This is a genomic window from Subsaximicrobium wynnwilliamsii (assembly GCF_007997225.1).
GTDB classification, from domain to species: Bacteria; Bacteroidota; Bacteroidia; order Flavobacteriales; family Flavobacteriaceae; genus Psychroserpens; species Psychroserpens wynnwilliamsii.
Genome location: NZ_VORM01000032.1, coordinates 1 through 49,142, shown reverse-complemented (window position 1 = coordinate 49,142; position 49,142 = coordinate 1). Strand labels below are relative to the sequence as shown.

The window sequence follows — 49,142 nt, the reverse complement described above, 5'->3', positions numbered from 1 at the left end:
ACACTTTTACCTGCCTGCAGCAATTCTACCACAGTTGTTTTAAATTCATTGTCGAAATTTCTTCTCATAATACAAAGTTATAGTTTTCGGACTAGATAAATTCGTCACAGCAAATGTAGACACTCCAACCTGACTTTTCCAGTTGCGAATCAGTTTCTGAGGATCTTCGAAGGACACGTAATGCAAGTCGCCATAAACGCCATCGGCTTTATGTTGTTCAAATGCGGTCACAATGTTTTCAATGACCTTGGGATCTGCCAAATAATCGTCGGAATGCACGAACCCTATAACATCCCCGGTTGCCATTTGAATGCCTTTGTTAAGCGCATCGTAAATACCCTTGTCGGGTTCGGACGCATAAACGATATTGGCGTGTGCTTTGGCTTTTGATTCAATAAATCCAAGTGTGCCGTCCTTAGAATCCCCATCAATAATGACATATTCAATATCTTCATGGCTTTGACTCAGTACAGAGGCCATGCAATCGGGAAGCGTTAGTTCACTATCATAAGTTGCTGTTATTATGGAAACTTTCATGCTGTAATGGTTCGCAGCCTAATCTCTTTTGCAGGATTACCTTGATAAATATAATAAGGTTCCAAATTTTTAGTGGCTACAGATTTTAGTGATAAAATAGAATGGCTTTTACAGGTAATCCCTAATGGCACAATGGCTTGTGCACCAATCCAGACACCATCTTCCAAAGTTATAGGCGCAATCATTAAATCAAAAGATGTTTTGGTGTAATCATGACTTCCGCATAAAATCATGGCGCCTTGAGACAAGCAAACGTTCTTGCCTATAGTAACCTTTGCCACATTATCAATCCAGACATCCTCACCTACCCATGTATTCTCACCTATTTCCAAAAACCAGGGATATTTGATGTTGACCCGAGGTTTAATCACTACTTTGTTTCCTATTTTAGCACCAAATAATTTCAGCAAACTCCCTTTAAAAGAAGAAAAGGGAACCAATGAACTTCTAAAAAATAAAATATTAGTGATATACCATAAGCCCAGTTTCAATTTTGAGCCTGGATGATACCAAGAATTGTTGTATTTAGATAAATCTATTTCCATAAAATAAAACCAATTAAAAAATGAGCGCTTCTAAAAACTCTTTGTATATGATATAACCTACAATTAATATGAAGCATAAACTCCACAATAATCTATTCGAATGGGATGTTTGTTTGGGAATATTGGCGACACTTGGTTTAATTGTTTCAATACTTCTATTTTCATCATCGCTTACTGAAACTATTGTTTGATTACCTATAAATGCTGTCGCAACCGCATAATCGCCATCATGTGAAATAGAAATAGACGCGTAGTCACACACGGGCATGCCTTTATCTGTATGATTTATAATAACGTCTTGCCGAGCTATACCTGTTGCCTTAAACACTGCCTCTTTAGCCGCGAAGATGCCGGCAAATGACTCGATTGGATTTGATTTTTTCAAACAATAGCCAATTTCAGTTGCACTAAAGGTATCTGTATAAAAAGGTTCTTCCCAAAAATCTTTTACCTTCGGAAATTTATCGAGCTTTTGGATATCTGTGCCAATAGCCAAAGTTTTTGAATTTTCTTTTTTCACAGTGTTCTCCATAGAAACACTTGTAGCTACTACAGGACGAGCTGCATTGCCAATAAGCATGTTGATTGACGTTGGTTCTTTATCCCAAGTAACGCCAAGTTTAGATAATTCAGCAGTAAAGCGGTCTAATAATACCGATGAAAAAACATCGGTAGAAATCACACTGTCGCTATTCTCAATAGACTGATTGGATAATTTGGTATATAAGCTTTTGATTTTTTCTTCCATTAGAACCCATTAAAACAATTAGAACAAATTTGACCTTCCTCTTTAGAATTTGCAACCTTTATAAAATAAATTTTCCCATTAAGATCGTCGGCAGCGGTTCTCAAACATTTATAACATTCGATGTCTTCTAACGCTGTTAAATTTTTATCATACTGACCTTGATTGAATCTAGTTTCCAATCTCATTTTGAGATCGTTTAAAAACTTAGAGACTTCCAAACCGTTAGAAATACGATGATCAAAGGCAAGCTCTATATTGAATGCATTATTTACCAATCCGCAAATACCCAATATAGCTGCGTTGTTATAATTTACCAATGGGTGAAAATTTGAGACACCAGTGGCGAACAAATCGGTTATAGTAAAAGTGGCGGCACTAATTTCTTCTAAGCTTAGATTGTTATTGTTATACTTTAATGATAAATCTGTTATGTTTTCCTCTATATCATGGAGGTTTTTATCGTCACATTTTAAAATACTCCCAACTTTTAAACCATTGGTTCCGTTATCTAACGCCACGCCAACATTAATGCTTTGATGTTCAATCTTGCTGTTGCTTTCAAAATAGGAATTAAGATTGGGATATTTAGTCAGCAACCTAGAGACCTCATAAACAATAACGGGCAATGGTGTAGAACTGATAAAATTTTGGGACTTTACAATAGCCTTTAAACTGGCTTCAATAGGAATGCTAAGCCGAGAAACCAAACCACTTGAATTAACAGAACTCAAGTAATTCATTTCATTGAGTTTCTGTTTCCCTAAGACAACAGTCTTGGAGCGATTGTCACTTTTCTGCTTTGATACTTGTACTATTTCAAATTGTCGATTGTTGTTTTGACGTTTCGTATTAGGGTTTAGGAAATTTTCAATATCGTTAATTGTGACAAACTGCATCGATTTGAAATCCGCAACATTTATATTTTCACGTTCAATACGAGCTTTTGCCTTTTTAGAAAACTGGGTTTCAAATTCTAAAATCTCCACTTGCCTTTCTGAGTTTGATTCGACGGAATCACTTTCAGCATTTTTTACAGAGACTTTCATTATATTTAATTCGTCTTCCGGGATCTCTTCAGCAAATATTTCAAAAAGCGTCTCACCAATCATGACTTCTTGATCTACTAGGCATAAAATTTTGATATATCCTTCACTGCTCGAAATAATTTCCAATTGGGCCTTGGATGTTTCAATTTCCGCCAAAACATCATCCTCAAAAACCTGCTGACCATCTGTAACCAAAATCTGCGTTACAATTACACTGTCATCATTTACAGAATCAACCTGTGTTTTTATTGTTTCAATTAATTTATTCATGCATCAACGCCATTTAGGTTACTGTAGATATTAGCTTTATTTATCAGTACTGTATCTTCCAATGATTTTGCACTTGGAATACTTATTCTTTCTGAAGCGATTGCCTTTAAATTTAGATTGTTAAAATTTTGAGCCAAATAGGAAATAAAATAATCGCCCACGGTACCTCCAGAATTCCCTTCTTCAACAAATAGAACAGAACTTGCGTTTTGCAAAACTGTTTTTAATAAACGTTTTGGGATTGGATCGATCTTGGTTAAAAGCAACACCTGCACCAAATTATCGTATTCATAAAAGTAATTTTCTATATTGTTGATCACAACATCTGCAGAACCTCCATAAGTGATAATGGTGGTTTTTGCATGGTCTGAAGTTGGCCTTATTAGGATTGAAGGCAATGCTTCAATCGACTGCAGCATCTCATAACCATTGGGCAAGCTTATTGTGCTGTTTTTAGCATAATCCACTTTATTCTCTATCAACAGCGACGGATGTTTTCGCTCGTAGAGATAATTCAATATAATATCAGGATCCAAATACCTATTGGAGGCACAAATCTCAAATGCATCCATCCCGATATAATGTTTTTCTATACTTTGGCTATGGGTGGGTCCGTATCCACGACCACCACCCATAGGGGTTCGAAAAACCACAGGGCAGGTTACCTTTTTGTTATACATATTATAGATCTTGGAAGCGTGATTAATCATTTGATCAAAGGCCAAGGCCGTAAAATCGCCAAACATGAATTCGGCAAAAGGCTTAAACCCATTTAGGGCCAAACCATTGGAAACGCCAGCAATCAATCCTTCAGAAATAGATGTGCCAATCACTTGTTCTGGAAACGTATCGCTAAGTCCTTTGGATACTTTAAACGCCCCGCCATAAGGATCCATAATATCCTCACCTATAAAAATAACTTTTTTGTCTTCCAACAGTTTTTTGAATGACGCATTCATTTTTTGCACTAAACGCCCTTTTTTGGTTTCGTAGGGAGAAAATTCTACATCTTCCCTGTACTTTTCTTCTTGTTCAGCATAGTTGTAGTCTTCAATAGACAACTCGTCTTCCGTTAAGGCCGTTTCGATAAATTTATCGATCTCAGCCTGTATTTTATCATTTTCTTTTTTGAAATATTCTGGATCATTTTCCGCAAGAATATTTAAAAAATCATTTTTTGCGTTAGTTTCAATTTCAGATTGATCTCGATCGTCATCACCCTTTGAATGAGCTTTGAGCCGGTAAGTATCGACCAAATGAAATATTGGCTTCTTATTGGCTCTTACCCAATCAATGGAAGCCTTCGCCTCATCAATGATATTCGCGGTTTCTCCCGATGTGGATGAATTTCTAAACTCGATGCCAAAAGCCTTCGCTCGTAACTCAATTGAGCCGGCAAGATTATATTCGATTGGAGTGGATTGTGCGTATTTATTGTTTTCGCAAACTACGATCACTGGGATTTCCTTTTTGCTTATAAAGTTCAATGTTTCATAAACAACACCTTCTCCCAAAGTACCATCACCAATATAAACCACGCCAATAGCATCATTCTGTTTCAACTTATTCCCCAAAGCAAAACCCGCCGCCATGGGCATGATACCCCCTTGGATCCCATTTGAAAAGAAGTTATATAGTTGTAAGTGTTGGCTACTTCCAACGCCACCACAAACACCATCTTTTTTTCCTAATAATTCCAACATTAAAGGTTTCCATTCGTTAGTGTAGGCGATAAAATGTCCGTGACATCGGTGATTTGAAAAGACAAAATCTGTTTTTTTTAATTGGCCAGCAAAAGCGAGCGCACTCAGTTCTTGACCAATACAAGTATGAACGGTACCATTTAGATGCCCTTGACTGAATAAATCGAGAAAAGTTTGTTCAACATTCCGAATGCGAATCAAGGTTTTTATGAGTTTATGACTTATCGTGTTTTTTTCCATAGGTTTTAGTAATTCTAATTTAAATGTCTTTTAGAAATTCAAAATTCATTAAATCAATTTTGCAATAGTTCGTCAAAATAAGTAATGGTTTTCCTCAAGCCTTCATCCAATTGCACTTTTGGCTCCCATCCATTGAGTTCCTTTTTAGCTAAATCTATTACAGGTTGACGTTGTAAGGGGTCGTCTTGTGGTAATGGCATGTAAACCAACTTGGATTTAGAATTGGTTAACTCGATAATCTTTTCAGCCAGTTCCAGCATGGTAAATTCGGTAGGGTTGCCAATATTTACCGGGCCCACAAAGCCATCTCTGCTGTTCATCATTCTAATGCTGCCTTCGACCAAATCATCTACATATTGAAAGCTTCGGGTTTGGTTGCCATCTCCAAAAATGGTAATGTCCTTGCCTTCTAATGCTTGCACGATAAAATTAGAGACCACACGGCCATCATGGGGATTCATGTTTGGGCCGTAGGTATTAAAGATTCTGATGATCTTTATTTTGACGTCGTTCTGAATGTGGTAATCCATAAACAAGGTTTCTGCACAGCGTTTGCCTTCATCATAACAAGAACGCAAACCAATAGGGTTCACATTGCCCCAATAGGTTTCAGGTTGCGGGTGCACTGCGGGATCGCCATAGACCTCACTAGTAGAAGCCTGTAATATTTTAGCATTGACACGTTTTGCCAAACCCAACATATTAATGGCACCCATGACGGAAGTCTTAATTGTTTTTATGGGATTGTATTGGTAATGTACTGGAGAAGCTGGACAAGCCATATTATAGATCTCATCGACCTCTATCATATAAGGATTGATGACATCATGCCGCACCAACTCAAAATATTTGTTATCCATCAAATGCTCAATGTTTTTCTTGCTCCCGGTGAAGTAGTTGTCCAAACAAATGACTTCATTCCCTTCATTGAGCAAGCGTTCACATAAATGTGAGCCTACAAATCCTGCGCCTCCTGTAATTAATATGCGTTTCATATCTATTTTATGTTTTTTAATGCGTATCCGTTGAACGTCCTATTACGAACGACTGCATGACTTAGGACGAAAGAATAAATATGTTTCACTTTTACAATTGGTTCTATAAAAAATGAAGGTCAAACGTCCTTCGTCCATAAGTCTTAAGTCTTCCGTCCATCCTGCTAGTTTAAGCGTTCAAAAATAAGGCTTTATTTTGTTCCAGTACTTTAGGGTTTTCGATAACTTCCTTGGCGTAATGAAATGCCGCTTGAGACCACTTTGTGTAATTCTCATCATTCATAGTAATTGCGGTCTCAAATGCGCGAATGATAGTCTCTTCGTCGTTTAAATTGAGATCCCAGCCAACCGATTGACTCGTCAAATTGCGCCAAGGAGTCTGATCGGATATCAAAACTGGTATGCCCGCAGACAGCGCTTCTAAAATGGCATGCCCAAAATTCTCGCCTTCTGAAAGCAGCACAAAGAAATCATATCCACGCAATAGCTCTGGCACTTCTTCACTATCCAGAACGCCTTTGTAATTAACCTCAATGCTGTCGGGCAATGCTGCGATCACCGTTTGACATTTTTCCCAATAGGCAGTATCATAGATGGGACCGAATAGATCAAGAATCAAGGATGCTTTGACATGCCTCAGGGCATTGAGCATGGTCAAGGTGCCTTTCTCTATAGACACCCGCGCCAAGTTCACGAAGCGGACTGGATGCTGCTTTGAAACTTTCGGCTTAGCTGATGTGTTTACCGCTCTAGGTAAGTTAGGTGCCACCTTTACGTTTGTTGAACTCCCGATGATTTGCTTAATATAAATCGCTTCCTCTGTATTGGTGGCGTGAAATTGAATCTTTGTATAGAAGCGGAACCCTTTTGCAATGTTAATGAAAAGTTTCTTTTTGAACGGTTTTACTGAAAAGGCTTGTGGGTTCAGCATCCCTCTTGCAGAGACAATGATTGGCTTATTGCTCTTTTTTAGTAACATTACTGGTAGAATGGAAAAATACCAACTGTAGATGCCATTGATGTAGGCGAAATCAAATTCGGTGGTTTCGAAAAGTGTTTTTAGATGCGTTTTACTTAGATAGTCTGCTGAACAATAAAACACCTGGGTATAGGCATTAAAGCGTGTCCATACATTTGGGGTAATGCTTTCATAAGATTCGGTTGAACCAAAATCGGTATTTCGGGTGACGATATAAAACTCGAACCCTTCATTGAGATGTTCGATTAAATTAGCGTAAGAACGTACTGGGCCTCCAGATTTCGTGCCAGGGAGAAACCAGTCTATGGTAATTAAAATTTTTTTACGATGCAAGGCGCGAAGATTTAAGGGCTAACCGTTTATAGATGTACGGGTATAAAAATTTACGTACTAAAAAGAAAATTATAAAGGCTTTAATTAGATGATTTAAAACCATATAAAACTCGTTGCCCGGTCGTATGAAATAGCTAAAAATAAAAGGAAGCCACACAAGATCTATAGGGTTTTTTACAATATATTTTTTATAAAACCATAAACATACTTTAGCCATAAAAAACCCAAAGACAAACATGGAAACTAAAGTCCCATTAAAGCCAAAGTTTAAATAAAAATCACCAATAACGCCAACAGACATTGATGTTTGATCATTTAAGATATATCCTGTATAATGGTTATAACGTTCATAGTCATTTACGACACGCTTATTAGGCATTAAAAATCGAGGCATAATTGACGACAAAATGTCATCTTTTAGAGCACTTCCATTTTCAAAGTCAACATATTTTGGAACGTGATTAACGACCATCGACGTTTGCCAACCTTGATTGAGACGATGTACAGTTTGAACTATGGATTCATTATTGTCTAAATCAGAATCAAACGCGGCCGTAAAGGAATCTATCGAAATAAGATCAGTGAGAATTGCTACTTTACCTTGCCAACCTATTTCTTCCTCCCATGTATTTTCCCTATATTCCTGTTTTACCCCTTGATAAACAGATAAAAACAATATACCAATAGCTATAATCGTATATTTTAATTTGGTTGAAACCTCATATCTCAGACTATAGAACATTGCAAAAAACACCGTAAATACTATAAATTCAATTAGCATTGCATTTAGTATGGACGAGATGGCTGTTTGTAAAAAAATGAGCGCAATAATAATTTTATCTAATTTTTTATCTGAGTATATCAAACAAAAAACGCCGGGTGACTTTAGGATCACAAAAAAAGTAAGTATCGCCCTCAACGAATATGGAAGAAAAAATACTGCGAGATTACCAAATAGAGCAATAAGTAGAAAAGCGCGTCCTAGATTTGATGCTAATTCGCTGGAGACCGTAATCTCTAATTTTTTGAATTTATTTTTCACTGAAAACAACCCTATGATAAAGGCTAAGCAAGAAAACGTGGCAAAGCTAATGTATTCTTCCTTACTTATAGACATCGAGTTTAAGGGATCAATGTTATATTCCAACAACGGTGCAATCCCATATTGTAATAAATAAAGCACGATAACCAGATCAAAGAGAGGAAAGGACTTGCCTATATTCTTTATCAAGCGATACAGAAAAAAAAAGAAAAGAATTATTAATAGCGCTTCTGTCATATAAAAGCTTAAATCTTAAGCAAAAATGTTTGATGTTTACTTTTGAATTCTTGGAAAGAAAAGTACTGATGAGCGATAGTAATTGCCGATTTAGATTTGTGCTCAAACTCGTCTTGGTTATTCAAAATAGCACTAATGGCTTTTGCATGACCGTCTAAATCATGTGGTGAGATACAGTAACCGTTTTTGCTTTCAAAAATAGCCTCTTGCGAGCCATCTTGATTGCCCACAATTATGGGGGACCCACAAGCCATGGCTTCTAAAGGCGTTAATGGTATACCTTCTCCTCTTCCTTTACCTCGATCTGAAACTAAGCTAAAAACTCTTGAAGCTCTATAAAATTTAGGAAGATCCTCTTCATGTACCATCCCAGAAAAATAGACACGATTCAAAACATTATACTTTTCCGCTAACTTTTTCAAGAAATCAATCATATCTCCCTTACCAGCAAAAACCAATACCGACCTGGCATCTCCTTTAACAACCTTAGCGAACACTTCAATCAATCGCTCATAACCCTTGTGAGCGGCCGTAAAAGACAATCGTCCTAGACTCAATATCCAAGGATGCTCAATAGGATTTGGCAGCTTATAATGTTCATAAAAGTTATTATCTGCTGCTCCTTCAGCTGTAAACTTTTCTAAATCCACACAATCCCAAATCACTTCCACTGTGCCTCTTGGCCTAAATCCTTCATCTTCGGCATATTTGGCTGTGAAATGACAATCGGATATGACGTGAGTTACTTTTTTGAAACCCCTCTCTACATTTGGTCTCAACCCACTCCAGACTTCTAAGCCATAGATATTTAAAACACTCTTAACCTTGGTAAATAAATTGAAACGCACTAATATTTCGGTAAGGTTGATATGACCTAACCAAATAATATCTGGTTTCCAAAATAGGAGTGCAAATAATACTTTTAAAGTAAACGCTAACTTACTTGGAGTTGTTGCTCCCCAACCATGCCATGTCACTTTAAATTGCTCTTCAAAATCTCCTGCTTTTGGTCCCAATAAGGAATATACTCTTACATTATTTTTACCTGAAATTTCACGGATAGCTCTTATTTGATAACGATTGTAGCGACTTATACCTCCTTTATCAAAACATCCTGGAGATAAATAAAGTATTTTTTTCATTTCAATTAATTACTTTTAAATACTGAATTTGACAGCATCTGATCACTACTATTAACAGTGCTCATCACGCTAACCCATGTACCATTTGGAATATAGGATCCAGGCAGAATAACTGAGTTCAAACCGATAGCAGCATAATCTCCAACAATGACATTGCCAATAATCATATATTGATCTTCTAAGTTTGCCATGGAAGAAAATGAATAACGTTTTGTATCCTTTAAGTTCTCCAGATTTTTATAATGATGGGATAAACTGTAGATTTTAGATCCTGATGCAACTGTAACATTCTTACCTATTTTCACGCCACCATGCGCTTGTATTAAAGTAAAAGGAGCAATATGCACGCCATCTGAAATATTTAATTCTCCCCATTTGACTAAAGTTTTTCCCTTTTGAGAAAAATTTCTACCTGTTGAATTGAAAGCACCTCCAACCAGAATAACATTTTTATCAATCCAAATGTTACTGCCGAAAACCATAAATTCTGCATTTTCAAAAAATACACCTGGCTCTATAATTATTTTAGACCCACAAGTTTTAAACTGATGTTTATAATAAAGATATCTCAACTTAATACCAAACACACCACCAATATTCCGGATAAATGATTCGACAAGTTGCTTTACTAACTTAATCATCTAACAACTGTCTCAAAATTTCACAAATAAACTTAACTTGTTCTTCTTTTAAATCAAAATAGGTTGGCAGGTTGATGCCTTGTTGATAAATTTGATTCGTAACCGGAGTATCTGGGAATTCGTTTATGTAAGGCATTTGCGACATTGGATAAAAATAAGGCCTGGAGTCTACACCTCTTTTCTTCAACTCTACCATAAATGCATCTCGGCTTTCTAAATTCCAGCTCTTATTTTCTAAACAAATGAGCCAATAGGCATTTGTAGCCCAAGCATCTGTATTATTTAGGCTAACGCCTTTAAAATCTCCTAAATATGTTTTATACCAATCAAAAATCAATTGACGTTTGGCCATAAAATCTGCAACGCGTTCCAGTTGCGCACAACCTATCGCTGCCTGGATATTAGTCATTCTAAAATTAAAACCAGGTGCTGTATGCCAATACCTCTTTTCCTTGCTCATGGCATGATCTCTCAAATGCCGACAACGGTTATAAAAATCTTCATCATCGGTGGTAATCATCCCACCTTCTCCAGTGGTCAGGTTTTTGTTTCCGTAGAAACTAAAAGTAGCGCAATTGCCCCACGACCCAACACGCTTCCCGTTGACAGTGGCGCCATGAGCTTCGGCTGCATCTTCTATGACCCAAAGCCCATGTTTATTAGCTATTTTTAGGATCGCATCCATTTGTGCTGGATGCCCATATAAATGCACTGGCATGATCGCTTTCGTTTTAGGCGTAATCAAAGCTTCAATAGCATTAGGATCTAGACACAAATTACTAGGGTCTATATCTGCAAATACCGGTTTGGCTCCACAATGCAAAGTTGCATTTGCAGTTGCGATAAACGACAAATTCGGCATGATAACCTCGTCACCCTCTCCTATGCCATAAGCTGTTAAAGCTAACTGAATGGCAACTGTGCCATTTGATACACAAATGGCATATCTTGATCCGCAAAAAGCTGCAAACTCGGCTTCAAAACGATCAATATATTTGCCAAGACTAGAAATCCACGTAGAAGTTACTGCGTCATTAACATAATCTATTTCTTTCTGAGTAATAGACGGTTGCGATATTGGTATAAATTGATTCATTTTATAAGGATTGTATTAAATTTTTAATTATTGATTCATAGGAATAATCTTTTACAATTTCCCCGCTCTTAACTCCCATTTTTTTTGCAATGTTAGAGTTTTTAGTTAGATAATCAATATGTGAACTTAAACTATTTACGTCTCCCATTTTGTAAATGTATCCATTCTTCTCTTGACATAAATCTTCCGCACATCCCACTGTATCTGATAAAATAATAGGCAAATCAAAATTCATCGCCTCATTTACAACTAACCCCCAAGTTTCCAATTGACTTGGTAACACCATAAGATCGCCTGTAATGTAATACTCTAATAATTCTTCTTGATTTTGAAATCCAATCAAATTAAAAGTATGGTTAGGATAAGCCTCACAAGCTTGCCTTACTTTATCCTGCAATTTGCCATCACCTATTATGGTTAATTGTACTTTCTCAGGAATTTTCCCAACAGCTTCAATTAAATCAAAAATTCGCTTCTCTTGATGAAGTCTTCCGATAAATAAAACATTGAACGCACTTGATATTCCTAATTGACGGCGTATTTCTATTTTATTATTTCTATGTCGCTCATAATATTTTATAAATCGCTCATTGTCAATAGCATGTGGAAGATTAATTAATTTTGCATATTTTACTCCATACGATTCAAAAAACTCCTTATTTTTTTTACCTACATAACCTATTTTAGTAAATAAGGGAAACAGCAATTTCCCATATAAAAAATGTTTCATGATAAGCTTCAAATTCGACAGCTGTTTATCTCCATCTATAGAATTATCGCCTCTAGCATATACTTTTACTTTCAAAAATTTACAACAAAAAACAGCCCAAATCATGGTGAAATAGTTCCAGCCATTGATTACTAAAACATCAGGTCTATCACTTTTTAACTTAGCATAAATACCAAAATTCATCAATCCAAAAAAACCATTAAAAATACCTTTTTTTAAAGCGCTATTTTTTAAAATCTCATAGGTATGTCCATTAACTAAATCAACATCCCAATTTGGCAATTCACCAAACTCTGGATGAAAGCGTTTACCATCTTGAGACAATCCATAGTCAGAGCAATAATAGATCTTAAATTCCACCAATTCATTTTGCTCCAATTTATCGTACAGAGGCGAATGGTATTGGATGGGATGGGATTGTAAAAAGAGTATTTTATGCATTATTATTCTTCAAAACTTTATTAAATCCCTCAACTAAAACCTGTGCTGAAGCTTTTGCACTATACTTATTTAATGCTTCTAAATTTACTTGCCAATCAACATCTTTCAGGAAATAGTTCTCTAATATTGTCTCTAGTCGTACATCCAAATCTGTTTCAGAATCATTTTCGCTATAAGTCATCAAAAATTGATCGGCATTAGCTTCGTTTAGGATCCCAACAACAGTACTTTTTTCATGAAAAAAAGCAAATACAGGTCGTTTACTTAAAACAGATTGAAAAATTTTTGATGCAGTATAATGCGGCGAAGGACTTCCAATGGCCAAAACACCTTTTGCCTGACTTAAAAAATAGAGAATATTTAAAAATGGCAAACGCTCTTTCTTTTCAACGACTACGTCCTTAAGTCCATAACCATTAGCAATTTCTTGAATAGTAGTGCCTGGATACAAGCCTGTACCAATAAAATAAAGTTTTATCTTAGAATTCCACTTATCACGATCTCTAAATTTTTTTATAGCTGCAAAAAACTTATGGAAAAAGGATACCGAATTTGGCAAAAATGCGCCAGCATAAATATACGGTATGATCTCTCTTTCTCCGCTCCATGGAGTTTCAATATCTAGTTCAATTTCATGATCCTTAGGATCAAAACCGTAAGGCATTGCCACATCAATTTTTTCTCCATCGCGGTCATTTCGGTTCAGCACGTCTTGGTAATAAGCTTTGGCGACACCACTAATTAAACTTGCTTTCTTAACAGCTATAGGCTCTAAAAATTTCGCAATTGCTAACGCCAAACGCTGTCTTATCCCAGAACTTGGATAATTTTTCATATCCCTTACCCAAGGATCGATATAATCAATCCCATAAGGAATTTTGTATTTTGAATAAAGCAATCTCCCTAGTAAGGCCGGATAATAAGAAGGCACAGGAATCCAAATAAAATCGATTTCTTTTTCAGTAATAATCTTTTTTGCCCCTTGATAGAGTTGCCAGAACGAACGAATTCCAATATCACCTATCACCCTGAATTTGCTTAATGGCGCAGCATTAACGCGATGCACTTCAAAATGATCTCTAAATGTCTTTTTAAAATCAATATCTGGTGTTTCCTCAAAAAACGCTTCTTTAACCGTAAGAATTATAGGATGCCAACCAAATTCAGGCAAAAAATTACCTATCAATCGTGGCCTATGAACTCCTGCTAAATTTGCTGGGTGCCAATGAGGATATATGATTAAAACGTTTTTCATTTCATTGCCACTAATAAGCGTTCACTTTGTTTTTCCCAAGAAAAGTTTTTTGCGACTTCCCAACGATCTATTTTGTTTTTATGATCCAAAACCTGCTCATCAAATTGCATTAAAGTGGCTTTTAGTGACGTTTCTATTATGACACCAAATTGATTACCAATTTGCTCTAAAAAATGTTTTTGCCCAAAGGTATCGGTTGCAAAAATATAAAGTCCCGCTTGAGCGTAAGCCAAAAACTTATTGGTTAAACATATATTTCTATTCCCATCACCATCTTTATTTTCAAGTGCTAAACCAATATCCATCGTCGATAAGAACCGATGCAGTTTATCTTGATGCATGGGTTTATGGATTATCACATTTTCTGAAGGTTGCATGGCTTCTATAAAACCTTCATTAGCTTTGCCTATTAAATGCACATTAATGTGCTTATATTCCTTAGCTAACCTAAACACCTCTTCTAAACCTCTCTTGTGGCTGATATTTTGGGAGAACCAAACAAAGTTCAAACTTGTGTTTTTCTCAATTGGTTTCGAAAAGTCGGTAGCTCTAAACGCATTAATAATCACAGCGCGTTTGGTATGGGATTTTAACTTAAATACTGATTCGCTTTTTAGTTTTATGCCTTCCGAAGCATAGCTTATAGTATGCGCTCTATTGAAAGTCTCCTGCATAATTAATAATCTGTTTTGCAACTCGTACTTTTTGTTAAAATAAAGTTCTTCCCCAGGATGATAATCTTCAATATCCAATTGCAGTTTAGCATTCGACTTCTTTGCAAGTACCATGGCAGGATAAAACGCACCTAAATTGTGAGCAATAACTGTATGCAACTCTTCTGTTTTTATGCTGTATTTCAATGCTAAACGCAATTGAGGAGTTTTGTCATTGCTAGCAAAAGCAGCAATTTTTATATTAGATTTAAAAAATGGATTAAGAATAATGGCCACCTTATGGCACACTTTTGCAAATAGTGTCTGCAGTAAGCTTTTATGCCTATCAATGCTAATAAATTCTACGTCTGGATTGCGATTCTTAATAGCGTTGGAAGGTTCTAAGCTCCAATCTTCGTGCTCAAAACACACAACAGTGCATTTATAATGTTCTTTCAAAAATTCAAATTCCTTTACTAAACGAGGATTAGTAGCTAAACTTGAAGTGCTAAGAAATACAATGTGTGGCTTAAGTTGCAAGCTATTCTATTGAAGATGAAGTACTGTGTTTTAGAGGCAAGATCTCGTCACTATAACATTCAAACTCAAACGCCTCAAATATTTTGAGCGCACTTGCAATCTCCTCTTTAGGAACTTTAGTTTTCCACTTAGACAATTGATCTAATGGATTTTTTTTAGTGTGACCTTTTTGTGAGCTAAAACTTTGTTTTTTCACCAATCTCGTAAAAATAGATTCGTCAAGAGGTATTTCAAAAAAGTGTTCTAATTGTTCAAAAACATGCTCTGGTTGGGCGACGATATCCTCATAATAGACAACTATAGTATTAGACGCATCCATATTTTCCATAGCATAGGCAAACTGACTGACTGCTTGAAAAACGAGAAGTGTAAACGGGGAATTGATGAGTTCATATTTATCATCATACCCTTCAAAAAATTTTCCGCTGTGCTGGGAATCATGATATTTCCATGAGGCGTAATTTTCTTTATGCCAATTAAAATTATCGCCAAAATTGAGGGAGCTGGCCGCTATAGCAAATGGATGTCTTAAAAGTATAATGGCTTTAGCCTTATAGCGTTCTTGAAAGTATGGATACATAAAATTTGCGAAACAAAATTTGAAAACAGTATGATCACTATTTTCAAACTCTTTATGGTTTGTAAATCTTAAATATCGTATGTTCCTTACTTTTAAAGAAAATAAGCGATCAAAATAGGTGTTCAACTTACTAACATTTGCAATGTTTGTATGAGGAGACCAACCAAACCCTAACTTCTTATAAGCATTGATAGAAAACGGATTTATCGCATCAAATCGAACATCACTAAAAGGAAATAAAGGTTCCCAAACCAATCTAGCATTAAATAAACCAACTAGAGTTTCTGCTAAAAGCGTTGTACCTCCTCTCGAGATCCCATAAATTAAAATATTTTTGTTCTTTTCAATACGTTTAAACCGAATATGATTTAAAAATCTAAAAACCTCTATTACTTTGGTTTTATATTGCATCGTAATACTTTTTTAACTCTAATTGGATTCTAAAAAGCCAAATAATTTTAACTGGTTCGAATGCGAAATAAATTTTTAAGCTTTTCATTATTAACAAAAATTTTTACGGGAAAATTACAGTTTTAATTATAAACTGGAGCTCTGTTACCAATTAAATCCCACCAGAGGGTTTTATTCTCCGAGACTTCCCTCGAAACACAAAGAACAACTTTCAATGCAAACTTTTTGGACTCGCCCTGAGGTTATTGACTTTTAAAAAATTCTATAAATTTAAAGTTCTGAAATTACTTCGAGTATGCGTTCGGTAGCCTTACCGTCCCAATATTTCGGGATTTCTCCTTTTTTATAAGTGCCAGATATGATACGCTCTATTTGTTTGAGGATTTCATCTTGATCAAAATTAAGCAAGGTATTAGACCCTATTTCTAGTGTACTAGGTCTTTCGGTATTTGGTCTCAAGGTTAAGCAGGCCTTTTGTTTAAAGGTCGTTTCTTCTTGGATACCGCCACTATCGGTTAGTACCATTTTGCAATTATGGATCAAATTCTGAAAACTAAAATAATCCAATGGCTTTAAAATTTTCAAATTTTCAATCGCATCAAATTCATTCTTTAAACCAAATTTATCAATATTTTTCAATGTTCTTGGATGCATCGGAAAAACTAAATTTTGATTTTTTGGAATGCGATTAAAAAGGGTCACCAGATTTTCCAGCCCCTCTCTATTATCTACCGTTGCAGGACGGTGTATCGTCATTAAAATGAAATTATCTTTTTCCAAACCATTATCGGTCATGACTTGCTGTTCTCTTATAGGTTTCTCAAATGCTACGAGCGTATCAATCATGGTATTCCCTACAAAATGGATTTTCGCATCAGGTTTTCCTTCTTTTAAAAGGTTATCAATACCACTTTGCTCGGTCACAAAATAAAAATCTGAGATCTCATCCACTAAGATACGATTGACCTCCTCTGGCATTGAGCGATCAAAACTTCTCAATCCACTTTCTAAATGCCCTAAAGGTATCCCTAATTTATAGGCTGTCAATGCTGCTGCAAGTGTAGAGTTAACATCACCTGGCACCAAAATGATATCTGGTTGAAATTCTTTTGTAATCACTTTTTCCAAACGGATCATAATCTCACCCATTTGCGTATTTGGAGAGGCCTGGGATATATTCAAAAAATAGTCTGGCCAAATGTCTAATTGCTGAAAAAACACATCCGCCATCGATTTGTCGAAATGCTGTCCTGTATGCACAATTTTAATGTCAAATTGACCAGAAAACTGATGTTCTGCGACCTTTTTAAACTGGGTTACTTTTATATAATTGGGTCTTGTTCCAACAACGATAAGAATCTTTTTCATCTGTGTATTATTTTTATTCTAATGCTTTTATTTCGTTTGCCAATGCTTCCGTAAGCTTCTCGATTTGAAATGAGTCTATAAAGGTTTTATTTGGATGTAGTGTATGTTCCGAAGTGAAAACAGTATGAAGTTGTTCTTTGGCTAATGTTGTATTGTCAATAGCTATTAAATGTGCCATGCCTGATTGTTCAAGCATATCTTTTTGAGCGCCTTCTGCCACTAATGCCAATATAGGTTTTTGCATTCTGAAATACTCAAAGGTTTTGCCAGCAATACTATAATCTCTACCACCAATGACTTTTGCAGAGGTCGCTAATAAAAAGTCGCAGGAGTCTTGAAAAGCTAAGGATTCCGTTTGTGAGATCCAACCTAAATGTTCTACATTATTTTCGAGACCAAATTCTGAAACCATCTCGTCGAACCAATCAGGCCTGGTCCCTGCAAATTTGACCTTAATAATGTGCTTTAACTCTGGATATGTTAGGAAAAGAGCATCTAAATTTTTGAATAAAAAGTACGGACTGCGATATAACCAATCCTCCTTTCTTGGCACGTATTGTAATTTCCTATGTGCTTTCTTTTTCCACCAAGGTGTCATTATTAGATCTCTACTTTCTGGCGAATAATAAAAGCTACCGACGTAACCAATGACTATTTCTTCGGAAGGCTTAAAAGTAATATCTTTATAAACTATTGGCGTTTCAAACCCATTTGGGATATATTTAAATTTATGGGCAGCTATATTAGGGTGGAAATCAATGAGATCCTGCTGCGTCACTTTTGACGTCACAATAATTTTTTTTGCGTGTCTAAACACTTTATTTTCGGCCACTTTAGACGCTAAATACTTATAATATGTCCCATAAGGCGCCATGACCCAAAGTGTCCAATGGTCTCTCAAATCTACCACTAAAGGGATATTATGCTTTTTTGATGTCGCAACAGCCAATGGCAGAATACTAAATGGTGGTGCTGTAACCACTATTGCTTCCACGCTATTGGTCTCTAACCATTTATCTACAATGCTATGGTAATCCTCCTGCCAATAGGTATGCTCATTACCTTTGTATTTATTGAAGAAAATATCTATAAAATTAGAAACCTTATTGGCACGACGTTCAACCAGGTTTTTAGAGGGCACCTTTAAGATGGAAAAGTCTATCTTATAATCGTCTAAGAGGTTACTATCACTTTTTGCATGTGGGTAAACGTTGCTATAACTCTCAGGGTCTAAAGTCACGACAGTAGTATTAATGTCAAATTTGCTCAAGTGCTTAACAAAACGTGCTGGCCTTGCAGAACCTCCTACGTTTAAAGGTGGAAATTGATAGGCGATGTAAAGAATGTTGGTCAACTTATAATTGGATTTTTTTTAATGCCTCTAAGGTCAATTCGTTTTCAAATAAAAACTGATTTTTTCTTAGTGTTTGCTCATCCCAATGCCACCATTTCAGTTGTTTTAACTCTTTTATAAGGTCATCTTCAAACCGATATTTTATGATTTTTGCTGGCGACCCTACTACAATTGCATAATCTGGCACATCTTTATTGACAAAACTATTTGAGCCAATGACAGCGCCATCACCAATGCTTACATTTCCGTAAATCATGGCATTCGCCCCAATCCACACATCATTACCAATGGTCATGTCTCCGTTATTAATTATTTCAGAGGTGTTTTCTGTGTGAAAGAAATTTTTAAAAATTTGATAGCTTGTTATTTTATTGTAATTGTGACCGTCTAATTGTATGGAAACGTTTCTAGCAATAGAACAAAAATTACCAATTGCCACTTTTCCATCTCCAGCATAGATGCTCAAATTTGGTCCATTTAATGCTGTATGGTCACCAATATCGATTTGACCATAACATTCAGTTCGTAATATTTTTGAATTTTTTCCAATCGCTATTTTACCATTGAAGTGGTTTCCATAAACCGTTGCATTTTTTGGATATGTCACACAAGAATTCGTAGAAGTATAATTTTTAGTCAATAATAGACTGAAAATCCTATGGGCAACTTTATTTTTAATAGAATTCATTCTATGGTTTTCATTTTTTTTGCAGGTACACCAGCATAAACAGAATTATCTTCTAAATCTTTGGTTACTACTGAACCTGCTGCAACTACCACATGGCTGCCGATTGTGACACCAGGTAATATGGTGACATTAGATCCAATCCAACTGTTCTTACCAATGAAGATTTTTGCCGTGTAGGTTTTACCTGCCCAGGCAGCCTTACTAAAATCTTCATATTTATGATCATGACTATAAAATGTACAATTTGGACCAATCGCAACATTTTCCATGATTGTTATATCGTCGGAAACATCAATGATACAATTATCACCAATATGAGAATTATCGTGCATAATAAACTTACCTGCTAAGCCAGGTTCTCTTGAAGAAATAGAGCAAAGCGAGTGAATACTTGTGTGGTTATGAAATTCCCAATCATCTTGTACATACAAGCGTACTCCATGTCCTAAATGAAATTTGTGACCAATCTTAAAATTTTTGTCTGCACCCACGCGAATTAAAGCATCTTTTTCCAACTTACATTCGTTTCCAATTACTAAAGAGCCGTTATCTCCTACCCCCAAATTCACGCCCTTCTGTACTTGTGCGTATTCTCCAAAAGCAATCTTACCTCTGCCTTCAACTATAATTGGGAATGATAGGTTAGAATTTCTATCAAATTTGACATTCATTAAACGGTAAAGCCAATACAAATTCCTGATGAAAGAATTAACCCAGTATTTTATATATGATAATATGATAGTCATTTTATAAATTTAAGATTTATCGCTTTATATAAACTAATTCCTGAAGCTCTTGATAATTCCATAGCTTTTCCTTTACCATGATGCTTAAATGCTGATAGAATAGCGTTAGCCTGCTGGATTTTATTGTTTTTTAGGGCCTGAACTTTTTCCCTATCTTCCAATGGACAGCTAGGTGATTTGAGAAGGTCTTCTGCCAACAAAATATATTTAAAAGGATGCATTGGATCTGTTCTATGGTCTGCCATTTCCTGTTCATCATGTTCGCGATACCAAGCAATGCCATGCGGCATCAAAACGACCGAATGTGTTTGGGATAATAGGTTCCACATTTCAAAATCGCCTAACATTCGTTTTCCAGTAAAGCCACCACGCTCGTTAAAAATCTGTCTGTTGATAATTGCAGACAAAGGTGCCTTATGAAATAAAGCTTGCTCAAAATAATGTCTTTGATACGCTTCTTTCGGATTAAGTTGAAATGGAAATTTTCTGAATTTATCCTGTGGCAAAGAGCACAAGCCATATCCAGATTCTGGAAACTGTTCCATATAATAAACCAACAATTCCAGTCCGTGCGGATAGATCATATCATCAGCATCCACATATTTCAAATATTTACCTTTGGCGTATGATGCGGCTTGATTACGGTTTGGATAATCACCTAAATTCTTATCGTTGACATATACATTGATTCGCTTGTCTTTTTCGGCATAGCTTTTGGCAATCGCAACCGACCCATCTATGGAGCTATCGTCCACAATAATTAATTCCCAGTGGTCGTAAGTGGAAGCTATGATGCTATCTATTGCTTCGCCAATATACTTTTCGCGGTTATAAACGGTCATTAAGACTGAAACCAAAGGTTGCTTCAATTTGCTATTCATGCTTTTTTGTGTGTTGCTGCCCAATTGGTATCTTTATAGCTAATTCTTTTTCTAGGACTTCGACCGTATTGTTATTAATAGCATTAATTAAAAAATGAGTCGCTTTTCTATGATTACGTATAATATTAAAATTATGCAGAATCCATTTTGGTGCACACTTCCATTTAAAATTTCTAAACACCACTAATGCATAAGATTTAAAACTATAGGTTCTCGTATCTAAATAATTAAAACACTTAAATATAAAAAATTTTGCAATTAGAGTACGTTTATAAGTGTATTCTGGAAATTGAAAATGATAATGATATACTCTAGCAGATGCGTCATAGACCAAGGCATTGCCTTTCTCTAATGCCATTTTTGCCCATAGCATGTCTTCGCCAAATACTAAAGGCTGAAAAGGCAAATCTAATAAGGCTTGTTTTCTATACATGGCATTGACATCATCCCAACCACAAGCTGCGCGTTGCTCTTTTGGAGACAAATTTAAAAACTCCTGCTTTGACTTGAAATGAATTTTTTTTGCTTTTGCTTCAGATTGGGGTCTAAACCATTCATGTGGATTTTTATTTGCATGATGTGGCACAGCCTGTTGACCACAAACTGCTGCGATTGTCTCATCTTTGAAATGGGAAAGCATTTTTTCTAACCAAAGCTCATCTGTTGGTAGCGCATCCTGAACTGTCATTACTACAAACTCTCCATTTGCATGAGATACACCAAGGTTTCGAGTAGCACCATGATTAAAGGTTGTTGGATCTATCGAAATTAATTTTACAAAATTAAATTGGGATAAAAAATCAATAGAATTGTCTGTACTACCTGAATCGATGACCACAACTTCACAGTCTTCAAAACATGTTTGATTTTGAATACCTTCCATTAATTTAGGTAAGGTATCCATGCCATTTTTGACGGGTACAACTATAGATACTTTAGGCGAGTATTCCATTAATGATATTTTTTACACGATAGTTCCATGTGGATGCCTCTAAAAATTGTTCCACCTTATTTAAATTCATCTGTTTTGGGTTGGCTAATAAACTTTCAAATTCCTCATAGGTATTAGCAATATTTAAAAGATCATTGAAGTCCTCTTTTAAATTAGAGTGATAATTATTAACTACTACAGGGATGCCTTGTGCCAGATAATCATATAGCTTCATGCTATTAACATCAACCGACGGATCTTTTTGATACAAGCCAAAACAGACATCACTTTGTTTTAAAATTTCATCTACTTGCTTTGGGTTCAAAAAACCACATAAATTGACATTAGAAAATTCTTCTAATTGCGTAGTAATATCGGTTTGATAATTAGCCCCGATAAAATTGAAAGACCATTCAGGACGCTCATGAAGTATTTTGAACAACCAATCTAACTTGAGCCATTTTGAAAGTGTTCCACAATAAGTAACAACGTAATTCTTGTTTTCTTTTAGATTTGGTGTTAAATTGACTCGCTCCTCAAACAGCCCATTCATTAATATTTTAGTATTAGAGAGTCCATACTGTTGATACCAGTTTATCATGGAACGCGAACTACTTAAAATATACTTCGCTTTTTTTCCTGCTCTCAAGAGAAGCAATCTACGTTCTTCCTTTTTTTCGTTACCAATATTGGGTTCATCGATTATATTATGATCTGTATCAAAAATCAATTCCATATCAATTCCCATAAACTCAAAATCTTCAAAACCTTTGGGCCAGTAGCACCAGGCCAATTTTTTCCCCACAGTAGATGCTTCAAATACTTTAGGATGCATCATTTTTAGTAACATCCTATTGATTGGTCTAGTGATATGGTTTAAAAAGCCACGTTCAGGAAAAATAGGTGCAACGTAAACATTTATAATTTTAGTAGTTGCGAGTTTCTGTTTTTTGCGATTTTTAAAAACCGTGCTACGTGTGCTTCTTATGACATTGTAGACTGTTGAAATGGATTCCTGATTGGACAGTGCAAATAATAGAGCCATATTCCGTCTATTCAAAGCAGCAGCACTTTGCTCATGCCATGCCGTATCAGCACCAAAATAATAGAGAATCATTTCAGGAAACTTTTGAGCTTGACGCCTATATTAATGACATCATCCCCAAGCATAGGAAACAAAATAGCTCTCCATGTTTTGGATAATTTCCATCCATCCTTTAAAGATATTTTTATAATTTTGAATACGTTTTGATAATCTTTTGCATTGAGCATGACTTTATATTGAAAGTTCAATAAATCCTTCCGAAAATTGGTGCCTTTTTTACTATTACTTAAAGGTTTACTTTTAAATTCCAAAACTTCCTCCGTTGGTTGGGGCATGGGCTCACCTCGGAGCAAAACATCTGTACCCTTTTGGGTGCGCTCATCTGCAAATTGGAAAGCTAAATCCCTATAAAAGGTATTGGTTTTTTTATAGATTTGAGTTGCAGAGGTCGAATTAAGCCTTACAAAATAAGAACAATAATGCAGTACCGCAGCATCAAAGTGTTCTATGACGCGTAACCACAAGTCAGTATCTTCAGAAGTTTTAAATTCTGTTCTATAGACACCAATGGTATCAAATACTTTTTTCTTTATCAAGACCGTTGCATGGGTTATTGGAGAGAAGGGATTAAACTGAGAGCGTTCAACTTTCATAAAAGTCTGCCCGTTAAAAAAAGCATCCTTCGGTTGTTTGTAATCATAAGCAATTCTACCGCGATCACTCATAAAGGCAATTTGAGTGGACACTAAAGCAAAATTAGCATGTGTTTTCAAAAAATCTAATTGCGTTTGCAGTTGTTCCGGCAAACAAATATCATCAGCATCATGTCTCCAAATAAATTCTCCTGTTGCCAATTTTAATCCATTATTTAAAGATTTCGCAACGCCTTGATTTGTTTGTTTATGACATTTAATACGAGAATCAGTGTAAGAATCGATTATGTTCTGGGTATCGTCGGTACTCCCATCATTAATGATTAGAAATTCAAAATCTCTAAAGGTTTGCGCCAATACTGAATCGATGGCTGCTCGTAAGTATTTATCGCCATTGTAGACTGGCATTAAAACTGTAACTTTTGGTTTAACTTCCCTCATACTCCTTATTTGAATGTATAACCAAATTCTTCTATATCGCGTTCATAAACATCAGCTACAATTTGTATCATAACATCTGTATAATGTTTATGATAACTTGCTTTATTATTAGTAAGATTTCGTTTTTCGAGCGATGTATCAATCTTCAAGTATCTTGCAATCACTTCAAAAGAATCTTCAATAGCTTCAAAACGACCGATATAATCCATATAAACCTTACCATCACTATCTGTCAAAAATTCAAATTGTGGCATAAAGTGGATTTTGGAATACACATTTTCTTTGTTGACCCAAGTCATCACAAAATCTTCAAACGAATTGAGTTGTGATAGGTTCTCCTCTGCCCATTGTTTGTCAATGTGATCAAATCCGCCTTTTTTCAAAAATGTATAGGCAGAATACAAACGATCCCAAGGATTTCTGACGACCGTGAATTTATAGTAGGAATCAAACGTCCATTTAGGATATTTGTCTTCATAAAACTTCAAATCGCGATGACCACCACCATAATTACCAAACAACGACATATTAAATGAAATACCAGCCGCCTTTGGAATATGGATAAAGATGCATTTGTAATAGTCAAATTCATTAAACGAATAATATTCACCGGGATTTGACTGCTCCCTTGTAACATATAGGTTTTTACAAAAACGTCTTCGGTTATATTCCAGCAAACGTTCTTTGAAAGGCGAAGGCATTATTTTTTTTAGAATATTTTTCATTTATAATGCTTCAAATGTGTTTTTAACCAACACCCCTTCTTTCAAAACTTGTTCCTTTCCAGTATTAAAAAAATCGCCTCCTGCAACTGTAAGTTCCATTGCCGCTTCAATATCGTCTTCAACTCCTTCTAAAGAGTAACATGTAAGCTGAACCGAATAAATCCCTTTAGGTAATGGGAACTCAGGTATTATACATCTAATTATTTGATTTCCAGAATCAATCAAATTCATTTTACTTTTCATTGAAAATTGATTATTACACAGAAAACGGATAACCCCCTTAGTATCTATGAACATGATTCTAAAAATAGGTTGTTCGAGCTTTCTATTAATTTTTACAGTTACATCAACATACAATGGTTTACCTGAAAACGCTTCAGCGATTGCTTCACCCTTGCCATCCATTATGGTTATATCTTGAAACTGAACTCCCTTTTTCCCTGCCCTGTCTTCTCTATCAACTAGGGCAATGGAACTCTTCTTTAAGTTAGCATTCATGTAAAAGTCTATTCCGCTAGCAACATCACCACGAAATACGGTTGTTCCGTTTTCTAGCACCATTACTCTATTACATAGGTTTTGAATACTTGCCATATTATGACTGACAAATAATACCGTACGCCCTTGTCCTTCGCTTACTTGTTTCATTTTTCCAATGGCCTTCTTCTGAAACTCTGCATCTCCAACTGCGAGCACTTCGTCAACCACCAAAATATCCGGTTCTAAGTGTGCAGCAACCGCAAAGGCTAACCGCACATACATTCCTGACGAATAGCGTTTTACAGGAGTTTCAATATATTTAGCACAGCCTGCAAAATCCACGATCTCATCAAATTTATTGGCAATTTCCTTTTTGGTCATCCCCAAGATGGCGCCATTGAGATAGATGTTTTCTCTACCTGTAAGTTCTGGATGAAAGCCTGTGCCCACTTCCAATAAAGAGGCAATACGACCATGACAAGTAATCATACCAGTGGTAGGTGCCGTAACACGGCTTAATAATTTAAGCAAAGTCGATTTACCGGCGCCATTTTTACCAATGATTCCTAAAATCTCGCCTGCTTGTACCTCAAAATTGACATCCTTTAAAGCCCAGACATAATCAGAACCGCCTGTAGAAGTACGATCATTAACATCTCCAATCTTCAAATAGGGATCTTCTTTACCTCGCACCTTCTGCCACCATCGGTTAATGTCGTGTGACAAGGTCCCAGTGCCAACTGAACCCAGTCGGTACTGCTTGCCTAAGTTTTCTACTTTTATTATTGCGTCTTTGCTCATATTTATACAGTGTCCATAAAGGTTTTTTCAACCTTATTAAAGCTTAAGGTGCCTACAATTAATAAAACAATCATAACAACGAAACTATAGCCCAAATTAAACCAACTAAATTCGCCACTTCCTGTAAATGCATATCTAAAAGTCTCGATGATAGAAGTCATAGGATTGGCCAAAACGGCAAAGCGCAATTTTTCATTGTCAATTTCACTTAATGGATATATGATTGGTGTAGCATACATCGCCAATTGGACTGCAAAACCAATTAAAAATCGAAAATCCCTATATTTGGTAGTCAAAGCAGTAATTAGTAACCCTAAGCCTAAAGCCAAGCCTGCAGTAATGACGATGAGTACAGGCAGTAGCAGCAGCATTAGATTTGGTTCTAATGTCGCATCTGTAAACCATAGATAATAAAAATAAACCAGCAAGAACAAAAAGAACTGGACTGCAAATGTGAGCAGCTTAGAAACCACAATGGACAGCGGTGTAATGACTCTAGGGAAATAAACTTTCCCGAAGATACCGGCGTTAGTGACAAAAGTTTCTGAAGTGGTTTTGAGGGCTTCTGCAAAATAATTCCAACTCACAATGCCTGCCAAATAAAAGACTGCTTGTGGCAATCCGTCGGTACTCATTTTGGCAATACCTCCAAATACCACCATAAACATAATGGTCGTTAAAATAGGCTGAATAAAAAACCACAGCGGACCAAAAATAGTTTGTTTGTAAACTGATACAAAATCACGACGCACAAATAGTAATAGCAAATCCCGATAACGCCAAAGTTCTTTAAGGTCGAAGTCCAAGAGCTTTGTTTTGGGTTCGATCACGAGTGTGTACTCATGAGTTTTATCTATAGTATTCATATTAATTAATGACTGGTTTTTCTTGATTTGTAATGCTAGAACTCGTATTACGCAATTTGTTTCAATTAGTCTTTGTTATAGTAAGAATTATACCAATCAACAAATGAAGCGATTCCCTCCTTGATAGAGGTCTTAGGTTGGTATTTGTAGTCTGCTTTTAAGGCATCGATGTTGGCAAACGTTTGATTGACGTCCCCTGCTTGCATCGGCATCATTGCTTTATTTGCCTTTTTATTAAGTTCATTCTCAATTGCTGCGACATAATCTAACAGCTTTACAGGTTGGCTATTCCCAATATTATAGAGTTTGGACATTGGTTTCGTTTGATCTTTACCTGAATTTAACAGCGTTGCTAACACCCCAGCGATGATATCATCAATAAACGTAAAATCCCGAGATAGCTCACCATTATTAAACACCTTAATCGGCTTATCATGCATAATAGCATCGGTAAACAAAAACATGGCCATGTCTGGTCTTCCCCAAGGGCCATACACGGTAAAAAAACGAAGGCCAATGGTTTCAAAACCATATAAATGACTATAGGTATGCGCCATCAATTCGTTCGATTTTTTGGTAGCTGCGTACAGACTTATAGGATGATCTACATTTGCAGTTTCCTTAAATGGCACCTCTTCACTATTTCCATAGACGCTAGAGCTACTGGCATACACCAACTTTTTAATTTTAAAGTTTCGACAGCATTCCAAAACATTCAGAAAGCCTACAATATTACTATCAATATAGGCTTCTGGGTTTTCCAGTGAATATCTTACCCCTGCTTGCGCTGCAAGATTACAAACTTGTGATATTTTGAAATCCTTGAAAATCTTCGGGAGTTCCATTCGATCTTCGAGATTCATCCTTACGAAGGTCATCTGAGTACCATAAATAGTGCTGGTTGTATATTCTGAAAAATTTTCAGCTTTCAGTCTATCAATTCCTAATTCCTCTAAACGGCTATATTTCAGATTGATGTCGTAATAATCATTGATGTTGTCAAGACCCAAAACATTATGACCTCGCTCTAAAAGTGCTTTACATAAATGAAAGCCAATAAAACCAGCCGCTCCTGTAACCAATATCGTTTTTGGAAGGTCTTTATTTACCGATGACATACACTTGAAATCCTATGGTTTCCAGTTTCTCTTTATCCAATATCCCGCGACCGTCAAAGACGAAAGCCGGTTTTTGCATCTCCTCATAGATCCTTTGCCAATCGTAGGTTTTAAACTCGTCCCACTCGGTCAACACCGCAATGGCATGAGAATCTTTACAGGCTTGATGCGGATTTGAAACCGTTGTTAGATACTGGTTGTTATCTTCTTCAGAGCGGGTGTTCAGGTAATTGAGGTCGCTTTGCATTTGATGGGCGTTTACTTTTGGATCATACACCACAATATTAGCCTGCTCTTCCAAAAGCTGATCTGCCACATAAATGGCTGCCGACTCCCGGGTATCATTAGTATCCTTTTTAAATGCCCAACCTAAAAACGCTATTTTTTTACCTGAAATGGTATTGTAAAGTGTTTGAATGATTTTGGCAGCAAAACGGCGTTTTTGATAGTCGTTCATAATAATGACTTGCTCCCAATAATCGGCCACCTCGTTTAGTCCATAAGATTTTGCGATATACACCAGGTTCAAAATGTCCTTCTGAAAACAAGAGCCTCCAAAACCTACGGATGCTTTTAAAAATTTAGGTCCGATTCTGCTGTCCTTACCTATGGCAATTGCCACTTCGTTGACATCGGCACCGGTCACTTCGCATAATTCTGAAAGCGCATTGATTGAAGACACACGTTGTGCTAAAAATGCATTCGCCGTTAGTTTTGATAATTCCGAAGACCAGAGGTTGGTAGTTAGAATGTTTTCATTAGGCACCCAAGTGGCATAGATGTCTACCAAAGCTTGAATGGCATTAAGTCCGTCTTCGGTTTGCTCGCCACCAATAAGCACACGGTCTGGTGCCATGAGATCTTGAACCGCGGTGCCTTCTGCTAAAAACTCTGGATTGGAAAGGATCTGAAATTTGACCCCGTTGCCTGTATTATGCAGAATACTTTTAATAGCCTGAGCCGTTCTAACCGGTAAGGTTGATTTCTCAACGATGATCTTATCTGTTTTAGCCACGCGTGCAATTTGTCGTGCACAGAGCTCAATGTATTTTAAGTCGGCCGCCATGCCTTTACCTTTCCCGTAAGTTTTAGTCGGCGTATTTACTGAAATAAAAACCATATCTGCCGCTTCAATGGCCTCATCTACTGCGGTACTGAAAAACAGGTTTCTATTTCTGGCTTCTGCCACTACTTTGTCTAAACCCGGTTCGTAAATTGGGAGCTTATCCAAATCGGCGTCGTTCCAGGCCGCAATGCGGGCTTCATTGATATCCACCACAGTCACTTTAATATCTGGGTTTTTCTGTGCAATAACCGCCATGGTTGGGCCACCTACGTAGCCGGCACCGATGCAGCAAATGTTTTTGATGTTATGCATTATGATAGGTATTGTAATTTTTTATGGACTGGCTCCAACTTACATCAATTTTCATTAGGCTCACTTAGTTTATAGTGGCTGAGATAAGCTCTTCTATACATCATGTTTACCTGTAAGATGTCAAACCAAATGCTCGAAATTAAGCCGTAATTAGCTCTCACTTTAACACAGCTTCGCTAACATCAATCCCACTAAATTTAATTAATGTGTTGACAACAAGCTGTTTGTAATAATTTGGTAGACACTAAACAGTACCTCTCAAAAGCTTGCAAAACTACAAGAATTTTGATAACAGCTTAGCTTTATTCAATATTATTGTATCAAATATCCAAAGTGACCACATAGCCCAAACTCTCCAGCACCACCCAACAGCGGTTTCCGGAAACGTATTTGACCTTGCCTTTCTCTTTTTTAACCGAGCCCAAACCTTCAATCTCAATCATATCGCCCACCTTAATGGTATCTACTTCGACAATGTTCAATCCGGAGTCCATGGCTTTTTTGAGCACATCAATCTCCTCTTCCCTTACCACAGCGGGTTCGCCCAACCAAAACAGATACCTTACCACCCCCGTGACCTCAAAGACCCGATTGCGGTCTTTATCGGCCAACTTTACCAAAACCATAGAAGGCAATACCGGCACTTCCACCTTTTTCTTGCGGTCGCTCCATTGGCGCATTTCGGTTTTAATGGGGCAATAGACGTCTATCCCGATAGCGGATAAGCGATCGGCAACTTTCCGTTCGGATCTTGGTTTGGTAATGATGACGTACCAGTTTAGTTGTTGCATGAATTATGGAGTAGTTTGTTGGGTTTAAGCTTTGAGTTTTGAGCTGTGAGTTGTTGGCTGTTGTCTGTTGTCTGTTTTCTGTTGTCTGTTCTCTGTTCTCTGTTTTCTGTTTTCTGTTTTCTGGCCCCTAAATCCCCAAAGGGGACCTGATTTCGTTTTTGCCTTTTGATTATTGCTTAAATTTAAACTTCGTCATTCGGTATTCAAAATTCGATATTCGATATTTCTTTTTTTTACTTCAATTTCAGTTACAATTTCCAATGCTGAGACTGTGACTGAGACTGATTTCGCTGTTGGCTCTTGGCTCTTGGCTGTTGGCTGTTGCCTGTTGCCTGCTGATTATTGCTTAAATTTAAACTTCGTGATTCGGTATTCAAAATTCGATATTCGATATTTCTTTTTTGCCTGTTGTCTGGCCCCTAGATCTCCATGGGGAACTTTTGATTCAGGTGTAAATTAAATTGATCTTTAAAACCATACTTCGATATGCCCGCAAATCCCCAAAGGGGACCTGATTTCGTTGTTGCCTTTTGATTATTGCTTGAATTTAAACTTCGTTATTCGGTGTTCAAAATTCGATATTCGATATTTCTTTTTTGCTTTTATTTCAGTTATAATTTCTAATGCTGTGACTGAGACTGAGACTGAGACTGAGACTGATTTTGCTGGCCCCTAAATCCCCAAAGGGGACCTAATTTCGTTTTGCCTTTTGATTATTGCTTAAATTTAAACTTCGTTATTCGGTGTTCAAAATTCGCTATTCGATATTTATTTTTTTTACTTCAATTTCAGTTACAATTTCCAATGCTGAGACTGTGACTGAGACTGATTTCGCTGTTGGCAGTTGTCTGTTCTCTTTTCTCTGTTCTCTGTTCTCTGTTGTCTGTTCTCTGTTGTCTGGCCCCTAAATCCCCAAAGGGGACCTAATTTCGTTTTGCCTTTTGATTATTGCTTAAATTTAAACTTCGTTATTCGGTGTTCAAAATTCGTTATTCGATATTTCTTTTTTGTTGCCTGTTCATTGGCCCCTAAATCCCCCAAGGGGACTTTTGTTTTTAAATGCAATTAAAAGTATTGCAACCATTTACCTTTTTGGTACAATCAAATGCCTTTAAAAAGAGGGACTTTTGATTCAAGTGTAAATTAAATTGATCTTTAAAACCATACTTCGATATGCCCGCAAATTCCCGAAAGGGACTTTTACGCTCGTTGAAATTGTTATACTCAAAAATAGTAAATTTCCTACTACCCACTATCAACTAATCCCTAATCCCAAATGCCTATTCCCTACTACCAACCACCTACTACCCACTACCAACTACCAACTAACCCCTAATCCCAAATGCCTATTCCCTACTACCCACTACCTAACAACTAATCCCTAATCCCTAATCCCAAATACCTAGCAGCTACAAATCCGCAATAACACTCAAAATCCGTTTTGTCGCCTTGCCATCCCAAAGTTCCGGTACTTTGCCTTTTTTGTAATTACCATTTAAAATGGAATCGATGTGGGCTACTATTTTGTCTTTGTCGAGATTGAGCAGGGTGTTCGAGCCGATAGTGACGGTGCTGGGGCGTTCGGTATTGGGTCTTAGAGTGAGACAGGGTTTTTGTTTGAAGGTGGTTTCTTCCTGAATGCCGCCGCTATCGGTCAGCACCAAACTGCAATTGTGAATCAAGCTTTGGAAGCTGAAATAATCCAAGGCCTCCACAATGATCAACTGCTCCAACTGGTCAAAGCGTTCGGTCAATCCGAATTTAGCGATGTGCTTCCGTGTTCTGGGATGCATGGGGAACACAATTTTTTGCTCGCTTGGAAGATTCTCTAGTAAATCTGCCAAGGTTTTTAGTCCGTCTTCGTGATCGACGGTCGCTGGCCTGTGAATGGTCACGAGGATGAATCCGTTGGGTTTCAACTGATATTGGTCTAGGATAGGCTGTGCCGCGATTTCAGTTTCAAAAGCCACAAGAGTATCAATCATGGTATTGCCCACGAAGTGAACGCGCTCCTTGGGTTTGCCTTCGGCTACTAAATTATCAATCCCACTTTGCTCGGTCACAAAAAAGTGGTCGCTAATCTCATCTACCAGAATGCGGTTGATTTCTTCGGGCATGCTGCGGTCAAAACTACGCAGTCCGCTTTCCAGATGCGCCAAAGGAATGCCCAGCTTATTGGCGGTCAAAGCTGCTGCCAAAGTGGAGTTCACATCTCCCGGAACAATGAGCATGTCTGGCTTGAATTCTGAAATAACGCCTTCCAAACGCAGCATGATCTCGCCCATTTGGGTATTGGCGGATCCTTGGGAAATGTTGAGAAAATAATCGGGCCAAAGGTCCAACTGCTTGAAGAAATCATCGGCCATGGCCTTGTCAAAATGCTGACCGGTGTGCACGATCTTGATCTCAAATTGGTTTTCAAAATCACGTTCGGCAACGGTTTTGAACTGTGTGACTTTGATATAGTTGGGTCTGGTGCCTACGACCAGGAGTAGTTTTTTTTTCATTGTAATCATCCCATTAAAGCCTTCTCAACGTGATTTCGCACATATTATATAGTAAGATAGCTTCGGATTAGCTGTTCCATCTTCACAAAGATACTATTGCCGAAAAGTTGCGCAAGGGATATTTACGATTTGTTCTGGATTGCTTTGGTATTGGTGGGGCGTTAAAGATTGTGGACATTGCCTGCTGGGAGGTCTCGTGCGAGGTTGGGAGGCGGGAGATGAACTTGAATTTGAAATTGAATTTGAACTTGAACTTGAATTTGAACTTGAAGAGAAATCTGCGGCGATCTGCGTGATCTGCGGGAAATATGGAGTGGCAGATGTTTGTTTAGCCCGCAGATTTCGCGGATCTACGCGGAAGAAAGACGAAGACGAAGATGAAGATGAAGACGAAGACGAAGGCGAAGACGAAGATGAAGATGATCCCGATAGCTGTCGGGAGAACTTGAACTTGAACTTGAATTTGAACTTGAAGAGAAATCTGCGGCGATCTGCGTGATCTGCGGGAAATATGGAGTGGCAGATGTTTGTTTAGCCCGCAGATTTCGCGGATCTACGCGGAAGAAAGACGAAGACGAAGATGAAGACGAAGACGAAATTGAACTTGAACTTGAATTTGAATTTGAATTTGAACTCAGGATCGAATCTTGAACAGAAGCAGAGTCAAAACTTCAAAAATCGTTAATCGTCAATCGTTAATCTCCAATCTCCTGTTCGGTGTTTCTTTTCTAGTACGCAGCTATTATCTATATTTGATGTAAATTTACACCAAAAACGAACCATGAAAAGACAAAGCATTTCTTTCACAGCACCAAATGATGAATGGTTAAAGTCTCAAATAGACAGTAATGAATATTCAAGCAAGAGTGAACTCGTTAACGACTTAATTAGGCAGGCCAGAAAACAACAACGACAAATCGATTGGTTAAGAGTCAAACTCGAAAAAGCCGAAAAGAGCGGATTCACAAACGAGAGTAAAGCGCAGATCTTAGCTGCTTCCAAATCTTTATTGAATGGCTAATTACAAACTAAGTGTCGCGGCTAGGGAAGATTTGATAAGGATTCACCACTATGGCACTGACAAGTTTGGAATAACACAAGCGGATCAATATTTTGATTCATTTTTTGAATATTTTGAGGTCATTGCCAACAGTCCGTTCTCGTTCCAATCCGTTGATTTCGTAAAAGCGGGATATAGACGTTGTGTTTGTGGTGTTGATAGTATATATTATAAAATCAACGATGATAACATTGTTGAAATAATGGCCATAATCGGAAGACAGGATTTAAACAACATTTTGAAATATTAAAAATTCACAGTTGCCAACAAACTCGCGTTTAATCAATTGCTAGTTCTGGCCTTTTGCTTAAAATCCTCGTGCATTAGCAGGTTCTTTTATATTTGCTAAATTTTCTGCTTGTGACGCGCAACTAATGATATTTAACGGCGTTTGTAATGACGGTCACGAGGGGTTGAAGATGAAGATGAAGATGAAGATGAAGATGAAGATGAAGACGAAGATGATCCCGATAGCTATCGGGAGAACTTGAAGACGGAAGATGAAGACGAAGAGAGGTCTGCGAGGATCTGCGTGATCTGCGGGAAATATTTAGTGGCGGCTGTTTGTTTAGCCCGCAGATATCGCGGATCTACGCGGAAGAAAGACGAAGACGAAGATGAAGATGAAGATGAAGATGATCCCGATAGCTATCGGGAGAACTTGAACTTGAAATTGAAATTGAATTTGAATTTGAAATTGAATTTGAACTCAGGATCGAATCTTGAACAGAAGCAGAGTCAAAACTTCAAAAATCAAAAATCGTTAATCGTCAATCGTTAATCTCCTTCAATCTCCAATAAATTTTAAAACCGAAGACGAATCTAACACTTCGTCATTCGGTGTTCGACATTGGGTGTTGAAGATGAAGATGAAGATGAAGACGAAGATGATCCCGATAGCTATCGGGAGAACTTGAAATTGAATTTGAACATGAGCTCAAGATCGAATCTGAAACTGAAGCAGAATCAAAACTTCAAAAAATCAAAAATCGTTAATCGTTAATCGTCAATCGTTAATCTCCTTCAATCTCCAATAAATTTTAAAACCAAAGACGAATCTAATACTTCAAAATTCATCATTCGACATTGGGTGTTCGACATTCAAAATTCGGTGTTCGATCGTGATGACGGTCATGAGGGACTAAGGTAGCTATCGCACCACCCCAGGCCATAAGGAGTCACTTTTTTTTGCTGCATTTTTATTTAGAAGTTCTCACAAAAATACTATTGCCGCAAATTTGAGCAAGGGATAAGCGATTTTGTTTTGATTTTTCAGAAAAAGAGACTTAAAAAGCTTGATACATACGATTTAGATTACATAAATATACATCTCTTCGAATTTTGGTGTATATAATCTGGTTTATTCAAATATCCTTCTATATTTGTTTTACCAAAAATTGAACCCCCCCAAATTAAAACCTATTTACGTTATGAAAAACATTTACTCAGTAATCCTACTTTTTTTGATGGGACTCAATCTTTACGCGCAGACCAGTGTTGATACTGGCAGAACTACTTTAACAGCCTACACCTTTGACGGCACATGGTCACCCGGAGATCCCAATGGGATTAGCACAGGCGACGATGACATCTTTGTAACAAGCGGAAACGCAAGCATTACAGCCGATACCAGCATTGGCAACGTGACCGTTTCCCCTGGCGCAGCATTGACTGTGGATGCGGGTGCAACTTTAACCGCTTCCATGGTGAGTTTGGAATCAAACTCCGACTCCTATTCCAGCTTGATCTCAAGTGCAGGAAGCATTAATGGCGACATTGAATACAAACGTCACGTCAACGGAACCGTCGCTGCTGGAGTTACCACGGGCGGAAACGATTTGATTTCAGCACCACTCACGGGTCAAACTTTTGAAGATTTTCAGTTGGCAAATGACAATATAGTGAGCAACACCGGGGAAACTTTATTTCTCTTCGGCCCCTTAGATTCTAGTACTAATGTCTTAGGATTGTATAGCAACACAGAAACCGCAACCTTAGACCCTGGCGTAGGCTACAGAGCAGCAGCCGACGGCACAAATGGAGGCACGTTCACGTTTAACGGCGACCTTAACACCGGTGATGTCTCTGCGAACATCTTGAACTCGGGAACCAACGCCGTACAGTGGAATCTTATTGGAAATCCCTATCCAACGTATTTATCGGTGCAAGACTTTTTAAATCATGAAGTCGCTACGGGCGTCAAAAACATTGATTTAATGACTAGCACCTCCTCAGGTATCTACGGTTATAAAGGTGATCTCTCGACTGGATATACAATCTACAACCTCATCAATATTGATGAGACTACCCTCATTGCTCCAGGCCAAGGCTTTTACGTGTCTGCGGATGCGGCAGATGTTGCAGCCCATGACATCGTATTTACACCAGATATGAGAAGAACAGGTACTGGTGACGATTTTATTGAAGGACGATCTACCACTGTTGAAAATAAATACCTGCAACTTAGAATCTCAAACAGCAGCAAAACCTTTGATACCGAATTCTATTTTAGTGAAAACGCGAGTTTAGGTCTCGACCCAGGCTATGACGCTGCGTTGTTTGGCGATGCTGCTCCCGCATTTTCAATCTATTCTGAATTGGTTGAAGAAAATACCGGTCGTTTTATGGCCATTCAATGTATGGGAATGACAGATATGAATGACGTAAGCGTGCCTTTGGGCGTCAACGCAGCCATGGGGCAGCAAATTAGCTTCTCCATCAACCAGTCCACACTTCCTGCGTATATTGACGTGTATTTGGACGATACGCTTAACAATACCTATACCAAGCTAAACACTGGCAATTACACGCTTACATCAAGTACAGCGATTAATGGTACAGGTCGTTTTTTCCTGCGCTTTGCCAATAGCACCTTGGGTACAGCCGTGGCCACAGCACATACAGTTGAAGTGTATTCGGTTAAGGATAAGGTTATCATTAAAGGACGTCTCGATCAAAACAGCACATTCATGCTCTATGATATCCAAGGCCGCTTGATCATGGAAACAAAACTGAATCAAAATGCTACCAACCAATACATTGACGTGTCAAGCATGCCAAAAGGTACTTATATCGTGAAACTATCAAGTGCGACCTTACTGAAAACCCAGAAATTGATATTGAATTAATAGCGCATTACACCACTATTTTTAAAAGTGCCACTTCAAACGAAGTGGCACTTTTTCATTATAACGGTTATTCATGCCGAATAACTAAAAAAAAGCCCGATTTGTAAGGTTTAAAAAGCAAACAGATATATTTGTGTGATTATAGACATAAACCGCTAATTTCTAAATATATCATGAAAAAACTTTACATTTTATTAACCGCATTAATTCTTGGGAGTGTTTCCTATGGACAGGACGTTCTTACTGAAATTAATGTCAATAGTTCTTCCTCGAATAATCCTAGCACTACTGGCAATATCGCCAATGTCTCAAGTATAGGCTTGACCAGAGGTACCGGCGCTAGTTATGATTCCGGTGATGATTATGCAGTTGCAGGGTTGAACGCCCCAGACAATGCATCTGCCATAACCAATGACGATTATATTCAGTTCTCTATTTCGGCAAATGCTACTTATGAATTGGAGTTATCGCAACTGGAAATTAAATTGGGAAGAAGAGATACTGAAGGCCCCACTAGATTTAGAATTTACTCCAGTACAGATGGCTTTGCCACTGCTGGCACAGCTTTACTCAATTCTAATCCCAGTGAATTAAATGCTGATGGGTCAACTACCTTCCAAACTAAAGGGAGAAAGATTTTTTCCTACGACTTAAATCTGAATTCTGGCGTTGAGGGGACTGTGACGTTTAGGATGTACGCCTGGGGTGGCTCACCAAGTGATCCAAATAATGCCCTAATCAAGGTTTTTGCTAGTGCAAGCAGTCCTAATAATGAGCCTGCAAATTCAGGCAATGTTGTCTGGACCGATTACGTTAGCGGTGATGCGGGAGTTAGAATTACGGGCTCAGTAACTAGTGCTGAATCCAACATTGTTGCAACTGCATTTGATCCAACCGATAACATCGATTATACCGCTTATTCCGCAAGCTCGGGTCTAACTAATGCAAACGCCATAAAAATTGCTGAGTTTAGCATTCAAGATGGTGGCGATGATTTAAGCGATGCTGATCTCGTGGGAACAACGCTAACGAGCTTAGGTTTCAATATTCCTAACTTCAACAACCTTGCTGCCTTAGCCATTTTTGATGGCAGTACCAATGTTTCCGAAGTAAGTAGTGTCACAGCAAGCACTAATTTTTCAGCCATAAATTCTGGAGCTGGTATTACTGCAACTGATAATGCCGCAAAAACCTTTAGTGTTTATGCGACGTTTAAAAACACTGTAACCGATAATCAACAAATTCAATTAACAATTGAATCGGCTGCTGCACTTGCAAGTGGGTCGAATTTCGCGTCTCCAAATGCTGGAGCTGCTGCAACACCTGTTGTTGGTGACGATAACCGGATTGAGGTCATTGCAACGAACCTTATTTTTAACACCAATCCACCAAATTTCGTAGTAAATGCGGTCGTGGTACCTGCACCTTCCGTAAATGCGATTGATCCCAACGCTAATACCGATTTGGATTTTACTGGTGCTGTGGCCTTAACACCTTCTACTGCCGGCATTTTTGATCCTGGTGCAACCACTACAGTAAGTGCAGTTTCTGGGTTGGCAACTTTTAGCAATATTGGATTCGATACTATTGGCACTGGTTATACCTTGCAGGCTTCCTCTGGTAGTTTAACAGTAGCGACAAGTACGTCATTTAATATTTCTGCAGCGCCTGGTGACGGATTTATAATCAATGCCATCAATGATGAAAATATCATCAATTTTGACACCACAGTACCTGGTGTCAATAACGGTACATTTACAGGAACTGGAATCGTCAAAACACCTGCAAACGGCCAATTGGATTCTGATGCTTGGCAAACTTCTGGTATGTCCGACGGTCCTACAGGCTTCGCACTCAATTTCACAACAGGGGATTATGCAAGAGGCACTAGCACGGGAGCAGTGACTACTGGTGGTTTTTACAGTTTCGAAGTGGCACCTTCCAATTACGCATTGGGAGTTCAAGCTACTGATGATGATTTTACTCCAGGAACTGTGGTACTAAAGACAAAAAATAACACAGGCAGTACGGTAACCAAATTTATAGTGCAGTATAAAGTCTATGTCTATAATGATCAAAACAATAGCAACTCGTTAAATTTTGCGTACAGTAACAACAATACATCTTATACTGGTGTTACCGGACTAAATTTCACATCTCCATCAACCGCATCTACTACGCCTAGTTGGGAATTTGTGACAAGAACAGCGGTAATTGATGGTATAAACATTCCTAATGGAAGTTTCTTTTACTTAAGATGGAGAGGTAACGATGTATCTGGAACAGGAGCTCGCGATGAATTTGCAATTGATGATATCCAACTGAATTTCCAGCCTGTTACTTTAACAACCTATACTTATGATAACAGCATTTGGACGCCAGACGATCCAAGTGGGTCTATAAACCCATCTAACATTATTATTGTGCAGAATGGCAATGCCAATATTTCTGCCGATACCAATGCCGATTCGGTAAATATAGCAGCGGGCGCATCATTGACCGTAAACTCCAATGCGACATTAAATGCGACACAAACCACCTTAGAGTCTAGCTCTACTCTATTTTCAAGCTTGATTTTAGAGCAGGATGGTGCTGATATAGGGGCTATTTTGGGTGGCATTAGCTATGAGCGTTACACCAACGTTGTAGGCTCAGGAGCGGTTGGCACAGGAGGTAATGACTTACTCTCCTTACCATTGATGAGCCCTGGACAAACCTTTGCAGACTTCATTACTTTTGGAGATCCACAATCAAATGCTTCCGTATTACCAGATAACGGTATTTTTTACGCCTTTGGCCCATATAACAATGCTGCTCAAACCTATGTCAATTTTGGAATGACAGCTGCAACTCCACTTGAGCGCGGTAAAGGATACCGTGCTGCGAGCAAAGATGTTTCAAATAATCGTTTGACCTTCTCTGGAACAATTGAAACGGGATCAGTCTCCAGAACCATAAATACCCCAATTGGTGGTAATCAATGGAACCTGATTGGGAATCCATATCCAAGTTATGTGACTTCTACCGGAGCAAACTCCTTCTTGAATGCAGCCAACATAGCTGCTCTAGATCCTAGTGCCGCAGCCATATATGGTTATAACAATAACAATGGCCCCAGTATAGGAACCATTGGTAATTTCACAATCATCAACGGCGCCTCTAATGCTTCAGTGAATATTGCACCAGGGCAAGGTTTCTTTGTGGCTAACAATACAGCTGCAGGCACAAACAGTATTACATTCGATTATGATATGGCCACTACCACAGGTACCGATGATTTTATCTTAGGTAGAGATGCTACAGAATCTTACAATTTGAGACTCAAAGCTTCCAGTGGTGCAACAGATTTTGCGACTGAAATTTATTTCAACAGCAATTCAGGTTTGGGTCTAGACCCTGGTTATGATGCTGCTTTAATGAGTGCATTTGCGTCAAACTTCATGATCTACTCGCATTTGGTAGAAAATAATGAAGGTCGCAATATGGCGATCCAATCCTTAGGAACTGCTGCTGTTAATGAGGTCATCATTCCATTAGGTTTGAAAGCTTCACAAGGGCAGCAAGTGACTATTGGCATGGAACTCTCTAGTTTACCCGCCGATGTGCAAGTGTACCTGGAAGACAACCTCAACAATACGTTTACGCTGCTTAATACTGGTGATTATACCTTTACGGCAGATAGTGCTATTGATGGCACGGGTCGTTTCTTCTTGAGAACTTCAAACAGTACCTTAAGCACAACAGCAGTTGACGTTGCAGGTTTACAGATGTACACCAACAACGATACCTTATTTGTGAAAGGATTGCTCAATGCGAACACCGCAGTAAATCTTTACGATTTGCAAGGGCGTTTGGTATTGAACACGCAGTTGGATAAAGGCAGCAACAGTAATCAAGTGGATGTGTCTAACATGACCACCGGGGTTTACATTGTGACCCTTAGCAATGCCACACAACAGAAAACGCAGAAAGTGATTATTAAATAAGCACTTTAGTTTTATAGTTTATTCTGAAAAGCGCGTCATGAAAATGATGCGCTTTTTTTGTTTATCCCGACCATGCACCTGGTACTCAAAATTGACAACACAAGTATTTAAACGCGGAAAGCTATAGAGCGCTATTCGATCAAAAGGAGCAGTTGACTCTAAAAGCAATTCCAAAAGGGCGTGAGGTTTGTAAGGCTTAGACATGAGGCCTCTTTACCTGTTGGCAATGCGCATTCGGCCTAAACTCGTAACTCGGTCTAGCCATTACTGGAATTCCTTTCGCTGTGCAGCCGCTTGGAAAAACAGCTTACAAGGAGGTCAGCATTCCAATTGAGGTAAATACTGCCAAAGTGCCCATTTGAGTTTTGGTATTCATAAAGCCAGATTAGCAATTACGGTCAGCGTGAGTAAGCCGAATCTCAAAAACCGTATTGAGATCACTTTGTTATGCGGAAGTGTTTAGGTTGCACATCTTCAATATAACGAGCAACACAAATGACACAAGTGACACGAGTGACACGAGTGACTAACATAAATCTGTTTTTATTGGAATGCAATTGAAGCGCATTGCGTTTTAGTGCGCTTTTTTTGTTCTAGTGTCTCTATGATGTGGCTTACGAATTAAAGAAACCGCTTTATTCGTTTAGTTGTCAACACGAAAACGTTTGCGGAGTTCGTTTTTTAAAATAGCTATTATATTTGTGTTATTTTTTAAAAAAAATTTAAACTCATTTGATATGATACAAAAATACATGTTTCTCAAAAAACAAATCTTTTCAATTTTTGGCCTTTTAATAATTTTGTTATTTAGCGCAACGCTTCACTCTCAGCAGCAGGTATTTAGCAGAAGCAATGTATCTACTGGAAATTGGGGAGATGCACAGTTACCTTGGTTTTACCAGACATCTCATAATCAAGGGGATCCTGACAATGAGAATTCAACTGCTAACTTAATTAGAATTGGACATAATAGTAATCTCACAATGACTCTAAATGGAAGATCCTATAGAGCCAAAGAATTAGTATTTGAAGCAAATGCGAATCAAAGCAGAACATTTAATGGACTCGCCTTAGAATTACGTCATCAAAATGGAGGCCCCTCAAAAATACAAAATCAAAGTATTGCCGCACATACCTTTAATAATACCATAGAAATTTTTAATGGTACTGCAGAATTTAATCCAGTTGACGGCGATTTAATCTTTACAAGCGATATCTATACTAATAATAATTTTATCGACGTTTTTGGCAATAATAATAAAACTCTAAGATTATCTGGGAATTTGCAAGGCACTGGTGGCATTGCCCTCAAGCAAAATTCAATTGTTGAAATTGCTGGTGTAATGACCTATACTGGCGGTACTGCTGTGGAAGCTGGTACATTCAGAATTATGGATGGTGGTGATTTATCAGATGTTACGCCTGTGACTATTTCTCTTGGGGCAACATTTGATTTAAACAACCAAAGTATAACCGTAGGTTCAGTTTCAGAAACCGGCAGTTCGAATTCGGGCTCAATCTCTTTGGGCACTGGAACTTTAACTCTTAATGGTTGGACTGGGAATCGGTTTCAAAGCAATATTTCAGGTTCAGGAAGCCTTGTAAAAAACGGGATTGGGACTTTGAGCCTTTTTGGAACTCAAGACTATACTGGCACTACTAGTATAAATGGTGGTGTATTTAGTTCAAGTGTAGATTTAGCTTCTTCACAAATTATTGTAAATGAAACGGCTAGTTTTAGTCTTACTGGTACGGAGGACATCTCAGTGAATAGTTTAACCTTAAATTCTGGCGGCACGCTTACCATTCCAACAGGACGAATATTAACTGTAAATGGTACCCTCACAGTTGATGCAGGTGCCACTATTGATACAGAAGGTTCTATAACTTATGGGCCAAATGGCAAATTGGCAATAACAGGAACTACTGATATTGCAACTACCGACGCTATTTTCCCAACCATTAATGGACCGCAAGACTTTGAAGTTGACCACACTGGTACAGTAACGCTACACGCTACTCGCCTCTTGGCTGGAGAAATTTTGGTAACTAACGGAACTTTAAGTGTTACAGAGGGTGTTGGTATTACAGCAGCTAGTTTGAATACCACTACAAATGGCACAGTTAGTCTTGAGTCTACAAGCACTATGTATTCTAGTCTTATCGTAAACAACGTTTCTGGAAGTGGAACTATTACCTACAACAGATTTGTAAATTCAAATACCAATGGAAATGATTTAGTGTCTGCTCCGGTATCTGGTCAAACGTGGGGGAGCTTTTTAACTGCCAATGGTACAGCGCTTTTAGATGATGGCGAAACGGAACCTACTGCATATGCCTTTGCGCCCTTTGATAAAAGCACTGGAGATTTTGAAAACTATACTAATGCGACAACTGCATCGCTAGAAAGCGGCACAGGCTATAGAGCAGCTACCACCGATGCTGGCACTACTCTAGCCTTTACGGGAACTATTTCTACTGGAACTGAGACTACAGCTATTGTAAACTCTGGCCCTTTTTCTGCCCCATGGAATTTGATTGGAAATCCCTTTCCATCATACTTAAACGTCCGAGCCTTCTTAAACAATAGTGCCAATGCAGCGTTATTAGACGTAACTAATGTTGGTATTTACGGTTACGATGGTGATGCGTCTAACGGCTGGACCATTCTCAACCTTTCTAACACTGATGATTCGGCAGTTATTACTCCTGGCCAAGGATTTTTCGTCGCTGCTGAAAGTGATGGTACTATTGAATTCACTCCAGCTATGAGAAGAATTGGCAGCTCTGATGACTTTATATCAGGTAGAAATGCAGAACTTACCTATCTCAAGCTTCAATTAAGTACAGCTACATCCAACTACAAGACTGATTTTTATTTCAATACCAATGCTTCACTAGGCCTTGACGCTGGATATGATGCAGGAGTTTGGGGTGGATCTGCCCCAAGTTTCGCACTCTATTCGCATTTGGTACAGAGCAATACTGGAGTGCCCATGGCTTTACAAGCATTGAGTCCTACAAGCTTGAGTGATGTAACCGTTCCCTTGGGTGTCAATGCCAATCAAGGAGAACAACTAACTTTCAGTATTTCGGCTAGTACCTTACCCGCATCTGTTAATGTGTATTTGGATGATACGCTTGCTAACCTAACCACAATACTCAACAATTCAGATTATGTGATTACGCCAACAACAGCCTTATCAGGCACTGGCCGTTTCTTTTTGAGATATGCCGAGAACAGCTTATCCGCAGCAACGAATAGCCTGAATACTATAGCGCTCTATGTTGCCCAACCCACACGTGAATTGGTTTTCAATGGCAACTTTGTCAGGGCCACCATAGCCGATGTGTATGATCTACAAGGCAGATTGGTTGCCTCGCAGGCTTTAGAGCAAAATTTGGCACAGCAGCGTATGGATGTATCGGGTTTAAGTTCAGGCATCTATATTGTGAAATTGAACTCTAAGCAGTTCAGCCGAAGTGAAAAAATGATCTTAAGATAGGAAGTTGAAGAAGGTTCAACAAGTTTACATTAAAACGCATGCGTCATTTAGACCGTGCGTTTTGTTTTTTTCGGAAGGTTTATTAAACTCCATCAGCACATTTGCTAGCAGAATGACTGAAATTATGTACCCATTAAAAGTACCAAAATCCGACGAAGTAAAACCAAGTAACCGATTAACAATATGAATCTGCCTTCCATCGAAAAATTTTAAAGACTTCGGGATTAATGTATAGATTCGCAGTGGATTACTTTTAGAAGAGTACCACTCAACATCTATTACTTTAACCTAAACCTACCAATTATGAAAAAAATTACTTACTTCGTATTGCTACTGATCACGACCTCACTTTTTGCCCAAAATGCAGCACAAGATGCCGCGGCGATTACCAATTTCAAACTTAAACTAAGCAATGAAACCCAAGACTATCTTACCGATATTTATTTTTCGGAATATTCAAGCTTAGGATTGGATCCTGGATATGATGCTGCATTTTTTGGAAGTCCTACTACAGGGTTTTCCCTTTATACGCAATTGGTAGAAAGTAATGAAGGCATTCCTTTTACCATTCAAGCGGTTGGAGAGACCGATTATAACGATGTCACAATTCCGCTTGGCGTGAACGCGGAGTTAGGTGTCGAAGTTCGATTCAGCATCCAGACCTCCTCCATCCCAGAAACAGTGGCCGTTTATTTGGATGATACTGTTGCGAACACCTCGACGCTTTTAACGGAAACTGATTATGTGTTGACACCAAGTAGCGACCTTATGGGAGTTGGCAGATTCTATCTGCGTTTTGTGGGCGAAAATTTAGCCACTACCCACCGTTCATTTTCCGATCTGAGCATTATCATGGCCAACAATACTAAAGAGCTCATCATCAAAGGGCAACTCAAAGCAGCAACAGTATGCACCGTTTTTGACATAAATGGAAGGCTTATTTCGAAATATGCTTTGGACATACATCAAAATGAAAACAGATTGTCCCTCCAAACTATGAATGCAGGTGTCTACATCATTAAAATTAAAGACCAAAAACAAGAAAACGCGATGAAAGTAATAATTGATTAGTTTCAGTTAAATTATATCCCGTTTCGCTTTTATATTGAATTTATTGTAAGTATTTTTGACTCAACATATTGATGAACAATGAAAATAAAAACTACACAAGATCAAATAACCCGTAAGGAGGCCATGAAAAAGATGGGCAAATATGCTGCGCTTACGGCTGTAGGGACTTTCTTAATTCTTAGCCCTAGCCAGGCACATGCCGCTTCTCCAGGTGTTCCAGATCCAGGAGGAAATCCTTTTGGTTAATTACTAATTCGCATTTTGAACACGGATTTATCTCCGAAACATATAAAGAGCATTGACCAAAGTACTATACTTTGGTTTCAATGCTCTAATCATTTTACCATAGTGTCTCCCGCAAATTACGAACTCATAAACAGGTTCTTAAACGCCAAAACGCCAGCCCATTTTTTGAGGTCGCTTCAAGAGGAGCTTGGCTTTGAACAGGCTGAGGCTGCAGAGTTACACAAGGAATTGGAAGCTTTTCTTAAAGCTGCAAATAGCAATGCCACAACTAAAATTGACAGAGCTATTGCTGAAGATATTAATCCGCCAGAACAGAGCATCGCCATCCATTACCACTTCGGAAATTTGGGCGTCCAAGTCAATTACGGTTCGGAGAAGATCAAAGGTCTTTTTCATCCGCAGTTGGCACATTTTAGTTCCAATACTTCGGAAGCTGTCGGAATGATTTTGGATATCTTCCAAGTAGACAAACTGCTATACCTATTTAAGAACAAGACACCGGCCTATGCCTATGATACCATAAGCTATCATTTTATCCAAGGGGCGTTTTCTTTAGAATTGACCAATTACATTCACAATAAGACCGCTTCCAATTGGTTGGCTAGTTTTCACGCCTCCACCATCTGCAACGATCAGGAAGCCATAATGCTTGTAGGCGAGTCTGGAAACGGAAAAAGTACGCTTTCAGCATTGCTCACGGCTCATGGCATGGATTTATTGGCAGACGATTTCACACCCATGTACGCCGATGATTTGATGTTATACAGATATCCCAATGCGGTTTCGATTAAGGCAGGTGCTTTTGATATGATGGCTAAAACCGTGAGAAACTTCGAAACGCTTGAAACGCATTTCAAAGATGCAAAACAAACGAATGTAAAGTACTTGCCTTCCGCAGTGGATTATGCATCCGCTGTAAAAGCCTTACCCTGCAAAACCATTGTATATGTGAAGTACAGTAAGGATGGCGACTCCAACTTAAAAAAGGCTTCCGCAGAAAAAATTCTAGCGACGCTCATCCCAGATTCTTGGATCTCACCACAGCCAGAACACGCTAAATTATTTCTGGACTGGCTGGAGCAGGTCAGATTTTACGAACTGAATTATTCCGATAACGACTTTGCGATTTCCGCATTTAAAACTTTGTTCGATGCCGCAGCAGCAGATTAGACTTTAGTATCTTCGTCCTTCAAAACCACAACTTGACTACCAACGCAACATCCAATAAAGACACCCTGCAATTAATTGTGGACATCCTGCGTTTTGATGCTCATGAAAGTCAGTTAAAACTCAGGCTGACGCAAGCTAAAGATACTGACTGGGATCAGCTGGTAAGCATCGCCAGTGGACATCTTGTTCTTACAGCCGTGTATTGCAGATTAGAACAGAAGCAGCTTTTAGAAGCGCTGCCAAAAGATCTGATCACTTACCTCAGGGAACTCACTAATATCAATAGGGCACGGAATCAGGGCTTGATAAGCGAAGCCCAGCTTGTCGCCAACATTTTAGAGCGCAATGGGATTGAATATGCGTTTATAAAGGGAATGGGATTGCTGCTTTCCAATTGTTACCAAGATCTTGGCGAACGCATGATTGGCGATTTTGACATTTTGGTACCTGAGAAAGACATCGACTTTGCATTTCAGCTTTTAATCGATAACGGCTACGATCAATTGATTGGCTTCAACTATGAAAACACGGGTTTTAGACATTTAGACCGGCAAGTGAATCCTGAGCGTCTCGCGGCAATTGAATTACACCGAGACGTATTAATATCGGGTCATCGAGAATTATTGGACTTGAGCGCCATAATACAAGATAAAAGATTTGAAAATGGTACTTTCGTCGCTAGTAAAAAGCATCTTGGACAGATCAACATATTGACGACGCAGCTGAATGATGATAGTTTTTATTTCAACCGTCTAAATTTCAAAAACGTCTACGACAGCTTAGTGCTTTGGAAGAACAAGGATTTTAGTGATGTTAAAGAATTCAAAAGCAACCCTTACATTTCTAGGTATTTAAGCCTATTGCAAGTTTGGAATCTGAAAACTGGATTTCATGAAAATGCTTGGTTGGATCGATTTCACACTCAGTTTTATCAATTTAAAATCAATAGAAAACCCTTAGAAGTAGCCGAATATAGGGTTAAAGTGATTATTTTAGACGTATCAAGACGCTTAAAACTATTCATCACGAATACGAGTTATCGCAAACACATACTAAAAAATAAAATCTTTAGTAAAAGTTAGTAAGATTTTATTTTATAATTTAACATAATTGGCTATTTTTGAACAAATTTAAGATATGAAGAAATTACTATTTATTGCTGCTGTGCTAATTGGCACTTTATCTTATGGTCAATCACAAACCAAGCAATCGTATAGAAACAGTCAAGGTGAGTGGATCTTAAGTGTTGGCGTGAATGCATTAGGAAATCTTGGTACAAGAAACCCAGTTGAAAAATTGGATGAATTTAAATTAAAAAACCCTTTGGCACTCGCTATAGAGCACAGATGGACCAAATATCTTTCCATAGAACAAGACGTGAGCTTTAACGGCTATGATAAAGGCGAATTTCTAGATAACGGTTTCCTCGAGGATGACGTACTCTATTTTAGCACCAATACCTCCCTAAAATTTTACTTTTCCGATTATTTATATGATGCAGAATGGGTTGATCTTTACGCTTCTGGTGGCGTAGGCATCTTTACAATTGATGAATTGAACACCTCTGCCAATGTCTCTTTTGGCGCTTTATTTTGGTTAAATCGTAATAGAACCATCGGCATTAGATTTCAAGGTACTGGAAAATTTGCTTTCAATCACCCAGACAAACAATTTGACAACAACCATTGGATGTATTTTGCCCAAGCTGTGTTCAGACTGTAACTCAGGTAACGCAATACGTACTAATTAAAAATTATATAAAAAGCTCTAGAAATTTCTAGAGCTTTTTTGTTTTATGGTATTGACAAGAATCATCAAACTGCTACACGTGATGGTTTGCAATCCTTTGAATGTTTTGTCATCGCGGGAAAATAACCGTGAACATCAGTCTAATCCCCGCTAGCGCGAGCGCAATGTCATTAAGTTAAGGTCATTCAAACTCCATCTTTCTGATTTTTGGTTATTTTAGGTTTTATTCTTGATCGATATTTATCAGGATTTCTTTCAGATTTTCGATTGGTCCTAATGGGAACCAAAT

The 49,142-nt window shown here is 38.0% G+C and carries 42 protein-coding genes; 12 read left to right on the top strand and 30 right to left on the bottom strand.

Annotation, left to right across the window (positions count from 1 at the left end; all coding sequences use genetic code 11):
- Window positions 1–45: 45 nt before the first annotated feature.
- The 30 genes from ESY88_RS18625 to wecB (ESY88_RS18480) form a co-directional block, all read right to left on the bottom strand.
- Entirely contained in the window at window positions 46–537 is a 492-nt protein-coding gene (locus tag ESY88_RS18625; protein ID WP_147129053.1) for a glycosyltransferase, read from the bottom strand.
- Entirely contained in the window at window positions 534–1,082 is a 549-nt protein-coding gene (locus ESY88_RS18620; RefSeq protein ID WP_147086429.1) for a WcaF family extracellular polysaccharide biosynthesis acetyltransferase, read from the bottom strand. The genes ESY88_RS18625 and ESY88_RS18620 overlap by 4 nt, the downstream gene beginning before the upstream one ends.
- A 13-nt stretch (window positions 1,083–1,095) precedes the next feature.
- Window positions 1,096–1,830 carry a holo-ACP synthase gene (locus ESY88_RS18615; RefSeq protein ID WP_147086428.1) on the bottom strand — a complete coding sequence of 245 codons (735 nt, stop codon included), beginning with the start codon at window positions 1,828–1,830 and terminating at the stop codon, window positions 1,096–1,098.
- Window positions 1,830–3,146, bottom strand: a complete 1,317-nt coding sequence (locus ESY88_RS18610; RefSeq protein ID WP_147086427.1) for a 2-oxo acid dehydrogenase subunit E2 — start codon at window positions 3,144–3,146, stop codon at window positions 1,830–1,832. Before ESY88_RS18610 ends, ESY88_RS18615 begins: the two co-directional genes overlap by 1 nt.
- Window positions 3,143–5,089 (bottom strand): alpha-ketoacid dehydrogenase subunit alpha/beta, encoded by a 1,947-nt coding sequence (locus ESY88_RS18605; RefSeq protein WP_147086426.1) that lies wholly within the window; start codon window positions 5,087–5,089, stop codon window positions 3,143–3,145. The genes ESY88_RS18610 and ESY88_RS18605 overlap by 4 nt, the downstream gene beginning before the upstream one ends.
- Window positions 5,090–5,142: 53 nt before the next feature.
- Window positions 5,143–6,084: a UDP-glucuronic acid decarboxylase family protein gene (locus ESY88_RS18600; protein ID WP_147086425.1), complete on the bottom strand. Its 942-nt coding sequence runs from the start codon at window positions 6,082–6,084 to the stop codon at window positions 5,143–5,145.
- Window positions 6,085–6,253: 169 nt separating this feature from the next.
- Window positions 6,254–7,396 (bottom strand): glycosyltransferase, encoded by a 1,143-nt coding sequence (locus tag ESY88_RS18595; protein ID WP_147086424.1) that lies wholly within the window; start codon window positions 7,394–7,396, stop codon window positions 6,254–6,256.
- Window positions 7,386–8,675, bottom strand: coding sequence for a hypothetical protein (locus ESY88_RS18590; protein WP_147086423.1), 1,290 nt, complete (start codon window positions 8,673–8,675; stop codon window positions 7,386–7,388). The genes ESY88_RS18595 and ESY88_RS18590 overlap by 11 nt, the downstream gene beginning before the upstream one ends.
- 8 nt (window positions 8,676–8,683) lie before the next feature.
- Window positions 8,684–9,817: a glycosyltransferase family 4 protein gene (locus ESY88_RS18585; protein ID WP_147086422.1), complete on the bottom strand. Its 1,134-nt coding sequence runs from the start codon at window positions 9,815–9,817 to the stop codon at window positions 8,684–8,686.
- A 5-nt stretch (window positions 9,818–9,822) separates the two neighbouring features.
- On the bottom strand, window positions 9,823–10,458 hold the full coding sequence (locus tag ESY88_RS18580) for an LbetaH domain-containing protein (RefSeq protein WP_147086421.1): 636 nt from the start codon (window positions 10,456–10,458) through the stop codon (window positions 9,823–9,825).
- Window positions 10,451–11,554: a DegT/DnrJ/EryC1/StrS family aminotransferase gene (locus ESY88_RS18575; RefSeq protein ID WP_147086420.1), complete on the bottom strand. Its 1,104-nt coding sequence runs from the start codon at window positions 11,552–11,554 to the stop codon at window positions 10,451–10,453. Before ESY88_RS18575 ends, ESY88_RS18580 begins: the two co-directional genes overlap by 8 nt.
- 1 nt (window position 11,555) lies before the next feature.
- Complete coding sequence (locus tag ESY88_RS18570; protein ID WP_147086419.1) at window positions 11,556–12,725, bottom strand: glycosyltransferase family 4 protein; 1,170 nt, start codon at window positions 12,723–12,725, stop codon at window positions 11,556–11,558.
- On the bottom strand, window positions 12,718–13,980 hold the full coding sequence (locus ESY88_RS18565) for a glycosyltransferase family protein (RefSeq protein WP_147086418.1): 1,263 nt from the start codon (window positions 13,978–13,980) through the stop codon (window positions 12,718–12,720). Before ESY88_RS18565 ends, ESY88_RS18570 begins: the two co-directional genes overlap by 8 nt.
- Window positions 13,977–15,092: a glycosyltransferase family protein gene (locus tag ESY88_RS18560; protein WP_147086417.1), complete on the bottom strand. Its 1,116-nt coding sequence runs from the start codon at window positions 15,090–15,092 to the stop codon at window positions 13,977–13,979. Before ESY88_RS18560 ends, ESY88_RS18565 begins: the two co-directional genes overlap by 4 nt.
- Window positions 15,093–15,174: 82 nt before the next feature.
- Complete coding sequence (locus ESY88_RS18555; RefSeq protein WP_147086416.1) at window positions 15,175–16,164, bottom strand: sulfotransferase domain-containing protein; 990 nt, start codon at window positions 16,162–16,164, stop codon at window positions 15,175–15,177.
- Window positions 16,165–16,434: 270 nt separating this feature from the next.
- Window positions 16,435–17,532: a non-hydrolyzing UDP-N-acetylglucosamine 2-epimerase gene (gene wecB / locus ESY88_RS18550; protein WP_147086415.1), complete on the bottom strand. Its 1,098-nt coding sequence runs from the start codon at window positions 17,530–17,532 to the stop codon at window positions 16,435–16,437.
- Between the two features lie 13 nt (window positions 17,533–17,545).
- Window positions 17,546–18,886: a glycosyltransferase gene (locus tag ESY88_RS18545; protein WP_147086414.1), complete on the bottom strand. Its 1,341-nt coding sequence runs from the start codon at window positions 18,884–18,886 to the stop codon at window positions 17,546–17,548.
- Between the two features lies 1 nt (window position 18,887).
- Window positions 18,888–19,574 (bottom strand): CatB-related O-acetyltransferase, encoded by a 687-nt coding sequence (locus ESY88_RS21925; protein ID WP_147086413.1) that lies wholly within the window; start codon window positions 19,572–19,574, stop codon window positions 18,888–18,890.
- Window positions 19,571–20,320 (bottom strand): acyltransferase, encoded by a 750-nt coding sequence (locus ESY88_RS18535; RefSeq protein WP_147086412.1) that lies wholly within the window; start codon window positions 20,318–20,320, stop codon window positions 19,571–19,573. The genes ESY88_RS21925 and ESY88_RS18535 overlap by 4 nt, the downstream gene beginning before the upstream one ends.
- Window positions 20,317–21,201: a glycosyltransferase family 2 protein gene (locus tag ESY88_RS18530; RefSeq protein ID WP_147086411.1), complete on the bottom strand. Its 885-nt coding sequence runs from the start codon at window positions 21,199–21,201 to the stop codon at window positions 20,317–20,319. Before ESY88_RS18530 ends, ESY88_RS18535 begins: the two co-directional genes overlap by 4 nt.
- Complete coding sequence (locus ESY88_RS18525) at window positions 21,194–22,153, bottom strand: glycosyltransferase family 2 protein (RefSeq protein ID WP_147086410.1); 960 nt, start codon at window positions 22,151–22,153, stop codon at window positions 21,194–21,196. The genes ESY88_RS18530 and ESY88_RS18525 overlap by 8 nt, the downstream gene beginning before the upstream one ends.
- Complete coding sequence (locus tag ESY88_RS18520) at window positions 22,137–23,249, bottom strand: glycosyltransferase family protein (RefSeq protein ID WP_147086409.1); 1,113 nt, start codon at window positions 23,247–23,249, stop codon at window positions 22,137–22,139. The genes ESY88_RS18525 and ESY88_RS18520 overlap by 17 nt, the downstream gene beginning before the upstream one ends.
- Entirely contained in the window at window positions 23,246–24,271 is a 1,026-nt protein-coding gene (locus ESY88_RS18515; RefSeq protein WP_147086408.1) for a glycosyltransferase family 2 protein, read from the bottom strand. Before ESY88_RS18515 ends, ESY88_RS18520 begins: the two co-directional genes overlap by 4 nt.
- A gap of 5 nt (window positions 24,272–24,276) precedes the next feature.
- Complete coding sequence (locus ESY88_RS18510) at window positions 24,277–24,996, bottom strand: sulfotransferase family 2 domain-containing protein (protein ID WP_147086407.1); 720 nt, start codon at window positions 24,994–24,996, stop codon at window positions 24,277–24,279.
- Window positions 24,997–26,277 carry an ABC transporter ATP-binding protein gene (locus ESY88_RS18505; protein ID WP_147089888.1) on the bottom strand — a complete coding sequence of 427 codons (1,281 nt, stop codon included), beginning with the start codon at window positions 26,275–26,277 and terminating at the stop codon, window positions 24,997–24,999. It lies immediately after the preceding gene.
- Between the two features lie 2 nt (window positions 26,278–26,279).
- Window positions 26,280–27,143: an ABC transporter permease gene (locus ESY88_RS18500; protein ID WP_147086405.1), complete on the bottom strand. Its 864-nt coding sequence runs from the start codon at window positions 27,141–27,143 to the stop codon at window positions 26,280–26,282.
- A gap of 65 nt (window positions 27,144–27,208) precedes the next feature.
- A complete protein-coding gene (locus ESY88_RS18495) occupies window positions 27,209–28,261 on the bottom strand; it encodes an NAD-dependent epimerase/dehydratase family protein (protein WP_147086404.1) in 1,053 nt (350 codons plus the stop codon).
- Window positions 28,245–29,639, bottom strand: coding sequence for a UDP-glucose 6-dehydrogenase (locus tag ESY88_RS18490; RefSeq protein ID WP_147086403.1), 1,395 nt, complete (start codon window positions 29,637–29,639; stop codon window positions 28,245–28,247). Before ESY88_RS18490 ends, ESY88_RS18495 begins: the two co-directional genes overlap by 17 nt.
- 320 nt (window positions 29,640–29,959) lie before the next feature.
- Window positions 29,960–30,430, bottom strand: coding sequence for a UpxY family transcription antiterminator (locus ESY88_RS18485; RefSeq protein ID WP_147086402.1), 471 nt, complete (start codon window positions 30,428–30,430; stop codon window positions 29,960–29,962).
- 1,409 nt (window positions 30,431–31,839) lie between these two features.
- The gene (gene wecB, locus ESY88_RS18480; protein ID WP_189702653.1) at window positions 31,840–32,937 is read right to left on the bottom strand and encodes a non-hydrolyzing UDP-N-acetylglucosamine 2-epimerase; all 1,098 of its coding nucleotides are present in this window, start codon (window positions 32,935–32,937) and stop codon (window positions 31,840–31,842) included.
- A gap of 139 nt (window positions 32,938–33,076) precedes the next feature.
- On the opposite strand from wecB (ESY88_RS18480), the gene ESY88_RS21550 reads away from it, so the two are divergent.
- The 12 genes from ESY88_RS21550 to ESY88_RS18425 all read left to right on the top strand — a co-directional run bounded on the left by ESY88_RS21550 (window position 33,077) and on the right by ESY88_RS18425 (window position 48,826).
- The gene (locus ESY88_RS21550; RefSeq protein ID WP_223270889.1) at window positions 33,077–33,436 is read left to right on the top strand and encodes a hypothetical protein; all 360 of its coding nucleotides are present in this window, start codon (window positions 33,077–33,079) and stop codon (window positions 33,434–33,436) included.
- 282 nt (window positions 33,437–33,718) lie between these two features.
- Complete coding sequence (locus tag ESY88_RS18470; RefSeq protein WP_147086400.1) at window positions 33,719–33,958, top strand: ribbon-helix-helix domain-containing protein; 240 nt, start codon at window positions 33,719–33,721, stop codon at window positions 33,956–33,958.
- Window positions 33,951–34,247 carry a type II toxin-antitoxin system RelE/ParE family toxin gene (locus ESY88_RS18465; RefSeq protein WP_147086399.1) on the top strand — a complete coding sequence of 99 codons (297 nt, stop codon included), beginning with the start codon at window positions 33,951–33,953 and terminating at the stop codon, window positions 34,245–34,247. Before ESY88_RS18470 ends, ESY88_RS18465 begins: the two co-directional genes overlap by 8 nt.
- Window positions 34,248–34,484: 237 nt before the next feature.
- Complete coding sequence (locus tag ESY88_RS18460; protein ID WP_147086398.1) at window positions 34,485–34,778, top strand: hypothetical protein; 294 nt, start codon at window positions 34,485–34,487, stop codon at window positions 34,776–34,778.
- 649 nt (window positions 34,779–35,427) lie between these two features.
- Entirely contained in the window at window positions 35,428–37,125 is a 1,698-nt protein-coding gene (locus tag ESY88_RS18455; RefSeq protein WP_147086397.1) for a T9SS type A sorting domain-containing protein, read from the top strand.
- Between the two features lie 173 nt (window positions 37,126–37,298).
- A complete protein-coding gene (locus ESY88_RS18450; RefSeq protein ID WP_147086396.1) occupies window positions 37,299–41,111 on the top strand; it encodes a beta strand repeat-containing protein in 3,813 nt (1,270 codons plus the stop codon).
- Between the two features lie 737 nt (window positions 41,112–41,848).
- Entirely contained in the window at window positions 41,849–44,617 is a 2,769-nt protein-coding gene (locus tag ESY88_RS18445; protein WP_147086395.1) for a beta strand repeat-containing protein, read from the top strand.
- A 303-nt stretch (window positions 44,618–44,920) separates the two neighbouring features.
- A complete protein-coding gene (locus ESY88_RS18440) occupies window positions 44,921–45,688 on the top strand; it encodes a T9SS type A sorting domain-containing protein (protein ID WP_147086394.1) in 768 nt (255 codons plus the stop codon).
- Between the two features lie 78 nt (window positions 45,689–45,766).
- Window positions 45,767–45,934: a hypothetical protein gene (locus ESY88_RS21195; protein WP_189702652.1), complete on the top strand. Its 168-nt coding sequence runs from the start codon at window positions 45,767–45,769 to the stop codon at window positions 45,932–45,934.
- Between the two features lie 15 nt (window positions 45,935–45,949).
- Window positions 45,950–47,104, top strand: coding sequence for a phosphoenolpyruvate carboxykinase (ATP) (locus ESY88_RS18435; protein ID WP_147086393.1), 1,155 nt, complete (start codon window positions 45,950–45,952; stop codon window positions 47,102–47,104).
- 32 nt (window positions 47,105–47,136) lie between these two features.
- Window positions 47,137–48,186 carry a nucleotidyltransferase family protein gene (locus ESY88_RS18430; protein WP_189702651.1) on the top strand — a complete coding sequence of 350 codons (1,050 nt, stop codon included), beginning with the start codon at window positions 47,137–47,139 and terminating at the stop codon, window positions 48,184–48,186.
- Between the two features lie 55 nt (window positions 48,187–48,241).
- Window positions 48,242–48,826 carry a hypothetical protein gene (locus tag ESY88_RS18425; RefSeq protein WP_147086391.1) on the top strand — a complete coding sequence of 195 codons (585 nt, stop codon included), beginning with the start codon at window positions 48,242–48,244 and terminating at the stop codon, window positions 48,824–48,826.
- Window positions 48,827–49,142 lie beyond the last annotated feature (316 nt).

Coding starts and splice junctions, on each gene's coding strand:
- ESY88_RS18575 (WP_147086420.1), bottom strand. CDS start 11,554: ATGAATCAATTTATACCAATATCGCAACCGTCTATTACTCAGAAAGAA.
- wecB (WP_189702653.1), bottom strand. CDS start 32,937: ATGAAAAAAAAACTACTCCTGGTCGTAGGCACCAGACCCAACTATATC.
- ESY88_RS18590 (WP_147086423.1), bottom strand. CDS start 8,675: ATGACAGAAGCGCTATTAATAATTCTTTTCTTTTTTTTTCTGTATCGC.
- ESY88_RS18615 (WP_147086428.1), bottom strand. CDS start 1,830: ATGGAAGAAAAAATCAAAAGCTTATATACCAAATTATCCAATCAGTCT.
- ESY88_RS18515 (WP_147086408.1), bottom strand. CDS start 24,271: ATGAGGGAAGTTAAACCAAAAGTTACAGTTTTAATGCCAGTCTACAAT.
- ESY88_RS18500 (WP_147086405.1), bottom strand. CDS start 27,143: ATGAATACTATAGATAAAACTCATGAGTACACACTCGTGATCGAACCC.
- ESY88_RS18530 (WP_147086411.1), bottom strand. CDS start 21,201: ATGAATAGCAAATTGAAGCAACCTTTGGTTTCAGTCTTAATGACCGTT.
- ESY88_RS18525 (WP_147086410.1), bottom strand. CDS start 22,153: ATGGAATACTCGCCTAAAGTATCTATAGTTGTACCCGTCAAAAATGGC.
- ESY88_RS18485 (WP_147086402.1), bottom strand. CDS start 30,430: ATGCAACAACTAAACTGGTACGTCATCATTACCAAACCAAGATCCGAA.
- ESY88_RS18505 (WP_147089888.1), bottom strand. CDS start 26,277: ATGAGCAAAGACGCAATAATAAAAGTAGAAAACTTAGGCAAGCAGTAC.
- ESY88_RS18520 (WP_147086409.1), bottom strand. CDS start 23,249: ATGATTCTCTATTATTTTGGTGCTGATACGGCATGGCATGAGCAAAGT.
- ESY88_RS18535 (WP_147086412.1), bottom strand. CDS start 20,320: ATGACTATCATATTATCATATATAAAATACTGGGTTAATTCTTTCATC.
- ESY88_RS18425 (WP_147086391.1), top strand. CDS start 48,242: ATGAAGAAATTACTATTTATTGCTGCTGTGCTAATTGGCACTTTATCT.
- ESY88_RS21925 (WP_147086413.1), bottom strand. CDS start 19,574: ATGAATTCTATTAAAAATAAAGTTGCCCATAGGATTTTCAGTCTATTA.
- ESY88_RS18555 (WP_147086416.1), bottom strand. CDS start 16,164: ATGCAATATAAAACCAAAGTAATAGAGGTTTTTAGATTTTTAAATCAT.
- ESY88_RS18495 (WP_147086404.1), bottom strand. CDS start 28,261: ATGTCATCGGTAAATAAAGACCTTCCAAAAACGATATTGGTTACAGGA.
- ESY88_RS18580 (WP_147086421.1), bottom strand. CDS start 10,458: ATGATTAAGTTAGTAAAGCAACTTGTCGAATCATTTATCCGGAATATT.
- ESY88_RS18625 (WP_147129053.1), bottom strand. CDS start 537: ATGAAAGTTTCCATAATAACAGCAACTTATGATAGTGAACTAACGCTT.
- ESY88_RS18510 (WP_147086407.1), bottom strand. CDS start 24,996: ATGAAAAATATTCTAAAAAAAATAATGCCTTCGCCTTTCAAAGAACGT.
- ESY88_RS21195 (WP_189702652.1), top strand. CDS start 45,767: ATGAAAATAAAAACTACACAAGATCAAATAACCCGTAAGGAGGCCATG.
- wecB (WP_147086415.1), bottom strand. CDS start 17,532: ATGAAAAAGATTCTTATCGTTGTTGGAACAAGACCCAATTATATAAAA.
- ESY88_RS18440 (WP_147086394.1), top strand. CDS start 44,921: ATGAAAAAAATTACTTACTTCGTATTGCTACTGATCACGACCTCACTT.
- ESY88_RS18465 (WP_147086399.1), top strand. CDS start 33,951: ATGGCTAATTACAAACTAAGTGTCGCGGCTAGGGAAGATTTGATAAGG.
- ESY88_RS18570 (WP_147086419.1), bottom strand. CDS start 12,725: ATGCATAAAATACTCTTTTTACAATCCCATCCCATCCAATACCATTCG.
- ESY88_RS18490 (WP_147086403.1), bottom strand. CDS start 29,639: ATGCATAACATCAAAAACATTTGCTGCATCGGTGCCGGCTACGTAGGT.
- ESY88_RS18450 (WP_147086396.1), top strand. CDS start 37,299: ATGAAAAAACTTTACATTTTATTAACCGCATTAATTCTTGGGAGTGTT.
- ESY88_RS18610 (WP_147086427.1), bottom strand. CDS start 3,146: ATGAATAAATTAATTGAAACAATAAAAACACAGGTTGATTCTGTAAAT.
- ESY88_RS18605 (WP_147086426.1), bottom strand. CDS start 5,089: ATGGAAAAAAACACGATAAGTCATAAACTCATAAAAACCTTGATTCGC.
- ESY88_RS18600 (WP_147086425.1), bottom strand. CDS start 6,084: ATGAAACGCATATTAATTACAGGAGGCGCAGGATTTGTAGGCTCACAT.
- ESY88_RS18455 (WP_147086397.1), top strand. CDS start 35,428: ATGAAAAACATTTACTCAGTAATCCTACTTTTTTTGATGGGACTCAAT.
- ESY88_RS18585 (WP_147086422.1), bottom strand. CDS start 9,817: ATGAAAAAAATACTTTATTTATCTCCAGGATGTTTTGATAAAGGAGGT.
- ESY88_RS18620 (WP_147086429.1), bottom strand. CDS start 1,082: ATGGAAATAGATTTATCTAAATACAACAATTCTTGGTATCATCCAGGC.
- ESY88_RS18470 (WP_147086400.1), top strand. CDS start 33,719: ATGAAAAGACAAAGCATTTCTTTCACAGCACCAAATGATGAATGGTTA.
- ESY88_RS18445 (WP_147086395.1), top strand. CDS start 41,849: ATGATACAAAAATACATGTTTCTCAAAAAACAAATCTTTTCAATTTTT.
- ESY88_RS18565 (WP_147086418.1), bottom strand. CDS start 13,980: ATGAAAAACGTTTTAATCATATATCCTCATTGGCACCCAGCAAATTTA.